Below are 57,151 nucleotides of genomic sequence, written 5' to 3'. Positions count from 1 at the left end.
GCCGAGCCCGACCGGAACCCGGCACTCGGCCGGGACCCGGCACTCCTGAGCATCGGCACCTTCGCCGCCCGCTCCCGCCTCTCCGCCAAGGCCCTGCGCCTGTACGACCGCCAGGGCCTGCTGCCCCCGGCATACGTGGACGAGGCGACCGGCTACCGCTACTACCGGCCCGAACAGGTCGAGCGGGCCCGCACCGTCGCGCTCCTGCGCCGCCTCGACATGCCGCTCACGGACATCGCGGCGTTCGTGGGGCTCGACGACGCGGGCGCGGCGGCGGCGCTCGGGACGTACTGGGCCGGGGTCGAGGAGCGCGTCGCCGCCCAGCGCACCCTCGTGGACTACCTCCGTGGCCGCCTGTCAGGAAGGAGTCCCACCTTGTCCGGCACTTTCGAGATCCGCACCACCGACGTCCCCGAGGCCTTCGTCATCTGCGAGCGGCGCCATGTGTTCACCCACGAGCTGTCCACCTGGATCGACGCCTCCTTCGAGCGCCTCGAACGGGCCGCCGAGGAACTCTGCGGCGGCGTCCCCGCCGCGCCCTTCGTGATCTACCACTCCGAGGTCACCGAGGACAGCGACGGGCCCGCCGAGGCCTGCGTGCCCGTCGCCGACCCGGCGGCGGCCCGCGCCTGGGCCGAGGCGCAGGGGCGGCAGCGGGACGTCCGGGCCCGCGCGGAACCCGCCTTCCGCCTTGCCTACGCCCGCATCACCAAGGCGCAGGTCGCCTATCCACAGATCATCGGCGCGTACGACGCCGTCGAGGAGTGGATCGCCCAGGAAGGGCTGAGCCAGGCGGGCCCCTGCCGTGAGGTGTACTTCACGGACTGGGACGCGGCGGGGCCGGGGGACGACGTGTGCGATGTGGCGTATCCCGTGAAGTGAGTCGGCCTCCGCGGTTCGGGGGACGGGAGCGGGGGGAGGGTGAGGGCGGGGTCGTGGTCAGGGTTGGGTGACGGTCCGTCACCTCCCTTGCGGACTCCCGCACTTCTCTTGACGTCGCGCGGGCGTCAACGCCCCCCTCCCGCACCTGTTCTGGTGCGACGTCGCCCCCGCGGGCCTGTTCAGCGCCGCCCTCACCGGCGCCACCCTCCACTCCTACCGGCGCGAGTACGTCCGCCTCACCCGCCCGGGAGCCACCCCGTGACCCGTGGCCCCCGGCGTACCGCCCTCGCCTCCTGCCTCACCGCCCTCGCCCTCCTCGCAGGCCACCTCCGGGTGGCCCGGCATCGACTGGATCGAGGATCTGGTGCTGCATCGGTCGGGGCCCGGGACGTACGCCCGGTGGGCGGCCGGGCGGCTGAGCTGGCGCGGCCCGGAGGTGCGGACGGCCTGGACGGCCTGGATGGCCTGGGCGCGGCTGCTCGGTGAGCGGTCGAGGAAGTCGGTCGATCTGTCGCTCACCACCTCGTACGAGGGGACCCGGGCCCCGGACGCCGGGCGGCCGGGGCCGAGAGGGTTCCTGAACTCCCCCGAGCTGGACTCCACGCATGAGCACCAGAGCGCCTTCATTCGCTATGTGTATGCGAACGCGAAGGGTAAAGAGGGCGCAAAAGCAGGTGGCGGCGGGGGCGTGCGGGTGGATCCGTCCGCGCGGTTCCTGTCGGGGCCCGCCGCCCACGACGACGCGTACGAGGTCGCGGGCGAGGTCGTGGGCGACATGGCGGCGGTCTTCCGCGGCGGCCCGGAGGCCCGCGAACTGGTGGCGCGGCTCTCCGGGAGCCAGGCGCGGCGGCTCTGGCACGAGGAGGCCGAGCCGGAGCTGCGGCCGTTCTTCCCGGGCGCGGCGCGACCCGCGGCCCACGGACCCGGGCGGCGACGAGGTCGCGGCGGTCCTCACCGGCGGCGCCAGGACGCTCTGCTTCGACGCCTCGGACGCGATGCCGCCCGCGCTGCGCGACGCCTTCCACCGCGCGGTGCTCCGCTACTTCCGGGCCCCTCGCCCGCCCGCCTCGGCACCCTCCTCGGCCAGCTCGACACCGTCCGCGCGGAGACTCGACGCCGTCCGCGCGGAGAGCGGCGGCGGAAGCCTCGCCCCGGACGCCCTCTGCGCGCCCCCGCGGTCGGGTGAGCCGCCGGGTGATCCGTCGGGTGAGTCGCCCCACACCCACCCCCGGAAAGGCCGCCCGACCTCGCCCGGAATGACCTGCGGGAACAGACATTCGGTTGCATACTGGCGTGGACCGGGCCCATGGGGTCGCTGTCTGCCAACCAATCCGCAGCGGTTAGCGTCTACTCCGAAGGAGTTGCCCCAGCCAGCCGAACGGACCGCCGACCGTGGCCTCTGCCGAACTGTCCTCCCCGTCACTCAGCCGAGCCGACCGGGGCAGTGGCATGCGCGAACCCTGGTACTGGCGCTACCGCATGCCGCTGATGATCACGGCAGGGCTGCTGCCGCTGTATCTGCTGTGGTGGACGGTCTTCGCGACCGGCGGCGGCGACCTCGCGGCGCAGGAGGCCTGGGCGGGCTTCGCCCGGCGCTACCCGGGCTCGGCGTACAGCCTCTTCTGGTACGGCGGCCTGCACACCGCCAACTACAGCGTCATCTCGCCGTACCTCATGGCCGCTTTCGGGGTACGTACGGTCGCGGCGGCCTCCGGGCTCGCCGCCACCTGGATGGCCGTGGCGCTGATCATGCGCAGCGGCATCCGCAAGCCGCTGTGGCCCTCGATCGTCGTGGGCTTCTCGCTGTGGTGCCAGGTGGTGTGCGGGCGGGCCACCTTCATGCTGGGCGTGGCGTTCGGCGTCGGCGCGGTCCTCGCGGCCACCGGCCCCACGAACCGGCTGCGGGTCGCGGCCGCCACGGCCTGCGCGGCGCTCGCGACGATGGGCAGCCCGGTCGCGGGCCTGTTCCTCGTCGTGGTGGGCGCCGCCCACCTGCTGAAACGCCAGTGGGGTCCGGCGCTCGCGCTGATCCTGCCGCCGTTCGTCGTGGTCGGCCTGACCACCTGGCTGTTCCCCTTCGAGGGCGAGCAGCCGATGGCGTTCATCCGGATCTTCCCGCCGGTGCTGCTGTGCGGGGTCGTCATCCTGGCGGCGCCGCGCTCCTGGAAGCTGCTGAAGGTGGGCGCCGCGGTGTACGCGGTGGGCGTGGTCCTTACCTGGCTGATCCCCACCCCGATCGGTACGAACGTCGAGCGCTTCGCCGAGATCGCGGCCCCGCCGATACTGCTGGCCGCCGTCCTGAACCGGAAGTTCCCCACCCTGCGGCTGCTGCGGCCCAGCGGCACGCCGCGCCACTTCTGGCATCGGACGGTGCTGATCTGCGCCGTCGTCCTCTCCCTCATCTGGGTGTCCGTCAAGACGACCTCCGACATAGTGGCGTACACCAAGGTGCCCACCTGGGCCGTCGAGACCGACGGTGTCGTCAAGGAGCTCAACCGCCTGGGTGCCGAGCGCACCCGCGTCGAGGTCGTCCCGGCCCGCGACCACCGCGAGGCCGCCGTCCTGTCGCCGTACATCAACATGGCGCGCGGCTGGAACCGCCAGGCCGACGTGGAGCGCGGCCGCCTGTTCTACGAGGGCCGCCCGGTCTCCGAGGTGCAGGAGGGCGCCTTCACCTCGTCCTCGTACCGCGCCTGGCTGAACCACTGGGCCGTCGGCTTCGTGGTGCTCTACAAGGGCGACGGCAGGCCGGACGGCGCCGCCGAGCGCGAGCACGACCTGGTGACCAGCGAGCCCAGCTATCTGGACCAGGTCTGGCACGACGACAACTGGCGGATCTACCGCGTCAAGGACCCCGTCCCGCTGGTCGACAAGCCCGGCTCCGTGGTGACCGCCGACGGCGCCCACCTCACCGTCCGCATGTCCGAGCCCGGCTCGGTCGTCGTCCGCGTCGCCTACTCGCCGTGGCTGTGGGCCGAGGGCGGCTGCCTCTACAAGGAGGGCGACTTCACCCGCCTGACGGTGAAGAAGCCCGGCGACGTGCGGATCGCGTCCAACTACGGGGGCCCGTCGGGGCCGCAGCCGAAGTGCGAGGAGCAGCCGGACAAGGACTAGGGCCTGATCCTGAGGGGCCTGAGGGACCTGCGGGACCTGCGGGGCCTCAGGGGCCTCAGGGGTACGGCAAAGGGGGTGGGGGCGAGCCGTCCGGCTCGCCCCCACCCCCTTCTCGTTCTTCTCGTCGCGGGTCAGCTCACCCGCGTCAGCTTCGCTCCGAAGCCCGGCTCCGAGAGGTCCTTCTGCAGGGCCACCGGCACCTTGATCGCGCCGCTGGTCGTGCCGTCGCCGACGAGCAGACGGCCGACGACCGTACCGGCCTTCGCGGAGTGCGGCGGCGTCTTGCCGCCGTCCTCAAGCTCCACCTTGACGGTCAGGCCGGACCAGCCGACGGCGGTGACGTTCTTGGTGGCGACGACCGGCGTGGTGCCGCCGAGGCCGTCGTCGACCTCACCGACGACCTCGCCCTTCTTCACCACGGTCTTGGCCTTGAGGGCCTCCTGCCCGGCCGCGATCAGGTCCTTGGTGACGTTGGTGACCAGGTCGATGTTGGCCACGCCGCCCGTACCGAACTGAGCGAGGGCCGCGCCGATGACCATGTGGGTCTTGCCGCCGATCCGCTTCTCCGCGGCGAAGAGGATGTTGCCGCCCGCGGCCGTGGTCGTGCCGGTCTTGATGCCGATGGCGACCGTCGGGACGAGCCCGAAGAAGTTCTTCTGCTTGTCGCCGTTGAGGTCCTCGTAGCTGCCCTGGCCCGCGATCTCCTTGAAGGTCGGGTTCTCCATCGCCACCCGGCCGAGCTTCACCAGGTCCTCGGCGGTCGACACGGTCGTCTTGTCGAGGCCGCTGGGGTCGGTGTAGCGCGTGTTCTTCATGCCGAGTTCCTTGGCGGTCTTGTTCATCTTGGCGACGAACTTGTCCTCGGAACCCTTGCTGTCCCAGCGCGCGAGCAGCCGCGCCACGTTGTTGGCGGACGGCAGCATCACGGCCTGCAGGGCCTCGTACTGGGTGAGCTTCTGGCCCTCGGTCACCTTGACCACGGACTCGTTGGCCGGCTTGCCCTTCTCGTAGTGCCGCTGCGCCTCGGCGTCGACCTCGATGGTCTCGCCGTCCTTGCCCTTCTTGATCGGGTGGTCGCGCAGGATCAGATAGGTCGTCATCACCTTGGCGATGCTCGCGATCGGCACCGGCTTCTGGCTGCCGGACGTGCCGAAGCTGCCGATGCCGTCGACGTCCATGGCCGCCTGGCCGTCCTCGGGCCACGGAATCGAGGGCTTGCCGCCGTCGAAGGAGTGCGAGGAAGCGGCCGTCAGCGTCAGCTTCGGCTCGGGCAGCGGACGCATCGCCTGTGCGACTGCGAACACAATCGCGAGGAGCACGACCAGCGGCGTCCAGATCTTGACCCGGCGCACGATGGTGCGGGTCGGGGTCTCCGGAGGCGGCGGCGTGTTCGTCAGCTCGGCGAGCAGGTCCAGCGGCGGCAGGGGCGGCAGCGGCTGCTGGCTGGTGCGGTCGCCCGGCGGGGGCGCCTGCGCCGGAGTACCCGCCGCTTGCGGGGTTGCCGGTGCGGGAGTGGCTGCGGGGGCCGAGGGCTGCGCGGCGGACTGCGCGGGTACGGGGCCGGGGGCAGCCGGTGCCTTCGGCGCGGGCTTGGTGCGGGGCTCGTCGAGGGGCTTGAGCGCGACGAACTTGCTGGTGCGCTCGGCCTCCGACTCGGTTGCCTTGGCGGCCTTGGGCTGGGCCTTGGCCGCGGGCTTGTCGTGCTCGTCGTGCTTGTCGTGCTTGTCTGCGGACCTCGGCTTCCGCTCGGGTACGTCCCCGAGCTTGAGCATCGTGGTCGGCTGGTCCACACCGGCGGAGCCGGGGCGGACGGCCTTGAAGACGGCGGTGGCCTGGTCGAGCCCGGTTTCGGGCTTGTCGGCGGCGGGCTTGGCGTCGCCTTCCGGCTTGGCCTTGGCGGCGGGCTCGGCGGCGGGCTTCGCCTTGTCGTCGGCCTTGGCGGGCTTGGCGTCGGCGTCCGGCTTCGAGTCGGCGCCGGGCTTCGAGTCGGGCTTCGGCTCGGCGTCGGCGCCGGGCTTGCTGTCGGCGTCCGGCTTGCTCGCGGCGTCCGGCTTGGCGACGGCCTTCGGGCCGAGCGTCAGGGTGGCGTCGGACTTCACCGGCGTCGGCTTGGCCTTGGCGGCGGGCTCCGGGTCGGCGTCGGAGTCCGGTTCGGCGGCGGCCTCGGGCTTGGCGTCGGCGTCGGGCTTGGCGGCGTCCAGCTTGGCGGCGTCCTCGGACTTGCTCTCGGACTTGGCCTCGGACTTGGCCTCCGACTTGGCCTCCGACTTCGCCTCGGACTTCCCGTTCACGCCCGGCCGGACGGTCTGGAACACCGCGGTGGCCCGGTCCACCCGGGGATCACGGGTCTCGTCCCCGGCGTCCCCGGCGTCCCCGGCGTCCCCGGCGTCCCCGGCATCCTCGGCCTCGGCCTTCGTGCCCTCCCCGTCACCGTTGGTCACCGCGTCGGTCTTCGCGTCGGGCTTCGCATCGGTCTTCGCGTCATCCGTCGGCGCCGCGGGCCGAGCAGCCGTGAACACAGCCGTGGCCATGTCGACCGCGGACCCCTCGGCCCCGCCGTCGGAAGCACCGCCGTCCGAAGCACCGCCGTCCGAAGCACCGCCGTCCGAAGCGTCCTCGGCCCCGTCGGCGCCCTCGGCCGCGCCGGTGGAGGAACCTTCCCGCTCGGCTTCGGCGGACGTCCCGCCCGCGCCGGGCCCCTCGTCCTCGACCGAGGAGGAACCTTCCCCCTCAGCCGCGCCGGAACCCTCTTCGTCGGCCCCGGCCACCCACGCGGCAACCGCGGCGCGCAGCCGTGCGTCTCCCTTGGCGTCGACCGGCGTGGCGCCGACCTCGCCGGGCGACGCCGACGAGGCGTCGGCCGCACCGTCCGAGGCGCCCCCGCCAGAAACCGTCTTAGACCTGTCGGGGAACTCGCCCGCCACCGATGCCTCCTCGTACTTGCCGTACTCGCCACGCCCAACCATGGCCCGGACCCGCTGTCCGAACCATGTACCAGTGTCCTGTGTGAGGGCTTAACCCCCGTGGTAGACGAGAACGACATACCTACTGGTTCCCGTACTTACCGGTCAGGCACTCTCGACAGATGAATGTGAGAGGGGTCACCCTGTCATTCATCCACGCGGGGAGGCATGGATGGGCAGGAGCCGCAGAACAATTCCGGAGGAGCTTCTGCTGCTCGCTCTGGACCCGGCCACGGGTACCACAGCGCAGCCGCAGTCGCTCGACCTGGGTCTGGCCGGAGCGCAGCTAGTAGAGCTGGCACTGGCCGGACGGATAGCCCCTGACGGGGATCGTATCGCCGTGGTGATGCCACGGCCGACCGGAGATCCGACCTTGGACTCCGCACTGGAACTGCTGCGCAGGCGCGGCAGCCCGGTTCGGGCGGTCCACTGGATCGGCGGGCCCCGACTGGGGCTGCGCCAGACCTACCTTTCGCATCTGGAGCGGTGCGGCATGGTGCATGCCGTGGCGGGTCAGATGTGCGGGGTACTGCCGACGACTCGCTACCAAGCGACGGACACGGCGATCAGCCGGGAAATCAGGTCCCGGCTGGATTCGGCGATCCGCACCGGCGTACCGCCGGACCCGCGGACCGCGGCGCTCGCCGCACTGGCCCACGCGGTCGGACTCGGCAAGCACCTGTATCCGGGCAACGAGGGACGCTCGTCCCGCTCCCGGCTGCGCGATCTGATCAGGCACGACCCGATGGGCGGCCTCGTGGCGCACGCCGTGATGGACGTCCAGAACGGTGTGGCGGCGCAACCGCGCCGCAGTCCCGCGACCACTGCGGGACAGGGCAGCGGGCGACAGCCCGCGCAGGCGGCGCGGACCGCACCGGACCCCGGCAGGGTGCCGATGCAGCCACGCCGGGGTGCGGGAGCCATGGCCCGCGCCGTGGCCCACTGAACGGGCCGCACCAGGCCACACCCGCAGCACACGCAGCGCCCGCTGCGCCCCTGCTGCACCCGCACCACGCGGCACCCGCAGCGCCCGCTGCACCGCTGCCGCACCCGCACCACACGCACCGCCAGGCACCACGCGCCGCAGTCCCCCAGACCCGGTTCGGGAGCCGCCGAGTCGCGCGGGCGGGGCACCGGAGCGTCCTCGACGGACGCCGGTGCCCGGCCCGCGCGGCCGCAACCGCCTCATGGGGCACGCCCGTTGGGCCAGCGCACCCGGCGCGCACCGCGCCGGCACCCCACACACCGCTGTTCTGCTGTTTCCCAGCGCCGAGTTGACCCGTGGTGGCACTCTGCATGGCAGCAGACACGCAAAGTAGAGGCATAGTGCCGGAGGTGCACGTCCCGTGGCGTCCAACGTCAATCCCACCGTCAGGCGTCGCCGGCTCGGCCAGGAGCTGCGTCGGCTGCGCGAGCTGAAAGGCATGACAGCCGAAGAGGTGGCCGAGCGGCTGCTCGTCTCGCAGTCGAAGATCAGTCGCCTGGAGAACGGCCGTCGTTCGATCAGCCAGCGCGACGTCCGCGACCTCTGCGGGGTGTACGAGGTCGAGGACCACCGCATCGTCGACTCGCTCATGCAGATGGCCAAGGACTCCCGCCAGCAGGGCTGGTGGCACTCCTTCGGCGACATCCCGTACAGCGTCTACATCGGCCTGGAGACGGACGCGGCGTCCTTGCGCGTCTACGATCCGCAGGTCGTCCCCGGCCTGCTCCAGACCAGGCCGTACGCGGAGGCCCTGATCACCGGCGCGCTGCCGGAGACCACCCCGACGGACATCGAGAAGCGGGTGCAGGTCAGGATGCGCCGCCAGGAGCGCATCGCGGCACCGGAGAATCCGCTGCGGCTGTGGACCGTCCTGGACGAGTCCGCGCTGCGCCGCGTCGTCGGCACCCGCACGCTGATGCGCGAGCAGCTGGAGTATTTGGTGGAGCAGTCCCAACTGCCGCACGTCACGGTGCAGGTGATCCCGTTCGACATGGGCGCGCATCCGGGTCTGAACGGTCAGTACGCGATCCTGGAGTTCCCGGACGCCTCGGATTCCAGCGTGGTCTACATCGAGGGCGTCACGAGCGATCTGTATCTGGAAAAGGCGAATGACGTGCAGCAGTACAGCGTCATGTACGAGCATTTGCGGGCACAGGCGCTGAATGTGGATCAATCCCGGCAGCTCATCGCGGACATCGCCAAGGACTACGCCCGCTGAGGTCCGCCAAGATCCATGGTGGCTGAAGCGCGCTGAAGTCCGCCCTGCTCGCGAAAGTGCGGCACAGTACACCTTCGCCATAGCGCGACGGAAGACCCCTCTGGAATATGCCATCCGGTTGAGTGAACGACCCATCCGCCGGTCGATGTTGGCGAGTAGCGTCATTCACGCCAACAGCAAGAACGTTGGCGTATACCGCTCTCAGGCGGATACAGCAATTCACCAACTGCGCAAAACGGAGCAAACATGGCAATTCAGCAAGGTGCGTCGCCCGCTTGGACCAAGTCTTCCTACTCCACCGGGAACGGCGCCTGCGTCGAGGTCAAGTCCCCCGTGACGCACGCGATCTCCGTACGTGACTCCAAGGTCACGGACGGCGCGGTCATCGCCTTCCCCGCCGCGTCCTGGAACGCCTTCGTGGCCGAGGTCCGCGACGGGAAGTAGGACCGCCGGTGATACGTGCCAGTACCGACACAACCGCATAGCAGCACCGCATGAGCCCTCTCGACTAGTCCGCCGTCCTGGCCGAGGGGGCTCGGCCTTTTCCGGCCGCCGCGGCTGCCACGGCCGCGGGGACGACTACCGGAGCTGGTCCACGTACCGGTCCGTCCCCGGCACGGTCGGCACGAACGGCGCCACCAGCTCCACCCGCCCGAGCCCCGAATCGGCGACCTGCTCGACGGCCCCGGCGAACCGCTCCTCCCAGCACTCGCGCGGATCGCACTCCAGGAACCACAGCAGGGTGACCCGCGTGCCGACGCCCTCGACCTGCTTCACGTACGTCATCCGGTCGCCCGGCAGCGGTGTCGGCCTGAAGACCGTCACCAGGGCGGCGGGCGAGCCCGCGAGGGCGCGCGGGAGGCGGCGGGCGAGCAGCCACTCCAGGAGTTCCGGCCGCCGCTCGGGGCTCTCGGCGTCGACGACTTCGAGGACGAGGCCCCGGTACGGATGGTCGAGGGCGTGGAAGTCGCGCGGCCCGGCGGCGCCGTCCCGGTACACGGTGGCCTCGTGGTCCTGGAAGGCCGTGAAGACGTGGGTGCGGGCCTGGTGGACGCGGCCGTCGCGGTTGAGGCGCTTGTTGATGCCGACGGTCCACTTCATGTGGTGGTCGTAGCGGCCCTCGGTGATCCAGTACGTGGAGAGGTAGCAGCCCGCCGTCACGGGCTCGGCGACCGCCGACTTCTCGGGCCTGCGCAGGAGTTGGAGGTCGCGGGTCGCCACCCAGCGCCGCCCCGCGTACATCCAGGGCATCGCCATGGCGCCCGCGTAGTAGTGGTCGTCCTCGTACCAGCGGTTGTAGGCGTGCTCCTGGCCCGGGTGCGGCTCGACCATGGTGATCAGCGCATGGCCGGGGCGCACTCCGTAGGGGCCGACGGCGGCCAGCTCGGCGTAGGCCTCGACGCGGGTGTCCTCAGTCACGGATCTCCCCTTCCTTCCTCCGTTGGACGCCCATACTCTGACGCCCCGTCAGGAAAACTGCCAGAGTCCGGAGGTTCCTCATGTCACTGCTCGACGGCAGGACCGTGATCGTCTCGGGGGTCGGCGCGGGGCTCGGCCACGAGGTCGCCGCGGCCGTGGTGCGCGACGGCGGCAACGCCGTGCTCGGCGCGCGCACGAAGGAGAACCTGGAGCGGTCCGCCGCCGCGATCGACCCGGGGGGCGAACGCGTCGCGCACCGGCCGACGGACATCACCGACGAGGGCCAGTGCGAGGCGCTCGCCGCCCTGGCCGTCGAGCGGTTCGGGCGGATCGACGCGCTGGTGCAGGTCGCCGCCTGGGACAGCTACTTCGGCGGCCTTCAGGACGCGGACTTCGGCACCTGGGACGGCATCCTCGACGTGAACCTGCTGGGCTCGCTGCGGATGACGCGGGCCTGTCTGCCGCACCTGAAGGAGCGCGGCGGCTCGGTCGTCCTCATCGGTACGCAGTCGTCGGTGGCCGCGCCCTCGCAGGTGCGGCAGGCCGCGTACGCGGCGTCGAAGGGCGCGCTGGTCTCGGCGATGTACTCCCTGGCCCGCGAGCTCGGCCCGCACCGGATCCGGGTGAACACCGTCCAGCCGGGCTGGATGTGGGGGCCGCCGGTGGAGGCGTACGTGAAGTTCACCGCGCACACCGAGGGCGTACCGGAGGCGGAGGTGAAGCGGCGGCTCACCGAGCGGATGGCGCTGCCGGAGCTGGCCACCGACGGGGACGTGGCGGACGCGTGCGTGTTCCTCGCGTCGGACCGGGCACGGGCGATCACGGGGCAGTCGCTGTTGGTGAACGCGGGGGAGCTGATGCGCTAGCCGCGGGCCCGGAAGGCGGGTGGGCGCCCGGCCCGGGACCTGCCCCCGAGGGGCGGCCGACAGGTACCCCTTCGGGGGCTTTCGTCGCCCTTCGAGGGTCACGTATATGAACCAAGGTCGCCAACTCGAACGATTTTACTTCCTCTTGACCATGCGGGCGGTTGTCCGCGCCCTCCCGCCGAACCGACTATGAGCGGGCACTTCGCGGCCGTTCAGGCGCCATGTCGACAAGTGGGCGCCGTTTCAGCGGAGTTGACCGAGTTCACAAGTCGGACCCCTGGGAGGGGCAATGAACGGTCTCGACTGGGCCGTGCTCATCGCGTATTTCGGCGTGATGGTCGCGATCGGCGTCTGGTCCCACAAACGCGTGGACAACGTCAGTGACTTCTTCACGGCCGGCGGGAAGATGCCCTGGTGGCTGTCCGGCATCTCGCACCACATGTCGGGCTACAGCGCGGTGATGTTCACCGGTTACGCGGGCATCGCCTACACCTACGGTGTCACGTCCTTCATCACCTGGTCGTTCCCGATCGCGCTCGGCATCGCCATCGGCGCCCGCCTGTTCGCGCCGCGCATCAACCGGCTGCGCTCGCGCCTGCACGTGGCGTCCCCGCTCGAGTACTTGAAGAACCGCTACAACCTCAAGACCCAGCAGGCGCTCGCCTGGTCCGGAATGCTCCTGAAGATCGTGGACGTGGGCGCGAAGTGGGCCGCGATCGCCACCCTCCTCTCCGTCTTCACCGGCGTCTCCCTCAACCAGGGCATCCTCATCACCGGCGTGATCACGGCGATCTACTGCACGATCGGCGGCCTGTGGGCCGACGCCCTCACGGAGCTCGGCCAGTTCATCATCCAGCTCCTCGCCGGTGTCGCCATGTTCGTGGCGGTGATCGCGAAGCTCGGACCGTACGGCGGGTTCTTCGGCGTCTGGGACGAGCCCGCCCTGGACGGCCACGCGAAACCGCTGGTCGGCCCGTACGGAACGGTCTTCCTCCTCGCCTTCCTCTTCATCAAGCTCTTCGAGTACAACGGCGGCATGCTCAACCAGGCCCAGCGCTACATGGCCACGGCCAACGCCCGCGAGGCCACCCGCTCCGCGAAACTGTCCGCCGTCCTCTGGCTGGTCTGGCCGCTCGTCCTCTTCTTCCCCATGTGGATGTCGCCGCTCCTCGTCGACGCGAAGAAGCCCGACGGCTCCGACTCCTACGCCCTGATGACCGAACAGCTCCTCCCGCACGGCCTCCTCGGCCTGGTCATCGTCGGCTTCTTCTCCCACACCATGGCCATGTGCTCCTCCGACGCCAACGCCATCGCGGCCGTCTTCACCCGCGACGTCGCGCCGGTCCTCTCCAAGCGGGCCCGCGCCTGGAACGACCACGCCGGACTCATCGCGGCCCGCCTCACCACCGTGATCTTCCTCGGCCTGTCCATGGCGGTGGCCACGCAGGTCAACTCGCCCGCCTTCAAGGACATCATCACCGTCGTCATCAAGTGGGTCGCCGGTCTGATGGGCCCCATCGCCATCCCGATGATGCTCGGCCTGCTGCGCCCGTTCCGCCGCTCAGGACCCACGGCCGCGCTCACCAGCTGGGGCCTCGGCCTGCTCGCCTTCTGGCTGGTCAACTACCCCATCCACTGGAACGTGGACGGCGGCGTGCCGCTCCAGTACCAGGTGTCGATCCCGCTCGCCGTCTCGCTGGTCCTCTACATCGCGATCGGGTACTTCAAGCCCGAGGACACCCCCGAACGGGACGCTCTGATCGAGCGGATCAACACGGACGACGATGACTCGGCCGCGGTGGCCCTGCCGACGCAGGCGGAGCCCACGGAGCCCAAGACGGTCGGCTGAACCCGGCCCCCGGGGGGCTGCGACCCCAGCCCCCCGGGTCTTAATCCCGTGCGCGTGCCGTCGTCCGGATGATGGGGTGGCGTGGTGACCCACCACGACGAAACGGCGTCGGCTGTCCGCCCGTTGACCCTGTCCTGGGTGAACCGCCACCTGAAGACCGACGAACGAATCCTCACCACCGAAACACTGCACGGCGGCATCACCGCCGAAATCCGGAAGCTGACCATCGGCGCCCGGGACGGCGGCACCCGTGCCCTGGTCCTGCGGACCTTCGTGAACGCGGAGCACGCCGAGGACTCCCTGCACCGGGAGGCCGACGCCCTGACCCTGCTCACGGAGACCGCCGTACCGGCTCCGGCCCTGATCGCGGCCGACCCGACCGCGGCGCACTGCGAGCACCCCTCGCTCCTGATGACCCACCTGGCCGGCCGCACGATCCTCGACGACGAGGGAGCGGAGGCACGCGTCCCTCTCCTGGCCCGCCAACTGGCGGCGATCCACGCGCTGCGCCCCACCGAGCGCCCCCGCACGTACACGGCGTGGACGACCGCCGACACCGTCGTCACGCCGAAGGGCGCGGACGCGACGACGTGGGCGGCGGCGATCGACGTGATCCGGAAGCCCCCACCACCTTACGAAGGCCGTTTCCTGCACCGGGACTTCCACCCCGGCAACGTCCTCTTCGCCGCGCGGTCCCCCAGCCCGGCACCTCCCCGCATCACCGGCGTCGTCGACTGGGCGACCACCTCCTGGGGCCCCACAGACCTGGACGTGGCCCACTGCTCCACCAACCTCGCCCTGCTGCACGGCCCGGAGTGGGGCCTGCGGTTCGCCGAGGCGTACGAGGAGGCGGGCGGGACGCTGGCCGCGACGGCGCACGCACGCCGGTACTGGCAGGTGCGGGACGCGCTGGCGTTCTCGGAGGAAGTGGCGTCGGTGTCGCAGCCGTGGCGGAAGGCGGGGAGAACGGAGCTGACGACGCGAGCTGTGGAGGAACGGCTGGACGCGTATGTCACGACCCTGATGACCACACCGACCTGACCCCGTGTGGAATGCCCCCCATGCACACCGCGAGACGCGTACTCATCGTGGCGTACGACAACGCCCAGATCCTCGACATAGCCTGCCCGAGCGGCGCTCTGGACATAGCGAACCGCTACGGCGCGAACCCCCCGTACCGGATAGACCTGGGCACGGTGGGCCGCCGCCCGGCACACAGCTCGGCGGGCATAGCCCTGGCGGCGGGCCAGCGACTGGAAACGGTGACGGGCGAGTTGGACACCCTCCTGGTGGTCGGCGGCGCGGGCTACGAGGAGGCGGCGGCCGACCCCCGCCTGGTCGCCCAGGTCCACCGCCTGGCGGAGCACAGCCGCCGCGTCGCCAGCGTCTGCACCGGCGCCTACGTCCTGGCGGCCGCGGGCCTGCTGGACCACCGCCGGGCGACGACCCACTGGGGCTACGGCGACAGGCTGGCGGCCCGCCACCCCTCGGTGGCCGTGGACGTGGCCCCCCTCTACGTCCGCGACGGCAACGTCTACACCTCCGCGGGCGTCACCAGCGCCCTGGACCTCACCCTCGCCCTGATAGAGGACGACCACGGCCCCACCCTCGCCCGCGCGGTGGCCCGCGAGCTGGTCTCGTACCTCCACCGCCCCGCCGACCAGGCCCAGATCAGCATGTTCCTGGCGGCCCCGCCCCCGGGCGACCGTCTGGTACGCGACCTCGCGGGCCACATCGCGGCCCACCTGGCCGACGACCTGACGCCCGCCGCGCTCGCCGCCCGCGCGGGCGTGAGCACCCGGCACCTGACCCGCCTGTTCTCCGCCCACCTGGGCACGACCCCGGCCCGCGCGGTGCGGGCGGCCCGCACGGAGGCGGCCGCCCACCTGGTCCGCGCCAGCGAACTCCCCCTGTCCGCGATCGCCCGCCGCTGCGGCTTCGGCTCCGCGCAGACGTTGCGGCAGGCGTTCCTCGACCACTACGGCATGGGCGGGGACAGGATTCGCAGGATGCCGGACATGCCCCGTCCACGCGCACCGCAACCCGCGCAGACTCCCGTGCCATGACGCACCCCACCACCCGCCGCACCCTCCTGCGCGGCACCGCCGCGGCAGCCACGGCCGCCCTCGCCACGACAGCCCTGACCCCGACGGCCCACGCCGACACCGCCCCGTACCCCGCGAACCGCAGCACCGACCCCGGCACCCCACCCACCGGCCCCCGCATCGGCATCCTCCTCTACGACGGCTACAGCCTCCTCGACCCCACCGGACCCGCCGAAGTCCTCTCCCGCGTCCCCGGCGCGAGCGTCACGATGCTGGCCGAACGCCGGGGCCCGGTCCGCACGGACACCGGCGACGTGGCCGTGCTGGCGGAGCGCACCCTCGACGAGGCGGGCCGCCTGGACGTCCTGCTCGTACCGGGCGCGGGCAACCGGGGCACGATCGCGGCGATGGAGAACCAGCCGCTCCTGGAGTGGATCAGGCACACGAACCGCCGCACCCGCTTCACCACGTCCGTGTGCACGGGCTCCCTCGTCCTCGCGGCGGCGGGCCTCCTGGACGGCCGCCGCGCGACGACGTACTGGGCGTCGGCCCCGTACCTGGAGAAGACCTTCGACATCACGTACGTGCCGGAACGCTACGTGCGGTCGGGGAAGTTCATCACGTCGGCGGGCGTCTCGGCGGGCCTGGACATGGCCCTGTACCTGGCGGCGCGGCTCACGGACGACGACACGGCACGGGCGATCCAGCTGGCCGTCGAGTACGACCCGCGGCCGCCGTTCGACGCGGGTGACGCGCAGCAGGCGAGCGCGGAGCTGAAGGCGCGGGCGCTGAAGATCCTGGCGGATTCGCAGGTCTGACGGATTCGCAGGTCTGACGGTTGCGCAGGTCTGACGGCCTCGCAGGTCTGACGGTCCGGGCTCGGACGGCCCGGCCTCAGGCCCGCGGATAGCGGGCGAGCCACCCGGGCGCCGCCCCCGCCGGGCTGTGCAGGGCGGGCCCCTGCGTCATCTCCATGGCGAAGTCGTCGGCGAGTTCGAGAACGGTGGCCCGCCCCTCCAGCTCGGTGAGCCACCCCGGCGGCAACGCGGTCTCCCCGTGCAGCGCGCCGAGCAGCGCCCCGCACAACGCCCCGGCCGCCGCCGACGGCCCGCTGTGGTTGATGGCGAGCCGCAGCCCGTGCCGGATGTCCTCGCCGACGAGGGCGCAGTACACGGCGGCGGCGAGCGCGCCGACGGCCCCGCCCTCGCCGACGAGTTCCTCGACGCGGCCGGCCGTGGGCATGCCCTGGCGGACGGCGCCGAGGGCGTGCCGCAGGGCGTCGGTGACGGGCTGGTGGCCGGGCCGGGCGGCGAGCAGGGCGAGGGCGCGCTGGATGGCGCCGTCCAGCGACTCACCGCGGGCGAGGCCGTGCACGAGGAGGGTGTGCGCGCCGGCGGTGAGGTACGCGACGGGGTGCCCGTGGGTCTGGACGGCGCACTCGACGGCCAGCTGCAGCACGAGCTGCGGCTCCCACCCGACGAGCAGCCCGAAGGGCGCGGACCGGGTGGCGGCCTCGGGCCCTTGCTCGCCGGGGTTCTTGGGTACGTCGAGCGTGCCCATGCGGTCGTCGGCGAGCCCGGTGAGGCAGGCGCGGGCGGGGTCGCGGCGGGCGTACAGCCACTCCTCGCGGGCCAGCCAGCCGTCTTCCCTGCGGCGCTCGTCGGGCCCCCAGTCGCGCTGGGTCGCGGCCCAGCGCCGGTAGGCCCGGTGCAGGTCGGTGGGCGGGTGCCAGGCGCCGGTGTCGCGGCGGACCTGTGCGCGTATCAGTCCGTCGACGGTGAACAGCGCCAGCTGCGTGGCGGCGGTGACGGCGCCGCGCCCGCCGCCGTGCGCGGCGGCGAGTTCGGTGAGCCCCTCGGCGCCGTGCGCCTCGCGGATCGCGCCGAGGCCGAAGCCGTCGACGGGCGCGCCGAGCGCGTCACCGACGGCGGCCCCGAGCAGCGTTCCGCGCACCCGGCTGCGGAAGTCCTGCTGCTCGGTGCGGCCCCACACACCGGTGGCTGCTGCAGTGCTCACCGAACCCCCTTTCCCGTGCCCTGGCGTCCGACTCCGCAGCACTGTAATCGAACGGGAACGGTGGGTTCAGGGCCCAAGTGGTTTGTACGGAGGTGCCCTTTCTCTGCCTCCGACCGCTAGTTCCCGGACGGGGTTGGCCGGTGTTCGACGTACTCGATGACGGTGCCGTCGGGGTGCCGGGCGGTGAACCCCGTACCCGTGGGAACCCGGTGCGGCGCGACCAGGATCTCGGTGCCCTCCTCGGCGGTGAGCCGGTTCAGATAGGCGTCGGCGGAGTCGACGAGCAGCGTCCCGTCGGTGGCCCGAAATGGCTCAAGGACGTCCTCGGCGGCCTCGACGAGCAGAAAACTTCCGACGACGGCGAGGGTGAGTTCCCGGGCCGGATACGTGAAGTACATGTCCCGTTCGGTGCCGAGCAGCCGCTCGTAGAAGGCGGTGACGGCGTCCAGCGTGCCGGGCGGGGTGTAGACGCGGATGAGGGTGCGGGGTTCGGTGAGGTGGGAGGAGTCGTTGTGGCGGCGGATGACGACGGGGGTGCCGGTGACGACGGGGGTGTCGGTGACGGCAGGAGTGCCGGTCGCGACGGCGGGGGTGTCGGTTGTTTCGGTCATGCGGCAAGCATCCGGCCGGGAATGGGGCCCGCCAGGCGGGTGTTCATGGGGTGAGCGGAGGTCACAGGATGACGGACACGGCCCAGGGGGTACGGGGCGCGCTGCGGCGCGAGCTGGGCGGCTTCCTGCGCGCGCACCGCGAGCTGCTGGCCCCGGCGGACGTGGGGCTGCCGCGCACCCCGCGGCGGCGCACGTCCGGGCTGCGGCGCGAGGAGGTCGCGGCGCTGTCGGGGGTGTCGGTGGCCTGGTACACGTGGCTGGAGCAGGGGCGCGTGGACACGTCCCGGCAGGTGCTCGACGCGGTGGCGCGGGCGCTGCGGATGGACGGTGCGGCGCGGGAGCACGCGCTGGCGCTCGCGGGGTTCGCCCCGGAGGGACCGGGCGGACCGAACGGGCTGGGCGGGCCGGACGCCTCGGACGCACTCGCCACACCGCACGCCGTGGCGGTCAACCACCAGCACCTCCTGGACAGTTGGCCCACCAGCCCCGCCCTCCTCCTCGGCCCCGCCCTGGACCTCCTCGCCTGGAACACCGCGTACGCCACCCTCTGGCCGGACCCCGCCGCCGTACCCGCCGACCGCCGCAACCTGCTGCTCCTGCTGACCGGCGACCCCCACCACCAGCGCCTCCTGCCCGCCTGGCAGCCGCTGGCGATGGACCTCTACCGCCACTTCCGCACCCGCGCCGACCGCGCCCCGCTGTCCGCGCGCTTTGGGCAGCTGACGGCCCGGCTGCGCGCCGAGCGGCCCGACCTGGAGGAGTGGTGGGACTGCCGCTCGGTGGGCGAATTCGCCCCGCGCACCATGGAACTGGCCTTTTCCGACGGCCAGTTGGCGCGCTACGGCGTGACGCTGCTGCTCACCCCTGAGCCTCGGGGCGGGGCAGTTCTGGTGCAGACTCCGGCTCACTGAGCGGCGGCTGCGGCTGCGGCTGCGGCTGCGGCCCGGCGTACCGCGCGCGGACGGCGTCCCGGGCGGCGATCACGCGCGCGAGGCGGGGGCCGAGGCGGGCACGGTCGGCGCCGGGCGCGTGCAGCAGGGCGGTGAGGTCGTCGGCGAGTTCGGCCAGGTCGGCCCAGTGGGTGGTGGGGGCCTCGGCGAGGGCGAGGAGGCGGGCGAGGCGGGCGTCCAGGGCGGTCCAGTCGGCCAGGCCCGCGGCGATCAGGACGTACAGGTAGTCGTGCCACGGGGAGGGTTCGTCGCTGCCGCGGGCGAGGTGGACGGCCCGCCGCCACAGGGGGCGGGCGGCGGCGGCCCCTTCGGCGCCGCCGACGGCGAGGGCGAGCAGTTGCAGGCCGCCGGCCTCGTCGGCCTCGTACGCGGTGAGGGCGGCACTGCGGGCGCGGGCCCACCGTCCGGTCACGCGGTACGCCTTGCTCAGCGCCTCGACGGCGTCACTGCCACCGTCCGCCAACTCCGCTTCTTCAGCGGCCAGTTGGGCGAGGGCGAGCCCGGGGCGACCGCACCACAGGTGCACATCGGCGGTCGTGCGCCGCGCCCACGACGGGTCCCCGCCGCCGGTTTCGACGGGCAAGTGTTCCATCAGGGGCCCGGGCGCGGGACCGGTAGCGTCCGGCGGGTACGGCGAAGGCCCCCTCGCCATGGGTGAGGGGGCCGTTTCGTACTCAGTCGAGCGCTGCCAGTTCAGCACGGACGATGGCCTTGGCGTCCTCGCCGTACACCGCCGACTGCTCCAACAGCCCGAAAGCCTTCTGGTAGCGGTCGATCTGCTGCTGGTCCGTTCGGGTCGGGCAGTCACCGAACAGTTCGATCTCGACCCGCTTGCCATCGAAGATCCCGAAGGAGTGGCCTGGGAAGACCGCGAGGAGGCTACGGTCAGGGATGACGCCGAGAGTGAGGCCGGGCAGCTCGAAGGACTCCAGAAGCCGATTCAACTGACCGCGCATGACGTCAGCACCGCCGATGTTCTTGCGCAGCGCCTCTTGGCAGAGCAGTACGTGATACGTCCGGCCCCCCTTGCCGATCAGTTCGGCGCGAGCCGTACGGGCTCGTACGCCGTCCTCCACATCATCCGGCGTCTCAAAGAAGTTGACAACCAGACGGAGCATGGCGCGTACGTAGTCGGGGGTCTGCAAGTTGCCCCAGACCACCTCGGGGCAGTAGTTCTTCGACTCCTTGGTCTTGCCGACCAGATCCAAGAACGCTTCCTGCGTCGGCCCCATCCCCTCTTCGAGCAACTCGTCCCAAGTCTTCTGCGAAGCAGGTGTGTTGGACATGACTTGAGCCTCCCCCAGGCGCGGGCGGAATCAATCGCGCCCTGACCTTAAGACCGTGCAAGTTCACGCAAGTCCGCTGCGCGACAGGGTGACTTAAGTGCAAGCTCGTACACAGAGATCGTCTTCAACGAGCAAGGTGGTCACCATGGCATTGCGCATGCTGGGCAAGGACCCGAACTCCCCCGAGGGCAAGTCGGCGACTGTCTACTACGACGATGTGGCGGACAGGTACCTCGTCCAAGGACTGAAGGTGCTGGACGCGGAACGGCTCTCCCAGATGGATCTTCCCGACTACGAGACAGTGGTGGAGATCCCCACGTACATGGTGCAGTTCTTCCCGGAGGTGGACGGTGGCCGAGGAGCCGACGTTTGAGGGGTTGTTCCGGCAGGCGAAGCGCTCTGCCGTGCACCTGGAGATGCGGGACGGCTACATGCGGTCGGACCCGAGCTACGTCTCCTGGAAGCAGGACCCTCACAGCGTCGCGGCCGAACGTGACCCGGACTCACGGCCCTGGCTCGGGCTGATGAAGGAGATCACCAGTCGTGGGGTGGAGGTGCGTCGCGCTCGGATCTTCTCCGAGCCGATGAGCGAATACCTGCGCTTTGAGCACTACCTCACGCCCAGCAACGTGGGTGCTGGTGAGCAGGTCCGTTGGCTACCGCGTCGCAAGGCGTCCGCCATCGCCCTCCCCGGCAACGACTTCTGGTTGTTCGATGACAGCCTCGTCGTCTTCCTGCACTTCACCGGAGAAGGTGAGCTGTCGCCAGAAGGCGATGAGGAACGCACAACAGCACCAGAAGTAGTACGGCTTTGCTCGACGGCCTTCGAGGCGGTCTGGGAGCGCGCCACGCCGCACGAGGAGTACAGGCCGGTCTGATGCGCGAACAGGACTGACACCCCCGTGTCCCCGTCGCCGTCGTCAAGCGTCCGGAGCGCCAAGCAAGCGCTCGGGAAGCGTCTCCGAGAGATCCGCAAGGACTCCGGCAAGACCGCTCGCGCCGTGGCGGCGGCGGCAGGGTGGCACGAGTCGAAGAGTTCCCGTCTGGAGAACGGCAAGACGCCTCCTTCCGACGAAGACATTCGGATCTGGACCCGCATCTGCGACGCGGAGGACCAGGCCGCGGACCTCATCGCCACCGCACGCGGCATCGACGGCATGTACGTCGAATGGCGCCGCCTGGAAAGCGGTGGCCTCAAGCGCGTCCAAGAGTCAGTGCTTCCACTCTTCCAGCGCACTCTCTGGTTCCGCTTCTATCAGTCCTGGGTCGTCCCCGGCCTCCTTCAGACCGAGGACTACACCCGAGCCGTGCTGAACACGGTCGTGTCCGTCCGAGACACCGTGGACGACGCTGAAGAGGCCGTCGCGGCACGAATGGAGCGACAACGCGTACTGCACGCCGGGGGACGGCGTTTCGCGTTCTTGATCGAAGAATGGGTTCTCCGCACCGTCATCGGTGACGCGGAGACGATGGTCACCCAGCTCGGGCACCTGATCGGCATGACGGCAACGCCCGCCGTGAGCCTCGGTGTGATCCCCATGGGCGTGGTGCGAGGCAACGCATGGCCCACGGAGTCGTTCGCGATGTACGACGAGGCTCAGGTGTCGGTCGAACTGGTCTCTGCCGGTCTCACGGTGACACAACCCCGTGAGATCGCCGACTACGGCAAGGCGTTCGCGGAACTGGCCAGCATCGCCGCCTATGGAGCAGCCGCCAGAAAGCTGATCACTACGGCGATCGACACCTGCCAGTGAATCTGTGCAAGTCCGTAGAAGTTCATTGAGCCCCGGGACCCCATAGCTCGATCCTCAAAGCATCGCCAGTAACCCCCTGGATGCCCTCCCCGGCGTTCCTTGGACCGGTTGGCCGGGGAGGAGCAACGCCCGTCGGAGCGGGCGAGTGAGTGCACAACGAGCAGGGGAGGCGCCCCTGTTCGCAGCTTGAGGAGGCGCAAGCCTGTGACTCTCAAGGAAGCACTGCGACGCAAGGCTACCCCTCGTGGTGGCGACGATGACGGCGGTCACGGATCCGATGGCACCGACATCGAGGACGGTGACGGCGGGGGCGGTAGCGGCTCCCCCGGCCACTGATTGAAACCGGCCCCCGGCTTCGGTCGGGGGCCGCTCCTTCTCCGACCACATCGCCACCTGGATAGGCGCTGCCCAAGTGCATCTTCTTGTCGTTGACTGGGACTTCTTCTTCCCCACCCCCGCCGCCGGCGCTCCGCTCGGTGACCATCCCGAGCTGTTCGCCTGGCCGATCGCCGAAGACGCCACCCACGTCGAAGCCATGTGGTTGAAACGGCTGCGGGACTTCGAGCGGGCCGACGTCGAGCTTCCCCGCTGTCACGGCTACGAGGGCTTCTGGGACCGCTTCGACATCGCACCCGAGGCACCGGTCTACTACGCCGACTCGAACGCCTGGGCCGCCCACATCTTCCCCTCCAACCTCGGAGGCGAAGGCGGCTGGGAAAGCGTCCACCTCTATGACGCGCACCACGACTGCGGCTACAAGAGCAACACCGCGACGTTCGAGGAGTGGAAGGCCAAGGGGCAGATCAGCGCCGAGAACTGGATGCTCGCGCACTACTGGAGCCGGTCGAAACTGTTCGTCCACTTCCCGCCCTGGCGGGAGTCGATGGCCAGGCCCACTGAGCAGCCCGTCATTCCCGTCAGCATGGTCATTGATGGCGGGGAGGCACCGAACGACACCTTCGACGCGGTCTTCCTGTGCCGTTCCGGCGCGTGGGTGCCGAGCTGGTGTGATGACCAGTTCGAGGATTTGCTGAAGGCCTGCCCGGCTCGGCCGGTGGAGCATCCGCGCAACGCGTGGAACCAGCCCCGAGCAGATGTAAGGCGCATGGCGGTGCTTTCCCGGCGCGTCAGGCACTGGCGACAGGACGCTGGCATCGCCGGTCACGCGCCATGGGTGCGACGAAGGCCCCCTCGTCGCTGACGAGGGGGCCTTCGTTCTACTGGAGCGCCCGGCAGGCCTTGCACCTACATTTCCCATCGGATGATGGGCGTCTTTCCTTGGACCACAGACGCGCGACTCCCGTGCTGTGCACCGAAGTTACGTATTGATCGTACACCCTCGTGAGGGCCCGTCAGACCACCTCCGCGCCCCGCCCTACGCCGCCGCCCGGCCCGGGCGGCAGTCACGGCACCGCCCCGGCCGCTCTCCTCGGAAGGCGCGCTCGCACCCGTCGCAGTTCTGCAGCGGCAGGGGGCGCGCGGTCGCCTTTCGTGGTTCTGGCCCCTCGTGCAGGGGCGGTGGCATCAGCTCCGTCAGGCGGTGGGCGAGGAGGGCGGCGGGGCGGCGGAGCGGGTCCTGTGGGAGGTCGGTGGTGAGGGCGTGCCGTACGACGGTGGGTGGGACGCCGCGCTCCAGCCAGGTGGTGACGGCGGGGGCGAGGCGGTGGACGTCGCGTTCGGCGAGGAGGAGGCGGGGGTCGTGGGTGCGGAGGCCGGTGAGGAGGGTGGTGGCGGTGGGGTCGCTCGGCGCCGCCGGGGCCGGGGGTGGTGCCGGTGCCGGGGGCGGTGCGGGGGCCGGTTCCCGGTCCGGCGGCGGTACCGGCTGCGCGGGCGCCTGCGGCCGGACGTACGCCTGTGACCGGGCGTACGCCTGCGGGATGTTGTACGAAATCGTGCGCGTCACGATGCGGCCGGAGGGGAGGCGTTCCTTGGTCCGGGCGAGGTAGCCGTGGGTTTCCAACTCCCGCAGCGCGGCGGCGATGCGCATCTCGCCCTCGGGGAAGCGCTGGGCCAGCGCCTTCACCCCGATCCGGGACCCGGCGGGCAGCGACTGGATGTGGACCGCGAGGCCGATGGCCGTGAGGGACAGCTCGTGGTGCTGGGCGAGGTGGTTTCCGACCACGGTGAAGCGGTCCGGGTGGCGTTCGGTGACGTGGTGAAGTCCGGCTCCGGAACACCCGGAAGGGCCGGACTCATGGCGCGCGGGCGCGCTAGGCTGCTGTGCAGTCATCAGGAAGGCTCTTCTTCCTCGGTGAACAGGCCCTCGCACTGGGATGCCAGTCCCGGCGAGGGCCGTTTCATGTCTTGGGTTGTCGCCGCTGACGCTGCACCATCGACTGCCGTATATGCCAGCGGAGTTGGCGATGTTCACCCGCGAGAGTGAGCGGCGGGGCAGGTGGGGTGGGGTGAGTGCTTTCCCCGGTCCTTTTCTTTGGCGTCGGGCCTGCCCGGGTCCTGGATGCCCACGACCCGGCGGGGCTTGCCCGGGGCCTGGATACGCACGACCCGGCGGGGCCTGCCCGGGTCGCGGATCCCCACGATCCGGCGTGCTCCGTACGCACGCACCCGATCCCTCACCGGCCCGGACCCGGCCCAGCACCTTCACTGCATGTGAGAGCAGTCGGCATCCGGGTCCCGCGTGAGGGCGATCACGTCGTCGAGCCGGTCGCGTACGGCGAGCAGGTCGGTGATCCGCTGGTCGATGCGGAGCCGCTCGGCCTCCATCTGGTCCAGGAGTTTCGGGGGCGCCTCACCCGAGTCCACGCACGGCAGCACGTCGCGGACCACTCTGCTCGGGAGGCCCGCGGCATACATCTGCTGGATCAGCCGGACTCGCTGGACGGCGGAGTCGGGGTAGTGCCGCTGACCGCCGGGGCTGCGGCGCGCCGGGAGCAGGTCCTGCTCCTCGTAGTAGCGCAGCGCCCGGACGCTCACTCCCGTCTTCTCGGCGACCTCACCTATGCGCACTGGCCCTCCTCCGTCCGGGCGGCCCGCCCGGCTTGCACCTGACGTCAACGTCAGCTTTTAGCGTAGGGCGCGTCGGCGCTCGCCGAACATTCACCCCACTGATCTCATGTACGGCCTGTTCAGGCCGCGTCGAAGGGCAGAACGTCATGCGCGCAGTCCGCTATCACGAGTACGGCGGTGTGGAGACCCTCGTGGTCGAGCAGGCACCGGACCCGCACCCCGGGCCCGGCGAGATCCGCGTCCGCGTCGCGGCGGCCGGCGTCAACCCCGTGGACTGGAAAGTACGTTCTGGTGCGGTGCGGGAGGTGCTCCCCGTGGACCTGCCCGCGATCCCCGGGCGTGACGCCGTCGGCGTGGTCGACGAGACCGGCGCGGGCGTGCGGGGCGTCAGCGTCGGCGACCGCGTCTTCGGGCTCGGCGGCGTCACCGGCGCGACAGCGGAGCTGGCCGTGCTCTCGGCCTGGGCCCACGCGCCCACCACATGGACCGACGAGGAGGCCGCCGGTGCCGGTCTGGCATCCGTGACCGCGATCGGCGGGCTGAAGGCGCTCGGCCCCCTGCGGGGGCGCACCCTTCTCATCGAGGGCGCCGCCGGAGGCGTGGGCAGTGCCGCGGTCGAGATCGCGGCGGCCCAGGGCGCCACCGTGATCGGTACGGCCAGCGTGCGCAACCACGCGTTCCTCACCTCCCTCGGAGCCGCCCCCACCACCTACGGCACCGGCCTCGCGGAACGCCTCGCCACCCTGGCTCCGGACGGTGTCGACCTCGCCCTCGACACCGCCGCCTCCGGGTCCCTGGCCGACCTCATCGCGATCGTGGGCGACCCCGCCCGCGTGTCGACGATCGCCGACTACGCCAACGCGCAGCGCCTGGGCGTACATCTGGCCAACGCCGAGAACGACTCCGCACTCCTCGCCGAAGCGGGCGAACTCGGCCGCCAGGGCCGCTACACGCCTCGCGTCGAGCGGACCTACCCGCTCGACCAGATCGCGGCCGCGCACGCACACTCCGAGCGCGGCCGCACACGGGGAAAGATCGTGGTCCGCATCTGAGCTCGCCCCCTCCGCCCGTGCCCCCTCCTGTCTACCCTGAACACCAAGTGAGTCGATACACAGTGCAACTGTCCGGGTACGGTCCGGAGTTGCCCGGCTCGTACGCGGAAGGTGGGCCGCATGGAGGACGAGGAAGCCGCAGCGGTGCTCAAGGCCGTGGGCCGCCAGATCAAGGCGTGGCGCGAGGCAGCGGCGATGAGCCGGGCCGAGTTGGGCGCGGCCATCGGGTACGGCGACGAGATGGTGTCGTCGGTCGAGCGGGGGCGACGCATCCCGAAGCCGGAGTTCCTGGACAACGCCGATGAGGCGCTGGGGGCGGGCGGGAAGATCTCCGCGATGAAGCGGGACGTGGAGGAGGCCCGGTACCCGAAGAACGTTCGGGACTTGGCCAAGTTGGAGGCGCAGGCCGTGGAGCTCGGGGCCTACGCAAGCCACCACATCCACGGCCTGCTCCAGACCCCGGAGTACGCACAGGCGCTGTACGAGATGCGGCGGCCCTCGTACACGGAGGAGGAAATCGACCGCCTGGTCGGCGCCCGCATGGCGAGGAAGGCCGTCTTCGAGCACATCCCCCGGCCACTGATCACCTTCGTCCAGGAAGAGGTGACACTACTACGGCCCATCGGGGGCAGAATGGTGTTGCGGCAACAACTCGAACACCTGTTGGAAGTTGGCAGGTTGAGGCATGTGGAGATCCAGGTCATGCCAACGGATCGTGACGACCATGCTGGCATGGCGGGCTCACTCCAACTGCTGAAGCTTCGGGACAGAACGTCGATCGGGCACTCAGAAGCCCAGCTTTCCAACCGAGTGATCAGCGACTCCCGGGAAGTCCAGATCATGGAGATGCGCTATGGAATGATCCGGGCGCAGGCCCTCACGCCGCAGGAGTCCCTGGCCTTCATCGAGAACTTACTGGGAGAGGCATGACCCCCAACACCCAGGCTGCCGCGACTGGTCCGGCACTGAAGTGGATCAAGAGCAGCTACAGCGGCAACGACGACGCCGATTGCGTCGAGGTCGCCTTGCAGTGGCGCAAGAGCAGCTACAGCAGCAACGACGGGCCTGAATGCGTCGAGGTCGCCATAGCCCCGACCTGCGCCACCGTCCACATACGCGACTCCAAGAACACGGCAGCCGCCCACCTCACCGTCGCCGACTCCGCCTGGTCGGACTTCGTCGGGTTCGCGATGACGCACTGATCGCGCCAACCCGCACGGTTCCAGCCGCCGTTCGTCGTGAGTTGTCCGCGTACTTCCCCGGAATTGTCCGTGATCCGTAACAGACGGATCCTCCGGCCCGTGTGCCTCATCCTGCCAGGTGGTCGCGAGGCGGCCGGGGCGCACTGAGGGACTTCGCAAAGGGGCGGACATGGCACGGCACAGCGGCGGGCGGGGCTGGTACGGCAAGGTCGTCGGGGCGGCGCTCGGGGTGATGATGCTCGCCACCGGTGCCTCCGTGTGGACCGCGCAGGCCGGTGCCACGGACGAGCCCACGCCGAAGCCGAGCGCGCCGAGCGGCAAGGCCAAGCCCGTCGAGGACACCATCGTGCACGCCTCGGACGCCGGGAAGCGCGGCGTGAACATCACCATCGACGACGGCCCCGACCCCAAGTGGACCCCGCACATGCTGGACCTGCTGCGGCAGTACAAGGTGAAGGCCACGTTCTGCATGGTGGGCACGCAGGCGCAGGCCCACCCCGACCTCGTGAAGAAGGTCGTCGCCGCCGGGCACCGGCTGTGCGACCACTCGGTGTCCCACAACACCGCCATGGACAAGGAGTCCGCGGCCTACCGGTCGAAGCAGATCCTCGACGCCGAGCGCATGATCACCAAGGCGTCCGGGGGCGTACGGCCGATGTACTACCGGGCGCCCGGCGGGGCCTTCACCCCCGACAGCCGCAAGCTCGCCGCCTCCCGTGGCATGCGCCCGCTCGGCTGGAACGTGGACAGCAAGGACTTCGAACTCCCCGGTACGAACGCCATCGTCACCACCGTCCAGCGCGAGGTGGCCAACGGCCCGACGATCCTGTTCCACGACGCGGGCGGCGACCGCGCCCAGACCGTCGAGGCCCTGCGTCAGCTTCTGCCCTGGCTGAAGCAGCAGGGGTACTCGTTCGGCTTCCCGGTGCGTTGAGCCAGTCCCCGGGTTGAGGCCATCCGTCCTCAGACCGCGGTGACGTCAGATCGCGGTGACGTTGACGGCCGACGGGCCCTTCTGGCCGTCCTCGATCTCGAACTCGACGTTCTGCCCCTCGGCGAGGGTCTTGAAGCCGTTGCCCTGGATCGCGGAGAAGTGCACGAAGACGTCCTTGCTTCCGTCAGCCGGGGTGATGAACCCGAAGCCCTTGCTCTCGTTGAACCACTTGACCTGCCCCTTGATCTTGGCCATGGCCACAGCTCCCTCGGCTGAACACGTCACCCCCACGACGGTGACGTTGCGATGCGCTCAACGTACCGAGACGCCGCGGCCAAGGTCATCAACGCCTTGCAAGCCAAAGCGGAGTGGCCGTATCCGGCCGTCGTGGCTCAGCGGGTCCGGCGGACTCCACCTAGCCCCAGGTGCGTTCGCACAGGACAAGGCGGTAGCCGTCCGGGTCCTCGACCGTCACCCCGTACTCGTCCCAGTAGGGGTTGTGCGCGGCCACGCGGGTTCCGCCCCTGCTGGTCAGGCGGGTCACCAACTCCTCGTCCACGGGGGCCCCGAGGTACACCACGAACAGGTCGTCCACGGTCGGGGTCGGGTCCAGCGGGGCCTCGGGGTCGTGCGTCAGCTCGAAGTGCCAGGCGCCGCCGCGCGGGCCGACCATGATGAGGTCGTGCTCGCCGGGGACGCGCTCGGCGGTCCGCCACAGGACGTCGAGGCCGAGGCCGTCGACGTAGAAGCGTTCGGCGGCGGCGAGGTCCCGGGACGGGCGGGCCACGCGGATGTGGGTCGTGGAGTCGATCACTTCGCGGCCTCCGCCTTCGTGGCCCCCGAATTCGCGGCCTCCCGCTTCGCGGCCTCCGCCTTCGCCGACTCCAGCGCCGACCGCCACACCGGGCTGTCCACGTAGTGGTTGTCGAAGCGCTCCGACGACTCCGCGATCTCCTTCGGGTCGGCCTCGCCGCGCAGCACCCGGCCGAGCAGGCGCAGGTAGTCGAAGCGGTCCATGCCCGGCGTGAACACGAACAGGACGTCCGCCTCGCAGCCGGGGGCCGCGGCGAAGGCGTGCGGGGTGTGCGGCGGCACCGCCAGGAAGTCGCCCGCGTTCAGGACGGTGATCTCCTCGCCCACGAGGACCTGGAGCGAGCCGCTGATGACGAAGAAGAGTTCCGTCGCCTTGGTGTGGAAGTGCGACGGCGCGCCCACCGCGCCCGTGGCGAAGGTCGACCGGTAGCTCGTGAAGCCCGCCGCTCCTGCGCCGGACGTCTCGCCGAGCAGGGTCATCACGCTGCTCGGGTCGGCGCAGGTCTCGGCCTCGGCGCTGCGGGTCAGCACCGCCTGGAGGGCCGTGGCGGTCGTCGTGTTCGTGTTCGTTTCGCTGTTCATGACCATGACTCTATGGTCATGAGTGACCTGCCAGGGAGGTCATTCCAATGGCGAAGAGTGGGGTCAATTTCACGTCCGAGAAGCGTGCGCGGATCGCGTGGCCTGGTCTTTCTCGGTGGCGACCGCGGCCGCGGACACCAGCGTCGCCCCGGCCAGGCTGCCCCACAGTGCCGTCGGGCCGTACGGAGCGAGCGCGGTGATCGCCGCCGGGGACACCGCCAGGCCGAAGCCCGTGGAGAGTTCGAACCGGGCGAGGGTGCGGCCCAGGGCGTGGGGCGGGGCGAGGGCCGTGACGAGCGCGGTGGCGCTCCCGGCGTAGACGATCTCGCCGAGGGTGCAGACCACGGACACCGCGGCGATGGCCGGGGCACCCCAGCCGCCGCCCAGTGCCGTGGCCGCGATGAAGCCGAGGTACGAGGCGGTGAGTACGACACCGGCGACGGCCAGCACCGTCCGCCGGGGGAAGCGGCGGGCCATCAGGACGGTGACCGGCACTTGGAGGGTGACCACGAGCACCGTGTTCGCCACGAAGATGACCGCCGACCAGACTGGGGACGCGTGCAGTTGGGTCACCAGGACCAAGGGGAGCGCTATTTCGGGGACGTTGAGGCAGAAGACGTAGACGACGTTGGCGGCAAGGAGCGTACGCATCCGGGGAACGGGTTCCTCGCCCTCGCACCCGGCGCCCGCGCACCCGCGCCCGTCGACCTCGCCCCCGGCCGGGGCAGCCGCCACGGCCGCCGCCGGACGCACGTCCAACCGCACCGACCACGCCAGCCCCGCCGCCACGACGTACGCGACCCCCGTCACCCCCGCCAACACCTGCAACGCCCCTGCCCCGCCCGCCAGACACACCGTCGCGACGAGCGCCCCCACCCCCATCCCCGCATTGCGCAACGCCCGCCCCGCCGCGAGCGCCGCGTCCCGTTCCCGGCCGTGGGCCACCGTCGCCACCAACGCCGCATGGGCCGCGGGCCACGCCTGATTGCCGACGCCGAGGACGAGCGCCGCCGCCCCGAAGAGCCAGACGTGCCCCGTCGGAGTGGCGAGCAGCAGCACCACCCCCACCGCCCGCACCAGCATCGACGCCGCCACGACCGTGCTGCGGGCGCCCCGGTCCAGCCAGCGGCCCACCGCGGGCACGCACACCAGGCCCACGACGATGCCGACCGTCATGGCGATGCCGGTGGCGGGAGCGGAGAGGCTCAGCACCGTCACGCCGTACAGGAGCAGGAAGGGCCGCAGCAGGCCGGTGCCGAGGGCGTCGACGGCCAGGGCCACGGCGTAGCGGGGGCCGCCGGAGGCCCGGACGAGGGCGCGGGGGCGGATCTTGGCGGGGGTCGGGGTGGTTGGAGTGGCTGGGGTGGTCGGGGTGGCCGGGGTGGTCGGGGTGGCCGGGCTGGTCGGGGTGGCCGGGCTGGCTTCGGGGGTGGCCGGGCTGGCTTCGGGGATGGCCGGGGTGGCTTCGGGGATGGCCGGGGTGGCTTCGGGGGTGGTCGGGGTGGTTGCCATGGCGGCAACGGTGCGGGCGGTCGCCGGGTCCGGCCCGTGGGTTGACGGACACCGTCAACCCACGCCGCCGCGAGCCGTCCGGCCAAGGATGATGCGGCCCCGCCGGGCAGGGCTGATGCAGATCGTCCGAGTAGGGCTGATGCAGGTCGTCCGGCCAGGGCTGATGGGGATCGTCCGGGCAGGGATGATGACGGGATGACGTTGCGCATCGACATCAGCGGCCCGCCGTCCGAGCGGGTGCGGTTCGCCGCCTCGCCGCTGGCCGAGCTGACCGCGATGCTGCACGTGCTCGCCGAACCCGGGCACCACCCGCAGCTCGCCGACTGGGCCGGGGACGTGTGGGCCGGTCTCGCGCCGGAGCTGGCCGAGCGGCTCAGGGAGGCCGAGTTCCTCTGGCGGTCCTCGCAGGCCGACTTCCTGCTCCCGGCCCGGCCGCGGCCCACCCTCGCCGAGGAGTTGGACGACGTGGACCGGATCGACGACGAGTCGTACGTGACGGCCGCGCTCATCACCACGTGCGGCGGCCGCGCCCACCTCACGGCGGCCTCGCCCCTCACCGACGCGTCCGCGCGCGAACGGGCCCTGGACCTGGCGCAGGCCCGCGGCGCGCGCCAGGAGGCCTTCGCGGAGCGGCTGCTCACGGATCCGGCGGCGGTACGCGCACGGGTCCGCCACACGCTCGAACAGTGCGCCGACGCCTTCTTCGACGCCGCCTGGGCGGAGGTCGCCGTGCGGCTCGCCACCGATCTGCGCCTGAAGAACGACCTGCTGCGGCGCCAGGGCCTCGGGGCGGCGCTCGCGTCGGTCTCCGGCGCCGTCAGTCTGGCGCCGGACGGGGACCGCATCGTCGTGGACAAGCTGCACGACAGGGCGACCGCCGCGCACGGTTCCGGGGCGACCTTCATCCCCAGTGTCTTCGGGCGCCCGCATCTGGTGGTGGTGCACGCGCCGGGGTGGCAGCCGGTGGTGCAGTACCCGGTGGCCGAGGCGGGTCCGGCGGAGCCGGTGCCGCTGGACGTGGTCACGCTGCGGCTTGAGGCGCTCTCCCATCCGGTACGGCTGCGGCTGCTGCGCACCCTGGCCCGCGGCCCGCACACCAACCGCGAACTGGCCCACGCCTGGGAGCTCTCGCCTCCGGAGGTCTCCCGGCACCTCGCCGTGCTGCGCCGCGCGGGCCTGCTCAGCACCGAGCGGCACGGCCGTTACGTCCGCTACACCCTCAATCTGCCCGACCTGACGACCCTGGGCACCGACCTGCTGGCCGCCGTCCTGCGCTGAGCCCCACCCCAACCCCCCTCCGTACACCCCGGCTTCACCCCCGTACAACCGTCCCTTCCCCTCACACGTCTCCCCAAGTGGCAACCCCCGATCCCACAAGAAGCACCACAGCCACAGGAGGACCAGTGCGACGCACCCTGACAGCGGCCCTCGCGGCGACGGCGGCCACCGCGCTCGTCGTGCCCCTCATCGCAGCCGGGACCGCGTCCGCCGCGACTGGCGCGACCGACGCGCCCCGTGCCCCCCTCACCCCGCTCACCGACTTCAACCACGACGGCTACGGCGACCTCGCCGTCTCCGCCCCGTACGCCACCCTCGGCGGCAAGACCAACGCCGGGTACGTCACCGTCGTCTACGGGTCCGAGAACGGCCCCGACCGCGCGCACCCGAAGATCATCGACCGGGGGACGGCCGGGGTGCCCGGCGAGATCACGCAGGACGGGAACTTCGGGTCGCAGGTGAGCGTCGGCGACCTGGACGGGGACGGGTTCACCGATCTGGCCGTCGGCAGCGGGTACGGGGACAAGCTGCTCGTGCTGTGGGGGTCGAAGGACGGCCTCACCGGGTCCGCCGCCGAACTGCCCGCCACCTCGGCCGGGTTCAGCACCGGCGACTTCAACGGCGACGGCCACCGCGACCTCGTCTCCCACGACTTCCCGGAGAACGAGGACGACCGGGCCGGGATGACCGTGTCGTACGGGCCCTTCACCCGCGGCGGCAAGCCCGCGCGACAGGAAGCCGTCTACACCGGCCAGACCTTCGGGCCCATCGACCTGATCCCGGGCGACGCGAACGGCGACGGCATCGACGACCTCGTCACCAGCCACGGCTTCGAGGAGTCGGCGTACCCGAGCCGGTTCTGGAAGGGCACGAAGGACGGGCTGAGCCAGGACACCAAGAAGCTGAAGTCCTCCCTCGGCGGCGCCGTCGCGGACGTCGACGGCGACGGCTACGGCGACTTCGTCACCCGCGACAACGGCTCCAGCAACGACGACAACGAGGACGACAAGGGCACCGTCCGCGTCGACTACGGCAGCAAGGACGGGCCCGCCGCCACCCGCACCAAGAAGATCACCCAGGACTCGGCGGGCGTCCCCGGCGTCGGCGAGACCGGCGACCAGTTCGGCGCCGACATCAGCGCGGGTGACGTGAACGGGGACGGGCTCGCCGACGTCGCCGTGGGCGTACCGAACGAGGACATCGGCAGCGGCTCCGCGAAGGTCGCCGACGCCGGGTCCTTCGTGCTCCTCAAGGGGGCGCGCGGTGGCCTCAGCGGAACCGGCGCGCAGGCCTTCGACCAGTCCAAGCCCGGGGTGCCCGGGGCCTCGGAGAAACGGGACTGGTTCGGGCACCGTGTGCTCCTCGCCGACCTCGACGGCGACGGGCCGGCCGAGCTGACGGTGGCCGCGCACGGGGAGGACGGGGCGTACCAGGACTCCGGGGCCGTGTGGGTGTTCCCCGGCACGCGGGGCGGGCTCACCACGACGGGGCTCGCCTCCTTCGGGCCGAAGGGGCTGGGGGCGCCGGAGCGGAACGCGACCTTCGGTCAGGATGTGGGGCGCGGCTGAGGTGGGGCCCTGCGGGGCATTCCCCGGTCCCGCCCCTTCCCGAAACCGGGGGCGCTGCCCCCAGACCCCCGCTCCTCAAACGCCGGAGGGGCTGGATATGCAGCAGCACACCATCTAGCCCGTCCGGCGGCCTACGCGTCGAGCACCGGCAGCAGCTCCGGCAGGTGGCCGTCCGACGCGGCGGCAGCCCGCACGCGTTCGTCGGGGACCTCGCCGTACAGGGTGGTGCGCGGCTTCGCGGGCCGCCCCGCCGCCTCCGCGATGGCGACGAGGTCGGCCACCGACCGGTAGGAGCCGTAACTGGACCCCGCCATCCGGGAGATGGTCTCCTCCATCAACGTGCCGCCGAGGTCGTTCGCGCCGGAGCGCAGCATCTCGGCGGCCCCCTCCGCGCCGAGCTTCACCCAGCTCGTCTGGATGTTGGGGATGTGCGGGTGGAGCAGGAGGCGGGCCATGGCCGTCACCGCGCGGTTGTCGCGGGTGGTGGGGCCGGGGCGGGCGATGCCGGCCAGGTAGACGGGCGCGTTGGTGTGGATGAAGGGCAGGGTCACGAACTCCGTGAAGCCCTCGACTCCCTTGTCCAGGTTGGCCTGTTGCATCGCGGCCAGGGTGCGGAAGTGGCCGAGCCAGTGGCGCGGCTGGTCCACGTGGCCGTACATCATCGTGGACGAGGAGCGCAGACCCAGCTCGTGCGCGGTGGAGACGACCTCCTTCCAGGTGGCCGTGGGCAGCTTGCCCTTGGTGAGGATCCAGCGGACCTCGTCGTCGAGGATCTCGGCGGCCGTGCCGGGGATGGAGTCGAGGCCGGACTCCTTGGCCCGCGTCAGCCACTCCCGTATCGAAAGGCCCGTGCGCGTCGCGCCGTTGACGACCTCCATCGGCGAGAAGGCGTGCACGTGCATGCCGGGCACGCGCTCCTTCACGGCCTTCGCGATGTCGAAGTACGCCGTGCCGGGCAGGTCCGGGTGGATGCCGCCCTGCATGCACACCTCGACCGCGCCGACGTCCCACGCCTGCGCGGCGCGGTCGGCGACCTGGTCCAGGGAGAGGGTGTACGCGTCGGCGTCGGTGCGGCGCTGGGCGAAGGCGCAGAAGCGGCAGCCGGTGTAGCAGACGTTGGTGAAGTTGATGTTCCTGGTGACGATGTACGTGACGTCGTCGCCGACCATGGATTTGCGGACGTCGTCCGCGACCGCGCAGAGGGCGTCGAGGGCGGGTCCTTCGGCGTGGAGCAGGGCGAGCGCCTCGTCATCCGTGAGGCGAGTCGGGTCGTCGGCGGCCGTCGCGAGCGCCGCGCGCACGTCGCCGTCGATGCGGGAGGGCACCATGCCGGGCGCGGCCTGCTCGCGCAGCGCCTCCCAGTCGCCGTACACCTCGTCGAAGTCGTCGCGCCGGTCGGACGTGCGGCCCGTCGTGTCGATGGTGTGGTGCAGGTCGGTGCGGCCGGAGGCGGCCACGTACCCCTCGTCGGGCTCCTGCCAGGGCAGTCCGCGTACGGGCGCGTCGGGCGCGGCGAGACCCGTCTCCGGGTCGGCGAGGGCCCGCACGTGCGGCAGCAGCCGCGGGTCGAGCCACGGCTCACCCCGCCGTACGAACTCCGGATACACGCACAGCCGCTCCGCGAGCCGGAAGCCCTCCGCCTCCGACCGGGCCGCCAGCTCCTCGATCCGCGGCCACGGCTTCTCGGGATTGACGTGGTCGATGGTGATCGGCGAGACGCCGCCCCAGTCGTCGATCCCGGCCCGGATGAGCCGCCCGTACTCCCCGTCCACCAGATTGGGCGGAGCCTGAAGGCACCCCGAGGGCCCCATGATGTGCCGCGCCACGGCGACCGTCGCCACGAGATCGTCCATCTCGGCGTCCGGCATCCCGCGCATCGCCGTATCCGGCTTCGCGCGGAAGTTCTGGATGATCAGCTCCTGCACTCCGTGGTAGGACCGGGCCACCCGCCGCAGCGCGAACAGCGACTCCGCCCGCTCCTCGTACGTCTCCCCGATCCCGATCAGCAGCCCGCTCGTGAACGGCACGGACGACCGCCCGGCGTCCTCAAGGACCCGCAGCCGCACCGCCGGTTCCTTGTCGGGCGAGCCGTGGTGCGGCCCGCCGGGCTCGCTCCACAGCCGCTCGGCCGTGGTCTCCAGCATCATCCCCATGCTGGGCGCGACCGGCTTGAGGCGCTGGAAGTCGGTCCAGCTCATGACCCCCGGGTTGAGGTGCGGCAGCAGCCCCGTCTCCTCCAGGATCCGGATCGAGATGGCCCGCACGTACGCGATCGTGTCGTCGTACCCCGCCGCCTCCAGCCACTCCCGTGCCTCGGGCCACCGGTCCTCCGGCTTGTCCCCGAGCGTGATGAGCGCTTCCTTGCAGCCCAGTGCGGCGCCCCGGCGCGCGATGTCGAGGACCTCGTCCGGCGACATGAACATCCCGTGCCCGTCCCGGCGCAGCTTGCCCGGCACGGTCACGAACGTGCAGTAGTGACACTTGTCCCGGCACAGCCGCGTCAGCGGAATGAACACGCTCTTCGAGTACGTGATGACGCCCGCGCGGCCCTCCGCCGCGAGCCCCGCGTCCCGCACCCGCCCGGCCGACGCGGCAAGATCCTCCAGATCCGCCCCCCGCGCCCGCAACAGCACAGCGGCCTCCGCCACATCGAGCGCGACCCCGTCCCGGGCTCGCCTCAACGCCCGCCGCATGGCGTTGGCGGTGGGCCGGGCCCCTGCCCGGTCGGGATCCTGCGGCGCGCTGTTGGTCATGCCACCGAGCATACGAGCGACCTCCGACAACCCCTGGGGCCGGTGGCCGGAACCGGCGCCCCACCGTGCCGGGCACCGCACCGACGGCACCCCCGGCCGCCCCGCCCCGCGCCCCGCAGCCCGTCCCGACGACTGTGCGCAACCCCCCGACCCCCTTCCCTTACAAGGGAGTTCACGGCTCAATACCAGAGTTGCACGCACCACCCGTGCCACGCAGTCACCGTCGAGCACGGTCTTGTGCCGTCGTTGTGTCGTCGTGTCGTCGACACCGACCTCTGGGGAGCCGCAGCATGTGCGAGGACGAAAGCCACCTGAACAGACGCGCGCTGCTCGTGACGGGGGCGGCCACCGCCCTTACGTTGGGCAGTGTGAGCTTCGCGAGCAGCGCCGGCGCCGCCGAGGAGCGGCGCGGCGGGAAAGAGACGAAGACGGTCAGGGGCACGCTGCCCACCGGCTCGCCGGACTTCGTGTACCTGCCGGTCGAGATCCCGCGCGGGGTCCAGCAGCTGCACGTCTCGTACACCTACGAGAAGCCGCCCGTCCCCGCCGGGACCGCCGGGAACGCCCTCGACATCGGCGTCTTCGACGAGCGCGGCACGGCGCTCGGCGGCAAGGGCTTCCGCGGCTGGTCCGGCGGGGCGCGCACCGAGTTCTTCATCCGCGCCGACGACGCGACCCCCGGCTACCTCCCGGGGCCCGTATGGGCCGGGACCTGGAACATCGCGCTCGGGCCCTACACCGTCGCCCCGCAGGGCCTCCCATACGAGGTGACGATCACCCTCACGTACGGCGCGCCCGGCACCACGCCGAAGCCGAAGTACCCGCCGGAGCGCGCCAAGGGGCGCGGCCGCGCCTGGTACCGGGGCGACTGCCACCTGCACACCTGGTACTCCGACGGCCGCCGCACCCCCGCCGAGATCGGCGCCCTCGCCCGAGCCGCCGGGCTCGACTTCATCAACTCCTCCGACCACAACACCCAGTCCGCGCACGCCCACTGGTCCGAGGTCGCGGGCGACGACCTCCTCGTCCTGCTCGGCGAGGAGATCACCACCCGCAACGGCCACGTCCTCGCCCTCGGCACCGACCCCGGCACCTTCGTCGACTGGCGCTACCGCGCCCGCGACAACCGCTTCGGCCACTACGCCCGTCAGATCCGCCGCTCCGGCGGCCTCGTCGTCCCCGCCCACCCGCACGCCACCTGCGTCGGCTGCAACTGGAAGTTCGGCTTCGGCGAGGCCGACGCGGTCGAGGTGTGGAACGGGGCGTTCTCCCCCGAGGACGAGGTCGCCATCTCCGAGTGGGACAACGCCCTCGTCGCCGCCGCCCGCGGCGGCCGCCGCTGGACCCCGGCGATGGGCAACAGCGACGCCCACCGCGACCCCGACCCCGTCGGCCGCCCCCAGACCGTCGTCCTCGCCGACGACCTGACCCGCGACGCCATCCAGGACGGCATCCGCGCGGGCCGCTCCTACCTCACGGAGTCCAAGGGCATCGAGCTGACCTTCGGCGCCTCGGGCGGCAAGGGGCGGCACGCGGGCATCGGCGAGCGGCTGCGGGTCGACGCCGACGACCCGGTGACGGTACGGCTCGATGTGAAGGGCGTGCCCGGCTGCACCATCCGGTTCATCACGGACCAGGGCGTGCTGTTCACCAGCCCGGTGATTCCCGAGTCGGGGGTGGGGTCCGCGGAGTGGCGGACGACGGCTTCGTACGCGGCGTACGTACGGGCCGAGGTGCGGGCGGCGGCGGTGGCACCGCCGTTGCCGGGGCCGATGAAGGCGCTCACGAACCCGATTTTCCTGGGGCGTTGAGGGCCGCGGGGGCGGCGGGGGTGCGGAAGGGTTCCGGCGGGGGCGACTGAGTCCGGCGGGGGCGCCTGAGCCCGGCGGGCTCGGATTCCGGCTGGGGCGCCCGAGTCCGGCGGGGCCGGATTCCGGCCGGGGCGCCCGAGCCCGGCGGGGTGCCTCGGGGGGCGCCGGAGCGGGACCATCGCCGGGTAATTGGGTTCCGTCGGTGTGGGGCGCGTGCCTACCATCGGGGCATGAGCCGACGACATTGATCCACGAGCGCCACCTCACGCGGCCGCCGCACCAGCACGAGCGGTGGCCGCCGTACGGCCCGCCGCCGACTCGCGGCCACGCTGTACGGCTACTCCTTCCTGGACGACTTCGTCCTGCTCTACCCCGTGTACGCGCTGCTGTTCAGCGACACGGGGCTGTCCGTCGCGCAGGTGTCGTCCCTCTTCGTGCTCTGGTCCGTGACCGGCATCCTGCTGGAGGTCCCCTCCGGCGCCCTCGCCGACGCGGTCTCGCGCCGCCTCCTCCTGTGGACCGGCCCCCTCCTCAGCGCCACGGGCTTCGCCCTGTGGGTCCTCGCCCCCTCGTACTGGACGTTCGCACTCGGCTTCGTGCTGTGGGGCGCGAAGGGCGCGTTCGGCTCCGGAGCGCTTGAGGCGCTGGTGTACGAGGAGCTGGCGCACCTGGGCGCCGCGGACCGCTATGCCCACGTCATGGGCCGGGCGCGGGCAGCCGCCCTCCTGGGCGTGATGGCGGCGACGGCCCTGGCGGGCCCGGCGCTCGCGGCGGGCGGGTACGCGCTCGTGGGGGCGGCGAGTGTGGGGGCGTGTGTGGTGACGGCGGGGGTGGGCTGGGGGTTTCCGGAACATCGGGGCGGGGGTTCCGGTGACGCTTCGCCCGAGGGGGGCGCCGAGGCCGAGGGTGGCGCCGAGGGCTGGTGGGCCGCGCTGCGCGCCGGTGTCGCCGAGGCCCGGGGCGACCGGGCGGTACGCGGCGCGCTGCTCCTCGTACCGGCGGTGACCGCCGTGTGGGGCGCCCTGGACGAGTACACGCCACTGCTGGTGCGTGAGGCCGGGGCGGCGGACGCGGAGGTGCCGTGGTGGCTGCTCCTGGTCTGGGTGGGGGCGACGGCGGGCAGCCTGCTGGCGGGGACGGTACGGGGCGTGGGCGCGGCGGGCTTCGCGGGGCTCCTGGCGGGGGCGGGCCTGGCGCTGGCGGCGGGCGCGGCACTCCCGGCGGGGGGCCTGCCCCTCCCGGCGGGCATCGCCCTCATCGCCCTGGCCTTCTGCGGCTTCCAACTGGCCACGGTCCTGGCCGACGCCCGCCTCCAGGACAGCGTCAAGGGCCCGGGCCGGGCGACCGTGACGTCCCTGGCGGGCGCGGCGACGGAGCTGACGACGGTGGCGGTGTACGCGACGTACGGCTTCCTGGCCCCGTCGACGACGCACGGCACGACGTTCGCGGTGTTCGCGGCACCGTACGTACTGGCGGCGCTGGCGCCGGCGATGAGTAATGGCCGCCGCAGCAGTCACTACAGACAACAACGCCAACGCAAGCGCCGCTAGTCCTGCCGGAGGCCACCCATGCGCGACTTGATCATCACCCAGAACATCACCCTGGACGGAGTCATCGACGCGACGGACGGGTGGTTCGCCCCGGCGGACGACAGCGTGGACCAGTCGGACCTGAACGAGGCCCTCCTTGAGCAGGCGGCGCGGGCGGACGCCTTCCTGGTGGGCAGGGTGACCTTCGAGGACATGCGCGGCTACTGGCCGCAGCAGACGAACGACACGACAGGCGTGACGGACTACCTCAACAAGGTCCAGAAGTACGTGGTGTCGACGACGCTCCAGGACCCCCAGTGGGCCAACACCACAGTGCTCTCAGGCGACTTGAAGGAGAACATCACGGCCCTCAAGTCCCAGCCGGGCAAGGACATCGTCACCACCGGCAGCATCCGCCTGACCCACGCCCTGATCGAGGCGGACCTGGTCGACGAGTTCCGCCTCTTCGTCTACCCGGTCGTCCTGGGCCACGGCGCCCGCCTCTTCGACCGCCACAAGACAGACCTCCACCTGATGGAAACCCGCCGCTTCACCTCGGGCGTGACCCTGCTGCGCTACCGCGTGGCGTGACCCGCCCCGAAGCGCCGAGGGCGGTCACCCCTCCGCGAACAACTCCTCAGCGGAAGCCGCCGTCAACGACCGATCGAACCAGACGCCGAGGGTGTCCAGATCGTCACACTCCACGACCTGCTCCCGTACCCGCTCGGACACCTCGATGCCACGCCGGTCGAGGACGCGCAACACGGCTTCGGCGCGCTCTTCCACACGCCCTTCAGTGCGTCCTTCAGTGCGTCCTTCAGTGCGCAGCCGCTCAGACGTCTCCGACCGGAAAAAGGAAAGCTCGACGGTCACCAGTTCCCTCCAAGTCTTGAGAGCCGGGCTGTTGGCCAGGCCCTGTTCGGTGAGTTCGGAGAAGATCTCCGCGTTTTCCCTGTCGATCGTCTTCAAGGCAGCGACCAGCGTCTTCAGTATGGCATCGGCGTTCGCGTCCTTACTATGCGTGATCGCAGACAGCGTGGCGAGGGGAATGTCCGCGGCCGCGGCCCGCACATCGGTGATCACCGGGACGTTGTGCGGGCCGAGGACCAGCGGCCGGATCGTGAGCATGGGCCAGTGGGCCGGACCGACGCTGAAGGGGCCCGCGGCCCAGACCGCCGTGGGCTTGTCCTGGCAAGGGCACAACCGTTCCCCACGGCGGCCGTGGCTCACTCCGCCTTCGGCGGCACCACCCGCACATTGAAGCCGTACGTGCCCTGGGACACCGCGATGCCCATGAAGAGGTGGGCGAAGTGTTCCTGGCCCCGGGCTGTTTCGAGGGGGCCGAGGTCGAGGTGGGAGGAGGGGGGCCAGCCGAGGTCGGTGAGGAGGAGGGCGGTCCGGGACTTGGCCGTGGGGTTGTCGCCGGAGAGGAAGACGGTGCTGGGGCCCGCCAGGCTGTCGGGGGACGTCATCACCACCGAGTCCATCGTGCTCAGGGTCTTCACCACCTGGGCTTCGGGGAACGTCGACTGGATCTCTTCCGCGAGGGAGACCGTGGGGTGGGAGAGGGCCATGCCGTGCGGTTCCTCGGTGAAGCCGACGGCTATGTCGATGAGGAGCTTGCCCGCGAGGGACTCGGCGCCCGCGGTGCGGAGGGCGGCGATCGACTCCGCTCCCGGGGTCACGTTCACCACGACCTCCGCCCGCGCGGCCGCCTCCCCGATCCCGATGACCGGCACGCCCAGCTCCTCGGCCAGGTCCTTCTTGGCCTCGGGGTGGCGGGAGCCCAGGGCGACGTCGTGGCCGGCCGCCGCCCAGGCCTTGGCGAGCGCGCGGCCGACGTTGCCTGTTCCAATGAGTGCTATGTGCATGGTGGGGACGGTAGTTGGGGCAGTGCGGAGGGCGTATCGGTCGAGGGGACCAAGGGGTGGGCGTCCTCGGGACTAGGGCTGAAGGTCCTGGGGAGGCCGGTGAGGAGCAGGGCCCGGCGGGAGGCCAGGTCGGCGGCCGCCCGGACGCAGCCGATGACGCCCCGAGCACCCCTGAGGGCCTATCGGCGGGTCGACTCCTCTTCCCCTACGGGGCGTTCGCCCCTCCCTTTAAGGGGCCCGCGCTCACCCCGCCCACACCACCGCCTGCGTCTCGCTGTACGCGTGCAGGGCGTACGAGCCGCAGTCGCGCCCCACCCCGCTCTGCTTGAAGCCGCCGAAGGGGGCCTCCATGTTGCGGCCGATGGTGTTCACGCCGACGCCGCCCGCGCGCAGCCGGGACGCGACGCGGAAGGCGCGGGCCGTGTCGCCCGACCAGACGTAGTCGATCAGGCCGTAGTCGCTGTCGTCGGCGAGGGCCACGGCGGCGTCCTCGGCGGCCTCGCCCGCCCCGTCGAAGGGGACGACCACGACGACGGGCCCGAAGATCTCCTCCCGCACCACGCGCATCCCGGCCGCGCAGTCGGCCAGCAGGGTGGGGGCGACGTAGAAGCCCTTGTCGAGGCCGGGCCCCGGGCGCCCGCCGCCACCCACCACGACCCGCGCGCCCTCCTTGCGCCCCAACTCCACATAGGACTCGACACGTTCACGGTGCGCGGCGGAGATGAGCGGCCCGACCACCGTGTCCCGCGCACGCGGGTCCCCCACCTTCAGATGCCCCGCGTACCGGGCGAGCCGCTCCAACAGCGGCTCGTACACGGCCCGTTGGACGATGACACGCGTGGGCGCCGTACAGATCTGCCCGCTGTAGAACGAGAAGGTCGTCCCGATCCCGCCCGCCGCCGCGTCCAGGTCGGCGTCCTCGAAGACGATCGCCGCGCCCTTGCCGCCCAACTCCATGAGCTGGCGTTTCATGCCGCGACCGCACACCTCGCCGATGCGCTGCCCGATGGCCGTGGAGCCGGTGAAGCTGACCATGTCGACGTCGGGCGAGTCGACGGCGGCCTCGCCCACGTCGGCGGCGGCGCCGGAGACGACGTTCACGACGCCAGGAGGGGCACCCGCCTCCGTCAGGGCCGCCGCCAACCGGTAGACGGACAGGGGGTCTTGGGGCGCGGGCTTCACCACCACCGTGTTGCCCATCGCCAGGGCCGGTGCGATCTTGCCCGCCGGGTTCGCCCAGGGGTTGTTGTAGGAGGTGATGCAGGTGACGACGCCGACGGGGCGGCGGACGGCGACGGCACCGAGGGCCGCCGCCCTGCCCAGCGGGCCCGCCTCGTTGATCTGGGGCGGGATGCCGGTCTCGACGGGTTCGAGGGCGCCCCGCGCGTACCGGCGGAAGCGGGCCACGGCGACCGCGACCTGCATGCCGCGCGCGGTCGCGGTGGTCGCGCCGGTCTCCGCACGGGCCAGCTCGGTGTGGGCGGCGAAGTCGCGTTGCAGCAGGTCGGCGGTCCGGTCGAGGACGGCGGCGCGCTCCTGCGGTGTCGTACGCGACCACGTTCCGAAGGCCTCGCGCGCCGCGGCCGCGGCCTGCCACACCTGGGCGCGGCTCGCCTCGGGGGCGAGGCCGACGACGCCCTCGGTCGCCGGGTCGATGACCTCGTAGTGCCCGCCGTCGGGCTCGACCCACTCCCCGTCGACGAGGAGCCGCTGCGGGACGCCGGACGGCTCCGGCGAGGAGCCAGGCGACCGCCCTGCGGACGTAGCACTCAACGGCCCCGAGGAGGCGGCGCTCACCTCGTGCTCACCGTCCTGGTGTCGCGGCCCGACCGCAGCACCGTCCCCGGCACCGCCCCGGTGACCACGTCGTCGCGGATGACCTCGACGCCGTTGACCCACACGGCGTTCACGCCGATGGCCTTGGAGTCCAGGCGGGGGCTGTCGCCGGGCAGGTCGTGCACGAGGGTGGCCTTGCCCGCGTCGATCCGCCCGGGGTCGAAGAGGACGAGGTCGGCGTGGAAGCCCTCCGTCACGCGTCCCCGCTCGCGCAGGCCGAAGAGCCGGGCCGGGTCGTCGGTGAGCATCTGCACCGCCTGCTCCAGGCCGACCAGCTTCCGGCCGCGCAGGCAGTCCCCGAGGAAGCGGGTGGTGTACGGGGCGCCGCACATGCGGTCCAGATGGGCGCCCGCGTCGGAGCCGCCGAGCAGGACGTCCTCGTGGGCCCAGGTCTCGGCGCGCAGGGCCCAGGAGTCCGGGTCGTTGTCGGTCGGCATGGGCCACAGGACCGTACGCATCTCGTCGTTGGCGCAGATCTCGACGAGGCAGTGGAAGGGTTCCTGGCCGCGTTCGGCGGCGATGTCGCCGACGACGCGGCCGGTCAGGCCCTCGTTCGCGGCGGAGTACGTGTCGCCGATGACGTACCGCCCGAAGTGGGTGAGGCGCCGGAAGACCCCGGCCTCCTTGCTGGTGGCGCGCCGCAGCAGCTCCGCGCGTACGTCCGGATCGCGGAGCTTGGCGATCCGCTCGGGGACGGGCAGGCCGAGGACGTCGCCCCAGCCGGGTATCAGGTTCAGCGCGCAGAAGGTGCCCAGGGACATGTTCATGGGCGTGAGGATCGGCATGGTGAGGGCGACGACGCGGCCACCCGCCTTGCGGGCGCGCTCGCTGGGGATCAACTGGCGCGGGACGCGCTCGGGCACGGCGGCGTCGATGGTGAGGACGTTCCAGTTCAGGGGGCGCCCGGCCGCCGCGCTCATCTCCACGAACAGATCGATCTCGGCGTCGTCGAACTGGTCGAGGCACCCGGCGACGATCGCCTCCAGCTGCGTGCCCTCGTGCTCGGCGACCGCCCGCGACAGCGCGAGCAGTTCCTCGGGCCCGGCGTGCCGCGAGGCCACCGGCTGCCCGTCCCCGTCGGAGTGCGTGGACGACTGCGTGGTGGAGAGCCCCCAGGCGCCCGCGTCCATGGCCTCGTGGAACAGACCCAGCATCCGCTCCAGTTGCCCGGCCGACGGTTGCCCGCCGACCGCGTCCGCCCCCATCACGTACCGGCGCAGCGCGCAGTGCCCCACCATGAACCCCGCGTTGACGGCGATCCGCCCCTCCAGGGCGTCCAGGTACTCCCCGAAGGAGTGCCACGACCAGGGCGCGCCCTCTTCGAGCGCCACCAGCGACATGCCCTCGACCTTGGACATCATCCGCCGCGTGTAGTCGGCGTCCTCGGGCCGGTCCGGGTGCAGCGGGGCGAGCGTGAACCCGCAGTTCCCGCCCGCGACGGTGGTCACGCCGTGGTTCAGGGACGGCGTGGCGTACGGGTCCCAGAAGAGCTGGGCGTCGTAGTGGGTGTGCGGGTCGACGAACCCGGGGGCGAGGATCAGGCCGTGGGCCTCCTCCTGGGTACGGGCCTCCGCCGTCACGGAGGGCGCGACGACGGCGATGCGTCCGTCCCTGATCCCCACGTCGGCGACACGGGCGGCGGTGCCCGTCCCGTCGACGACGGTCGCACCTTTGATGAGGTGATCAAGCATGCCCAGCTGTCCCTTCCAGGTGGGGTGGGAATCAGCCCGTCCGGCGTTCGAGGACGAGCGCGCGGCGCGATCGGCGGTCACCCGGCGGCGGCCTGCCGCATCCGCGTGGTGCGGTGCACCGGATCGGTGTCGATCTTCGGGATGACGTGCTCACCGATCAGCTTGATCGTGGTCAGCGTGTCCTCGGGCGAGATCCCGATGGGCAGCCCGAACGACAACTGATCGGCCCCGGCCTGCTCCCACCGCTTGCACTGCCGGGTCACCTCGTCCGGATCCCCGCAGATCATCAACTCCTCGGCGATGAGCAGCTCGATGATCTCCTCGGTGTAGTCGGGAAGGACCTCGGGCCACTCGGGAATCCCCTCGGGCCGGGGGAAGGTGTCGTGGTAGCGGAAGACCAGCGACTGCAGATAGTTGAGCCCGCCGTCGACGGCGATCCGCACGGCCTTCTCGTGCGTCTCGGCGCAGATCGCCGTGGACGTCACCATCACGTTGTCGTTGACGAAGTCCCCGACGGGCTCGGCGTCCCGGATGGCGGTCTTGTACTGCTCCAGGACCCACTCCATGTCGGAGACCTTCTGCACGCTGAAGCCAAGGACACCGAGCCCCTTCTTCGCGGCCATGGCGTACGAGGACGGCGACCCGGCGGCGTACCACATGGCCGGGTGGGAGGCCCCGTACGGCTTGGGGAAGACCTTGCGCGGCGGCAGTTGCCAGTGCTTGCCCTGGAACCCCTCGTACTCCTCCTGGAGCCACATCTTGGGGAACTCCGCGATGGTCTCTTCCCAGATCTCCTTGGTGTGGTTCATGTCGGTGATGCCCGGCAGGAAGCCGAGGATCTCGTGCGATCCGGCGCCGCGCCCGCTGCCGAACTCGAAGCGCCCTTCGGAGAGGTGGTCGAGCATGGCGACCTTCTCGGCGACCTTCACGGGGTGGTTGACCTGGGCGAGCGGGTTGAAGATGCCCGAGCCGAGATGGATCCGCTCGGTGGCGTGGGCGAGGTAGCCGAGGAAGACGTCGCTGGCGGAGAGGTGCGAGTACTCCTCCAGGAAGTGGTGCTCGGACGCCCAGGCGTACTTGAAGCCCGCCTTGTCCGCCTCGATGACGTACTCGGTCTCCTCCATCAGCGCCTTGTGCTCGGCGAGCGGGTCGGTCTCGGCCCGCTTGCCCACGTATCCCTGTACAAAGAGCCCGAATTCCAAGGCGGTTCACCGTCCTCGTCAGTTTCTGACGTACCGTCAGATTCGCTGGTCCGACTGTTCCACCGCGCCCTGGGAGCGTCAAGACCCGCACCGGGCCCGAGCTGACTTCCCGTCAGATGACGCTGACCCCGGCGAGCCAGCCGCCGTCGACCACGAACGGCTGCCCGGTGATGTACGACGAGTCCGCCTCGGCGGTGAGGAACAGCGCGAGCCGCGCCACCTCCTCCGCCCTGCCCACCCGGCCGAGCGGCACGAGCTTGCGGTACAGCGCGTCCAGGCCCCGCGAGGCCTTCTCCACGTCCGCGTCGGGGTCGAGCTGCGCCGGATTGCTCATGGCGGTGTCGATGGCGCCGGGGCAGATCGCGTTGACGCGGATGTGCCACTTGGCCAGCTCCAGGGCGGCGACGCGGGTGAGGCCGATGATGGCGTGCTTGGTGGCGCTGTACGCCCCGATGTACGCCATGCCCGTCATCCCCGCGTACGAGGAGGTGTTCACGATGGAGCCGCCGCCCGCCGCCGCGATCTCGGGCGCGGTCGCCTTGATGCCGAGGAAGACGCCGGTCTGGTTGACCCGGACGATCCGCTCGAACTCCTCCAGGGGGGTCTTCACCAGCTCGTTGAAGCGCAGGATGCCCGCGTTGTTGACCAGGCCGTCGACCGCTCCGAAGGCGTCCAACGCGCCGGCGACGGCGGCAGCCCAGTCCGCCTCCTCGCCGACGTCCAGGTGCACGTACCGCGCGTTGTCGTGCCCCAGCTCCTTCACGAGCGCCTCCCCCTGCTCGTCGAGCACGTCCCCGACGACCACCCGTGCGCCCTCCGCGACGAACAGCCGCGCCTCCTGCTCGCCCTGCCCGCGCGCGCCACCGGTGACGATGACGACGCGCCCATCCAGCTTGCCCATTGCGGCCTCCTGGTCGGCTCAGTAGAACGAACGCTCTATTCAATGTGGGGAGCTACGTCCGCGCCGAACGCCGCCATCTGGTCGGTGAGTTCGGTGCGGCCGCGGCTGCGGAACCGGACCTGGATCTGGTGCACGCCCATCGCCGCGTACGCGCGCAGCGACTCCGCGAGGGCCTCGGGCTTCCCGCTGAGCGCCCGCCGCCCCACCGGCCAGGAGGGCTCGCCCACGTACAGCGGTTCGGTGATGGCCCCGATGGTGAGGGGCGCCTCGACACCCGCCTCGGCCCGCAGCCGCCGCAGCTTGGCGATCTGGCCGGGCAGCCGGTCGCGCGGGTCGCCCTGCGGCAGCCAGCCGTCGCCCCGGGTCGCGGCCCTGCGGACGGCGGCGGGCGAGGAGCCGCCGACCCAGATCGGCACCCGCTCCTGGGCGGGCCGGGGCCGCTGCCCGAGGCCCTCGAAGGCGAACCGCTCACCGTGGTGCTCAGGGAACTCCTCGGGCCCGAGCGCGGCCCGCAGCGCGTCCACGGTCTCGTCGAGGACCGGGCCGCGCCCCGCGAAGTCGGCGCCGAGGACGTCGAACTCCTCCGCCACGTGCCCCGCGCCGACGCCGAGGATCAGCCGGCCGCCGCTGAGGTGGTCCAGCGTGGCGTACTGCTTGGCGGTCAGCAGGGGGTGGCGCAGGCCGACGATCGCGACGTGACTCAGGAGCCGGACGCGCTCGGTGACCCCGGCGAGGTACGCGAGGGTGGCCACGGGGTCGTACCAGACGGTGCCCATCGCGTCCGCGAGCCGCCGCGGGATCGCCACGTGGTCGCAGCTCGCGAGGTACGCGAAGCCCGCGCGGTCGGCCGTGCGGGCGATCTCGACCAGGTCCTCCGGACCCGCGTCCGCCTCCCACGCCTCGGCGAACAGCGCACTCTGCGACTGCACCGGAAGCTGCATCCCGTACGCGAGCCGCCCCGCCGGGAACTGCTCCGCCATGGCGCTCACGCCCCCGGCCCCGGCCACAGGCCGTCCTTCGTCAGGCCGAGGAGGTCGATGGCGTTGCCGCGGACGATCCGGTCGACCACGTCCGGTGCCAGGTGCCCCATCTGCTCCTCGCCGACTTGGCGGGATTTGGGCCAGGTGGAGTCGGAGTGGGGGTAGTCGGTCTCGTACAGGACGTTGCCGACGCCGATCGCGTCGAGGTTGCGGAGGCCGAACGCGTCGTCGAAGAAGCACCCGAAGACGTGGTCGGCGAACAGCTCGGACGGCGGGCGGTGCACCTTGTCGGCGACGCCTCCCCAGCCCCGGTTCTCCTCCCACACCACGTCGGCGCGTTCCAGAATGTACGGGATCCAGCCGATCTGCCCCTCGGCGTACATCACGCGCACGTGGGGGAAGCGCTCGAACTTGCCGCTCATCAGCCAGTCGACCATCGAGAAGCAGCAGTTGGCGAAGGTGATCGTGGAGCCGACGGCGGGTGGTGCATCGGCGGACGTCGACGGCATCTTGCTGGACGAGCCGATGTGCATCGCCACCACCGTGCCGGTCTCGTCGCAGGCGGCGAGGAACGGGTCCCAGTAGTCCGTGTGGATCGACGGAAGTCCGAGATGTGGCGGGATTTCCGAGAAGGCGACGGCCCGCACCCCGCGCGCCGCGTTGCGCCGCACCTCGGCGGCCGCCAGTTCGGCGTCCCAGAGCGGGATGAGGGTGAGCGGTATCAGCCGACCTTGCGCGGCGGGGCCGCACCACTCGTCCACCATCCAGTCGTTGTACGCCTGTACGCAGAGAAGCCCCAGGTCACGGTCGGGCGCCTCGGTGAACGTCTGGCCGCAGAAGCGCGGGAAGGTGGGGAAGCACAGGGCGGACTGGACGTGGTTGACGTCCATGTCGGCGAGGCGGTCGGGCACGCTGAACGAGCCGCGCCGCATCTGCTCGTACGTGATCACTTCGAGCTTGATCTCGTCGCGGTCGTAGCCGACGGCCGTGTCGAGCCGGGTCAGCGGGCGGTGCAGCTCCTCGTACACCCACCAGTCCCCTATGGGCCCTTCGTCCCCTTTCTCCCCCATCACAGGGGCGAACTTACCGCCCAAAAAGGTCATTTCCCTGAGTGGGGCGCGGACGATGCGCGGGCCCCGGTCCTGGTACTTCGCCGGCAGCCGGTCCCGCCAGACGTGCGGGGGCTCCACCGTGTGGTCGTCCACCGAGATGATCCTCGGGAACGGCGACGCGGCGGGGGCGGCCTCCTGAGTGCTCTCCCTGGTCTCCATGAGGCTCACGGTAGCGCGCATCTGACGATCCGTCAGTTGTCCGGATTCAGTCACTGGTGCGGGAACCCTGTGAGAGCCGTCTCCCACGGCTGACGCATCCGCTCCGGACAAGGCAACCTGTGCACCGCAGTAAGCCGCGCGGGCAGGGCAGGCCCGAAGTGGGCACAAACCAGGCACAGCCGGGCACAGTTGGGCGTATTTGAGAAGACTTCAGCAACTGCGTACGGCAGGGCAGCAGGGGGAGCGATGGACGGACTACCGCGAGTGCCGGAGCAGCGGCGTTCGGCGGCGGCAAGCGACCCTGGGACAACGGTGCGGGCGTCGCGGGCCGAGGAAGCGGCGGCGGCCGGTGGGGCCGCGTCGGCGGACGGGGCGGGCGTTCCCGCGGCCGAGCCCGGCGCCCGGCCGTCGGCCCGCTTCAGCGTGCTCGGGCCCGTGCGCGCCTGGCTCGACGGGGAACCCCTGCCCACCGGCTCCCCCCAGCAGCGCGCCCTGCTCGCCGCCCTGCTGCTCCGCGACGGCCGCACCGCCACCGCCTCCGAACTCATCGACGCCATCTGGGGCGAGGACCCGCCCTCGCAGGCGCTCGCCGCGATCCGTACGTACGCCTCGCGGCTGCGCAAGGTGCTCCCGCCCGGCGCCCTCGTCAGCGAGTCCGGCGGCTACGCCGTCCGCGCCGCCGACGGCGTCCTCGACCTCGCCGAGGCCGAGCAGCTCTGGTCGGCGGCCGAGCAGGCCCGCGGGCTCGGCGACCTGCACCAGGCCCGCTCCCTGGTCAAGCAGGCGCTGGCCCTGTGGGACGGCGAACCCCTCGCCAACGTCCCCGGCCCCTACGCCGACGCCCAGCGCACCCGCCTGGACGAATGGCGCCTCCAACTCCTGGAGGCCCGCCTCGACATGGACCTGGAACAGGGCCGCCACGCCGAGTCCGTCTCCGAGCTGACCGCCCTCACCGCCGCGCACCCCCTGCGGGAGCGGCTGCGCGAGCTCCTCATGCTCGCCCTCTACCGCTCCGGCCGCCAGGCCGAGGCCCTCGCCGTGTACGCCGACACCCGCCGCCTCCTCGCCGACGAACTCGGCGTCGACCCGCGCCCCGGCCTCCAGGAACTCCAGCAACGCATCCTCCAGGCCGACCCGGCCCTCGCCGAGCCCTCCGCCCCCGCGGCGGAACCCTCGGCCGGCGTCGTCCGCCCCGCCCAGCTCCCCGCCACCGTCCAGGACTTCACCGGCCGGGTGTCGTTCGTGAAGGAGCTCAGCGACATCCTGTCGACGGCGGAGGGGCGCGTCATGGCCGTGTCCGCGCTCGCCGGGATCGGCGGCGTGGGCAAGACCACGCTCGCGGTGCACGTCGCCCACGCCGCGCGCGCGCACTTCCCCGACGGGCAGTTGTACGTCGACCTCCAGGGCGCAGGACCGCGGGCCGCCGAGCCCGAGACGGTCCTCGGCGCCTTCCTGCGCGGCCTCGGTACGGCGGACGACGACATCCCGGACTCCCTGGAGGAGCGGGCCGCCCTGTTCCGCTCCGTCCTCGACGGCCGCCGCGTCCTCGTCCTGCTCGACAACGCCCGCGACGCCGCGCAGGTGCGGCCGCTGCTGCCCGGCATGGAAGGGTGCGCCGCGCTCGTCACCAGCCGGATGCGGATGGTGGACCTCGCCGGGGCACACCTCGTCGACCTGGACGTCATGTCGCCCGACGAGGCCCTGCAGCTCTTCACGAAGATCATCGGCGAGGAGCGGGTGGCGTCCGAGCGGGAGGCCGCGCTCGACGTGGTGGCCGCGTGCGGCTTCCTGCCGCTCGCGATCCGCATCGCGGCGTCGCGGCTCGCCGCGCGCCGCACCTGGACCGTCGCCACGCTCGCCGCCAAGCTCGCCGACGAGCGGCGGCGCCTCGACGAGCTGCAGGCGGGCGACCTCGCGGTCGAGGCCACGTTCGAGCTGGGCTACGGCCAGCTGGAGCCCGCCCAGTCCCGCGCCTTCCGCCTCCTCGGCCTCGCCGACGGCCCCGACATCTCCCTGGCGGCCGCCGCCGCGATGCTCGACCTCCCGGTCGAGGACGCGGAGGACCTCCTGGAGTCCCTGGTCGACACGTCCCTCCTGGAATCCGCCGCACCCGGCCGCTACCGCTACCACGACCTCGTACGGCTCTACGCCCGCGCGTGCGCGGAACGGGACGAACTGCCGCCGAGCGAGCGGGACGCGGCGCTGTCGCGGTTGCTGGACTTCTATCTGGCCTCGGCGGCGCGGGTGTACGCGATCGAGCGCCCTGGGGACAGGACGGTGGATCACCTGGAGGTGACGGGCAGGACCGGTCTCGACTTCACCGGCGAGTCCACGGCGCTGGACTGGCTGCACGCGGAGGCCGCGTGCATCCTGGCCTGCGTACAGCAGTCCCTGACTCCGGGCTCGCTGCGCCGGGCCGTGGACCTGCTCCTGGCCGCCAAGGACCTGGCGGAATCGGGTGCGAGTTCACTGCGGTACGAGTCCGCGGCGATCGCGGCCCGCGACGCCGCGGCGGACTGCGGGGACGCCTGGGCGGAGGGCCGCGCGCGGGTGAGTCTCGCGCAAGTCCTCAGCAAGGTGGGCCACTTCCGCGTGGCGGCAGGCGAACTGGAGCGCGCCGCAGCACTGGCGCTCACCTCCGGTGACCCCTGGGCCGGCGGGAACGCGCCGAACGAGCAGGGGATCATCAGCAACTGCATCAACGAGCCCGCGGCGAGCGAGATCTACCTCCGCCGGGCCATCAAGGCGTTCCAAGCGGACGGCAATCGATCCGGCGAGGCCAGCGCCCTGTGCAATCTCGCGCGCGCCCTCATGGACCTGGGACGGACTTCGCAGGCGATCGAGCTGTCGCAGCGGGGCATGACCCTGTACGACGAGCTGGGGCTCACGTTCCGGCTCGCCAACGCCCAGTACACCTTCGGCGTCGTTCTCGGCCAGGCGGGCCGTCACGACGAGGCACTGACGCAGCTGACCGCCGCGCACAAGGTGTTCGCGGACAACCGCCAGCGCCTGTGGGAAGGGGCCACGCAGTACCGTATCTCCGAGGTGCACCTGGCCGCCCGGCGGCCGGCCGCCGCCGCCCGTCATGCCGAGCAGGCGCTGGCCACCGGCTTCATCGGCGGCGACTGGATGAAGGCCAACATCCTGACGGTGCTCGGCGAGGCCCTCGACGCCCTCGGGCAGCTGGACCGGGCCCGGGCGTGCTGGCACAAGGCGCAGGCCATCCACGAGGCAGCAGGGGCTCCGGAGGCCGCTCACGTGCGAAAGCTCCTCGGTCCGCTCACCGCCGCCTGAGCGTCCACCGAGGGCGTTCATCGAACGTTTATGAGCGCGTGTCACTCTCATGGAGTCGATCCGTCGCGTCGGGGGGCAGACGGGTCGCGCGGGCCCCGCGGATATCGTGAGCGGCCGTGATGCGCCCGCTCGGCGACCCTCGGGGGAGTTGCCGAGCGGGCCTTGCTCCCGATCACAGCACTGATACCTAGGAGTCCCGGTCATGAGCGACACCGCACAGCCCAAGAAGGCGCCCAAGGGCGACGGTCACACGCCGGCCCCGCCGGTGGACGAGCCCACCACGCTGGGCGACGGCCACACGCCCGTCCCGCCGAAGAAGGACAAGACGGTGGCGCTGGGCGACGGCCACACGCCGGCTCCGCCGCAGCGGGGCGTCTGACAACTACTGCCATTCCGACGGGGATCGGCCGCGGCGGCGCGGAGGGGGAGCCGCCGCGGCCGAGGCATATCCGGAGCAGGGCCTTTCGGCCAACTTGCCGAATTTCAGCGGGACTTGTTCGAACATAACGTGCGAAATGCGGCTAGAGTCGACAGTTGAATGCCGGCCCCCTCCAAGGAGTTGGAATGACTCGAACCAAAAAAGCTCTCGTAACCCTGGCCGTGATGGCCGCGGCGACCGCTGGGGCAGCCGCCCCGGCACTCGCCGACAGCCACTCCCCGGCTCCGGCCGGTGACAGCCACATTCCGGTCAGCCCGCTCGGGGACGGCCACCAGCCCTCCCCGCCCGGTGACGGCCACCAGCCGACGCTGTTCGGCGACGGCCACCAGCCGGCACCTCCCGGTGACGGCCACCAGCCGACAGCTCCGCAGCACTGATCATCCGGGGCCGAGCCGCCGCTCGGCCCCGGCCTGCCGCGGGGGCGGGGACCCACCCGCCCGGGCGCAATTCGGTGGACCCGGGCCACCTCCCTGCCCGATAGTGCGCGCATGACAACCATCGTGCGCCACATCACCTTCGACTGTTCCGACGCCCACAAGCTCGGGTCCTTCTGGGCCCAGGTCCTGGAGGGCGCGCTCGCCGACGACGACTTCCCGGGGGACCCGGAGGCGCTGGTGACCACGCCCGGCGGGCCGACGCTGCTGTTCGTGACCGTGCCGGACAAGAAGGCCGTGAAGAACCGCGTGCACTTCGATCTGCAGCCGCAGGACCGGACCCGGGACGAGGAGGTCGAGCGGGTCGTCGCGCTGGGCGCGACCCTCGTGGCGGACCACCGGCTGCCGGACGGCCGCGGCTGGGTGACCCTCGCCGACATCGAGGGCAACGAGTTCTGCGTGGAGCGCAGTACGGGAGAGCGCGCCGCGACGGCGTGACCGCGGCGCCCGGACGCACGACCGGGCACACGACCAGGCACAGGCCCGGGCACCCCGGCCGACCGGCCCGCTCAGGGCCGCCCGCGCAGCTCCCCCTTCAGCACCTTCCCGCTCGCGTTCCGCGGCAACTCCCGTACGAACTCCACCTCCCGCGGCACCTTGTAATTGGCCATCTCGCGCCGCGCCCAGGCGATCACGTCGTCCGACGTGAGGGTCGACCCCCGGCGCCGCACCACGTAGGCCTTGCCGACCTCGCCGAGGCGGGCGTCGGGGATGCCGATGACGGCGGCGTCGGCGATGTCGGGGTGGGTGCCGAGGAGCTGTTCGATCTCGGCGGGGTAGGCGTTGAAGCCGCCGACGATGAACATGTCCTTGATCCGGTCGGTGATGCGGAGGTTCCCGGCCGCGTCCAGGACGCCGACGTCACCGGTGCGGAGCCAGCCGTCGGAGGTGCGGACCTTGCGGGTCCCGGCGGGGTCTTCGAAGTAGCCGCTCATGACGTTGTGGCCGCGGACGAGGACTTCGCCGGGGGTGTCGGGGGGCAGCGGGTCACCGGCGGGCGACACCACCTTCACCTCCGTGTCCGGGATCGCCCGGCCCGACGTCGACGCGATGACCTCCGCCGGGTCGCCCCGGCGGCACATGGTCACGATGCCGCTCGCCTCGGAGAGGCCGTACGCCGTCAGGACGGTGGCGATGCGCAGTTCCGTGCGCAGGCGTTCGACGAGGCGCAGGGGGACCACCGCCGCGCCGGTCACGACGAGCCGCAGGGCCGAGAGGTCGTGGGCGTCGCGGGCGGGGTGGTCGAGGAGGGACTGGTGGAGGGTGGGCGGCCCGGGGAGGACGGAGACGCGTTCGGCGGCGATGTTCGCGAGGACCGTGTCGACGTTGAAGACCGGCTGGGGGATCATCGTGGCGCCGCGCATGAGGCAGGCGATGATCCCGGCCTTGTAGCCGAAGGTGTGGAAGAACGGGTTCACGACGAGGTAGCGGTCGCCCTCGCGGAGGCCTGCCAGATCGCTCCAGATCGCGTAGCAGCGCAGGGTCTGGGCGTGGGTGATGACGGCGCCCTTGGGGCGGCCGGTGGTGCCGGACGTGAAGATGATGTCGGAGGGCCGGTCCCCGGAGACGGCCGCGGCCCGCGCCCGGACGGCGTCGGCGGTGACCGGGTCGCCGCTCGCCAGGAAGTCCTTCCAGGTGCGGAAGTCCTCGGGGGCGTCGTCGGCGAGGACGACCACCTGTTCCAGATCGGGAAGGCCGGGGAGGGGGCCGGGGCCCGGGCCGTCGGCCGCCGCCCGCCGCAGCGACGCCACGTACGAAGTCCCCAGGAACGTACCGGTGACGAAGAGCAGCCGGGCCCGCGAGCGTGCGAGGACGTACGCCGCCTCGGTGCCCTTGAAGCGGGTGTTGAGGGGGACGAGGACCGCGCCCGCGCCGACCGCGCCGAGGGCGGAGACGATCCAGTCGAGGGTGTTCGGGGCCCAGACGGCGACCCGGTCGCCGGGTTCGACGCCGCTCGCCATACAGGCGGCGGTGGCCCGTTCGACGCGTTCGCCGAGTTCCCGGTACGTGACCCGGGTGCGGCCGTCGACGACCGCCTCCCGGTCCGCGTACCGCTCGGCCGCCGCCCGGACCAGGCCCGGCACGCTGCCCCACTCCAGGTCGCCGCGCATGGCCGCCCCTCCCGCCGTCGCCCAGTAGCTGACTATCCGTCAGATTAGCGGTAGCCTGGCGCGCTGTCAGCAGCGAGGGCTCGCCACGACGCGCGCGGAGGTGTGCAAGCCATGGCCTCACTCAAGGACGCCACAGCGATAGCCGGGATCGGACAGACCCCCTTCGCCAGACAACTCCCCGAGAGCGAGAAGGCGTTGGCCTGCCGGGCCGTCCTCGCCGCGCTCGACGACGCGGGGATCGCACCGGCCGAGGTGGACGCGTTCGCCTCGTACACCATGGAGGAGACCGACGAGGTCGAGGTCGCCAAGGCGATCGGCGCGGGGGACGTCACCTTCTTCAGCAAGGTCGGGTACGGCGGCGGCGGTTCCTGCGCCACGGTCGCGCACCTGGCGTCCGCCATCGCCACCGGACAGGCGAGCGTGGGCGTCGCCTGGCGCTCCCGCAAACGCGGCAGCGGACCACGCCCGTGGCGGAACACCACCGCCCAACTCCCCACCCCCGCCCAGTGGACGCGCCCCTTCGGCCTGCTGCGGCCCGCCGACGAGATCGCGATGCTGACGCGCCGCTATCTGCACGAGTACGGCGCGACCCGCGACCACCTCTTCAACGTCGCCCTCGCCTGCCGCAACCGCGCCAACCAGAACCCGGCCGCGATGATGTACGAACGCCCGCTGACCCGGGACATGTATATGACGTCCCGCTGGATCAGCGAACCGCTCTGCCTCTTCGACAACTGCCTCGAGACGGACGGGGCGTTGGCCTGCGTCCTGGTGTCGGCGGAGCGGGCGCGGGACTGCCGCCACCGGCCGGTGTACGTGCACTCCGCCGCGCAGGGGCTGCCCGCCCAGCACCACGGCATGGTCAACTACTGGAACGACGACCCGCTGTCCGGGCCCGCCTGGACGGCCGCCCGCCAGCTCTGGAAGCAGGCGGACTTCGGCCCCCACGACGTCGACGTGGCCCAGATCTACGACGCGTTCACCCCGCTGATCCCCCTTTCCCTGGAGGGCTACGGCTTCTGCGGCCGGGGCGAGGGCGGCGCGTTCACGGAGGGCGGGGCGCTGGAGATCGGCGGCCGCCTCCCCCTCAACACCGCAGGCGGCGGCCTCAGCGAGGCCTACGTCCACGGCTTCAACCTCATCACCGAGGGCGTCAGACAG

52 protein-coding genes (1 of these 52 running past the window's edge) are annotated in these 57,151 nt (G+C 71.7%); 30 read left to right on the top strand and 22 right to left on the bottom strand.

What is annotated here, in order from left to right:
- Positions 1–45 precede the first annotated feature (45 nt).
- From IE274_RS15205 to IE274_RS15195, 3 genes are all read left to right on the top strand, one after another.
- Positions 46–882 carry a MerR family transcriptional regulator gene (locus IE274_RS15205; protein WP_229909586.1) on the top strand — a complete coding sequence of 279 codons (837 nt, stop codon included), beginning with the start codon at positions 46–48 and terminating at the stop codon, positions 880–882.
- A gap of 265 nt (positions 883–1,147) precedes the next feature.
- Entirely contained in the window at positions 1,148–2,068 is a 921-nt protein-coding gene (locus IE274_RS15200) for a hypothetical protein (protein ID WP_190116247.1), read from the top strand.
- A gap of 263 nt (positions 2,069–2,331) precedes the next feature.
- Positions 2,332–3,996 (top strand): DUF8823 domain-containing protein, encoded by a 1,665-nt coding sequence (locus tag IE274_RS15195; protein WP_190116246.1) that lies wholly within the window; start codon positions 2,332–2,334, stop codon positions 3,994–3,996.
- Positions 3,997–4,127: 131 nt separating this feature from the next.
- Here IE274_RS15195 and IE274_RS39490 read toward each other — a convergent pair whose 3' ends face one another.
- Positions 4,128–6,962: a D-alanyl-D-alanine carboxypeptidase gene (locus IE274_RS39490; protein WP_229909556.1), complete on the bottom strand. Its 2,835-nt coding sequence runs from the start codon at positions 6,960–6,962 to the stop codon at positions 4,128–4,130.
- 169 nt (positions 6,963–7,131) lie between these two features.
- Between IE274_RS39490 and IE274_RS15185 the strand changes: the two genes are divergently transcribed.
- The 3 genes from IE274_RS15185 to IE274_RS15175 all read left to right on the top strand — a co-directional run bounded on the left by IE274_RS15185 (position 7,132) and on the right by IE274_RS15175 (position 9,607).
- Positions 7,132–7,905, top strand: a complete 774-nt coding sequence (locus IE274_RS15185; protein WP_190116245.1) for a GOLPH3/VPS74 family protein — start codon at positions 7,132–7,134, stop codon at positions 7,903–7,905.
- A 400-nt stretch (positions 7,906–8,305) separates the two neighbouring features.
- On the top strand, positions 8,306–9,163 hold the full coding sequence (locus IE274_RS15180) for a helix-turn-helix domain-containing protein (RefSeq protein WP_190116244.1): 858 nt from the start codon (positions 8,306–8,308) through the stop codon (positions 9,161–9,163).
- Between the two features lie 246 nt (positions 9,164–9,409).
- The gene (locus IE274_RS15175; RefSeq protein ID WP_190116243.1) at positions 9,410–9,607 is read left to right on the top strand and encodes a DUF397 domain-containing protein; all 198 of its coding nucleotides are present in this window, start codon (positions 9,410–9,412) and stop codon (positions 9,605–9,607) included.
- 135 nt (positions 9,608–9,742) lie between these two features.
- On the opposite strand, the gene IE274_RS15170 is transcribed toward IE274_RS15175, so the two are convergent.
- Positions 9,743–10,582, bottom strand: a complete 840-nt coding sequence (locus tag IE274_RS15170) for a hypothetical protein (protein WP_190116242.1) — start codon at positions 10,580–10,582, stop codon at positions 9,743–9,745.
- An 80-nt stretch (positions 10,583–10,662) separates the two neighbouring features.
- Between IE274_RS15170 and IE274_RS15165 the strand changes: the two genes are divergently transcribed.
- The 5 genes from IE274_RS15165 (at position 10,663) to IE274_RS15145 (ending at position 16,160) form a co-directional block, all read left to right on the top strand.
- Complete coding sequence (locus IE274_RS15165; protein WP_190116241.1) at positions 10,663–11,448, top strand: SDR family oxidoreductase; 786 nt, start codon at positions 10,663–10,665, stop codon at positions 11,446–11,448.
- A gap of 289 nt (positions 11,449–11,737) precedes the next feature.
- The gene (locus IE274_RS15160) at positions 11,738–13,297 is read left to right on the top strand and encodes a sodium:solute symporter family protein (protein ID WP_190116240.1); all 1,560 of its coding nucleotides are present in this window, start codon (positions 11,738–11,740) and stop codon (positions 13,295–13,297) included.
- Between the two features lie 138 nt (positions 13,298–13,435).
- The gene (locus tag IE274_RS15155) at positions 13,436–14,338 is read left to right on the top strand and encodes a phosphotransferase family protein (RefSeq protein WP_229909555.1); all 903 of its coding nucleotides are present in this window, start codon (positions 13,436–13,438) and stop codon (positions 14,336–14,338) included.
- Positions 14,339–14,358: 20 nt separating this feature from the next.
- Positions 14,359–15,363, top strand: a complete 1,005-nt coding sequence (locus IE274_RS15150) for a GlxA family transcriptional regulator (protein WP_190116238.1) — start codon at positions 14,359–14,361, stop codon at positions 15,361–15,363.
- Positions 15,360–16,160, top strand: coding sequence for a DJ-1/PfpI family protein (locus tag IE274_RS15145; protein WP_190116237.1), 801 nt, complete (start codon positions 15,360–15,362; stop codon positions 16,158–16,160). The genes IE274_RS15150 and IE274_RS15145 overlap by 4 nt, the downstream gene beginning before the upstream one ends.
- Positions 16,161–16,236: 76 nt before the next feature.
- Here the strand turns inward: IE274_RS15145 and IE274_RS15140 are convergent, their stop codons facing one another.
- Complete coding sequence (locus IE274_RS15140) at positions 16,237–17,358, bottom strand: ADP-ribosylglycohydrolase family protein (protein WP_229909554.1); 1,122 nt, start codon at positions 17,356–17,358, stop codon at positions 16,237–16,239.
- 116 nt (positions 17,359–17,474) lie between these two features.
- Positions 17,475–17,969 carry a VOC family protein gene (locus IE274_RS15135; protein ID WP_229909585.1) on the bottom strand — a complete coding sequence of 165 codons (495 nt, stop codon included), beginning with the start codon at positions 17,967–17,969 and terminating at the stop codon, positions 17,475–17,477.
- 68 nt (positions 17,970–18,037) lie between these two features.
- Between IE274_RS15135 and IE274_RS15130 the strand changes: the two genes are divergently transcribed.
- On the top strand, positions 18,038–18,880 hold the full coding sequence (locus IE274_RS15130; protein ID WP_190116236.1) for a helix-turn-helix domain-containing protein: 843 nt from the start codon (positions 18,038–18,040) through the stop codon (positions 18,878–18,880).
- Here the strand turns inward: IE274_RS15130 and IE274_RS15125 are convergent.
- Both IE274_RS15125 and IE274_RS15120 read right to left on the bottom strand, forming a co-directional pair.
- Positions 18,828–19,502: a hypothetical protein gene (locus tag IE274_RS15125; RefSeq protein ID WP_190116235.1), complete on the bottom strand. Its 675-nt coding sequence runs from the start codon at positions 19,500–19,502 to the stop codon at positions 18,828–18,830. The genes IE274_RS15130 and IE274_RS15125 overlap by 53 nt on opposite strands.
- A 91-nt stretch (positions 19,503–19,593) precedes the next feature.
- The gene (locus IE274_RS15120) at positions 19,594–20,205 is read right to left on the bottom strand and encodes a DUF5753 domain-containing protein (RefSeq protein WP_190116234.1); all 612 of its coding nucleotides are present in this window, start codon (positions 20,203–20,205) and stop codon (positions 19,594–19,596) included.
- A gap of 145 nt (positions 20,206–20,350) precedes the next feature.
- Here IE274_RS15120 and IE274_RS15115 point away from each other — a divergent pair, with 145 nt between their 5' ends.
- The 4 genes from IE274_RS15115 (at position 20,351) to IE274_RS15100 (ending at position 23,160) form a co-directional block, all read left to right on the top strand.
- Positions 20,351–20,578 (top strand): hypothetical protein, encoded by a 228-nt coding sequence (locus tag IE274_RS15115; RefSeq protein ID WP_190116233.1) that lies wholly within the window; start codon positions 20,351–20,353, stop codon positions 20,576–20,578.
- Positions 20,556–21,083 (top strand): DUF6879 family protein, encoded by a 528-nt coding sequence (locus IE274_RS15110; RefSeq protein WP_190116232.1) that lies wholly within the window; start codon positions 20,556–20,558, stop codon positions 21,081–21,083. Before IE274_RS15115 ends, IE274_RS15110 begins: the two co-directional genes overlap by 23 nt.
- Positions 21,084–21,107: 24 nt before the next feature.
- On the top strand, positions 21,108–21,959 hold the full coding sequence (locus tag IE274_RS15105) for a helix-turn-helix domain-containing protein (RefSeq protein WP_190116231.1): 852 nt from the start codon (positions 21,108–21,110) through the stop codon (positions 21,957–21,959).
- Between the two features lie 412 nt (positions 21,960–22,371).
- Complete coding sequence (locus IE274_RS15100) at positions 22,372–23,160, top strand: hypothetical protein (protein WP_190116230.1); 789 nt, start codon at positions 22,372–22,374, stop codon at positions 23,158–23,160.
- A gap of 174 nt (positions 23,161–23,334) precedes the next feature.
- Here the strand turns inward: IE274_RS15100 and IE274_RS15095 are convergent, their stop codons facing one another.
- A complete protein-coding gene (locus tag IE274_RS15095) occupies positions 23,335–24,189 on the bottom strand; it encodes a helix-turn-helix domain-containing protein (protein WP_190116229.1) in 855 nt (284 codons plus the stop codon).
- 371 nt (positions 24,190–24,560) lie between these two features.
- Entirely contained in the window at positions 24,561–24,926 is a 366-nt protein-coding gene (locus tag IE274_RS15090) for a MerR family transcriptional regulator (protein WP_190116228.1), read from the bottom strand.
- Positions 24,927–25,072: 146 nt separating this feature from the next.
- On the opposite strand from IE274_RS15090, the gene IE274_RS15085 reads away from it, so the two are divergent.
- The 4 genes from IE274_RS15085 to IE274_RS15070 all read left to right on the top strand — a co-directional run bounded on the left by IE274_RS15085 (position 25,073) and on the right by IE274_RS15070 (position 28,114).
- Complete coding sequence (locus IE274_RS15085) at positions 25,073–25,978, top strand: NADP-dependent oxidoreductase (protein WP_190116227.1); 906 nt, start codon at positions 25,073–25,075, stop codon at positions 25,976–25,978.
- A gap of 120 nt (positions 25,979–26,098) precedes the next feature.
- Positions 26,099–26,908, top strand: a complete 810-nt coding sequence (locus IE274_RS15080; RefSeq protein ID WP_190116226.1) for a helix-turn-helix domain-containing protein — start codon at positions 26,099–26,101, stop codon at positions 26,906–26,908.
- Positions 26,905–27,180 (top strand): DUF397 domain-containing protein, encoded by a 276-nt coding sequence (locus IE274_RS15075; protein ID WP_190116225.1) that lies wholly within the window; start codon positions 26,905–26,907, stop codon positions 27,178–27,180. Before IE274_RS15080 ends, IE274_RS15075 begins: the two co-directional genes overlap by 4 nt.
- A 169-nt stretch (positions 27,181–27,349) precedes the next feature.
- Complete coding sequence (locus tag IE274_RS15070) at positions 27,350–28,114, top strand: polysaccharide deacetylase family protein (protein WP_190116224.1); 765 nt, start codon at positions 27,350–27,352, stop codon at positions 28,112–28,114.
- Positions 28,115–28,159: 45 nt separating this feature from the next.
- On the opposite strand, the gene cspE is transcribed toward IE274_RS15070, so the two are convergent.
- From cspE to IE274_RS15050, 4 genes are all read right to left on the bottom strand, one after another.
- Positions 28,160–28,369, bottom strand: coding sequence for a transcription antiterminator/RNA stability regulator CspE (gene cspE, locus IE274_RS15065; protein ID WP_190116223.1), 210 nt, complete (start codon positions 28,367–28,369; stop codon positions 28,160–28,162).
- Positions 28,370–28,529: 160 nt separating this feature from the next.
- Positions 28,530–28,928, bottom strand: coding sequence for a VOC family protein (locus tag IE274_RS15060; RefSeq protein ID WP_190116222.1), 399 nt, complete (start codon positions 28,926–28,928; stop codon positions 28,530–28,532).
- Entirely contained in the window at positions 28,925–29,515 is a 591-nt protein-coding gene (locus IE274_RS15055) for a cupin domain-containing protein (RefSeq protein ID WP_190116221.1), read from the bottom strand. Before IE274_RS15055 ends, IE274_RS15060 begins: the two co-directional genes overlap by 4 nt.
- 63 nt (positions 29,516–29,578) lie before the next feature.
- Positions 29,579–31,021: an MFS transporter gene (locus tag IE274_RS15050; protein ID WP_190116220.1), complete on the bottom strand. Its 1,443-nt coding sequence runs from the start codon at positions 31,019–31,021 to the stop codon at positions 29,579–29,581.
- A gap of 195 nt (positions 31,022–31,216) precedes the next feature.
- Between IE274_RS15050 and IE274_RS15045 the strand changes: the two genes are divergently transcribed.
- The gene (locus IE274_RS15045; RefSeq protein ID WP_190116219.1) at positions 31,217–32,299 is read left to right on the top strand and encodes a helix-turn-helix domain-containing protein; all 1,083 of its coding nucleotides are present in this window, start codon (positions 31,217–31,219) and stop codon (positions 32,297–32,299) included.
- A 125-nt stretch (positions 32,300–32,424) separates the two neighbouring features.
- Positions 32,425–33,867 carry an FG-GAP-like repeat-containing protein gene (locus IE274_RS15040; protein WP_190116218.1) on the top strand — a complete coding sequence of 481 codons (1,443 nt, stop codon included), beginning with the start codon at positions 32,425–32,427 and terminating at the stop codon, positions 33,865–33,867.
- A gap of 131 nt (positions 33,868–33,998) precedes the next feature.
- On the opposite strand, the gene IE274_RS15035 is transcribed toward IE274_RS15040, so the two are convergent.
- Positions 33,999–36,620, bottom strand: a complete 2,622-nt coding sequence (locus tag IE274_RS15035) for a bifunctional FO biosynthesis protein CofGH (protein WP_190116217.1) — start codon at positions 36,618–36,620, stop codon at positions 33,999–34,001.
- 290 nt (positions 36,621–36,910) lie between these two features.
- Here IE274_RS15035 and IE274_RS15030 point away from each other — a divergent pair, with 290 nt between their 5' ends.
- The 3 genes from IE274_RS15030 (at position 36,911) to IE274_RS15020 (ending at position 40,551) form a co-directional block, all read left to right on the top strand.
- A complete protein-coding gene (locus IE274_RS15030) occupies positions 36,911–38,431 on the top strand; it encodes a CehA/McbA family metallohydrolase (protein WP_190116216.1) in 1,521 nt (506 codons plus the stop codon).
- Between the two features lie 329 nt (positions 38,432–38,760).
- Positions 38,761–39,981: an MFS transporter gene (locus tag IE274_RS15025; protein WP_190116499.1), complete on the top strand. Its 1,221-nt coding sequence runs from the start codon at positions 38,761–38,763 to the stop codon at positions 39,979–39,981.
- Between the two features lie 18 nt (positions 39,982–39,999).
- On the top strand, positions 40,000–40,551 hold the full coding sequence (locus IE274_RS15020) for a dihydrofolate reductase family protein (RefSeq protein ID WP_190116215.1): 552 nt from the start codon (positions 40,000–40,002) through the stop codon (positions 40,549–40,551).
- Between the two features lie 24 nt (positions 40,552–40,575).
- Here IE274_RS15020 and IE274_RS15015 read toward each other — a convergent pair whose 3' ends face one another.
- The 8 genes from IE274_RS15015 to IE274_RS14980 all read right to left on the bottom strand — a co-directional run bounded on the left by IE274_RS15015 (position 40,576) and on the right by IE274_RS14980 (position 49,712).
- Entirely contained in the window at positions 40,576–41,088 is a 513-nt protein-coding gene (locus IE274_RS15015; protein WP_190116214.1) for a hypothetical protein, read from the bottom strand.
- Positions 41,089–41,186: 98 nt separating this feature from the next.
- Positions 41,187–41,831: an NADPH-dependent F420 reductase gene (locus tag IE274_RS15010; protein WP_190116213.1), complete on the bottom strand. Its 645-nt coding sequence runs from the start codon at positions 41,829–41,831 to the stop codon at positions 41,187–41,189.
- 243 nt (positions 41,832–42,074) lie between these two features.
- A complete protein-coding gene (locus IE274_RS15005) occupies positions 42,075–43,604 on the bottom strand; it encodes an aldehyde dehydrogenase family protein (protein ID WP_190116212.1) in 1,530 nt (509 codons plus the stop codon).
- A gap of 20 nt (positions 43,605–43,624) precedes the next feature.
- Positions 43,625–45,358, bottom strand: coding sequence for an N-acyl-D-amino-acid deacylase family protein (locus IE274_RS15000; RefSeq protein WP_190116211.1), 1,734 nt, complete (start codon positions 45,356–45,358; stop codon positions 43,625–43,627).
- A 77-nt stretch (positions 45,359–45,435) separates the two neighbouring features.
- Positions 45,436–46,560, bottom strand: coding sequence for an LLM class flavin-dependent oxidoreductase (locus IE274_RS14995; protein ID WP_190116210.1), 1,125 nt, complete (start codon positions 46,558–46,560; stop codon positions 45,436–45,438).
- A 112-nt stretch (positions 46,561–46,672) separates the two neighbouring features.
- On the bottom strand, positions 46,673–47,461 hold the full coding sequence (locus IE274_RS14990) for an SDR family NAD(P)-dependent oxidoreductase (protein ID WP_190116209.1): 789 nt from the start codon (positions 47,459–47,461) through the stop codon (positions 46,673–46,675).
- A 35-nt stretch (positions 47,462–47,496) separates the two neighbouring features.
- Complete coding sequence (locus IE274_RS14985; RefSeq protein WP_190116498.1) at positions 47,497–48,441, bottom strand: LLM class F420-dependent oxidoreductase; 945 nt, start codon at positions 48,439–48,441, stop codon at positions 47,497–47,499.
- Between the two features lie 5 nt (positions 48,442–48,446).
- Positions 48,447–49,712 (bottom strand): amidohydrolase family protein, encoded by a 1,266-nt coding sequence (locus IE274_RS14980; protein WP_190116208.1) that lies wholly within the window; start codon positions 49,710–49,712, stop codon positions 48,447–48,449.
- Positions 49,713–49,958: 246 nt separating this feature from the next.
- Here IE274_RS14980 and afsR point away from each other — a divergent pair, with 246 nt between their 5' ends.
- The 4 genes from afsR to IE274_RS14960 all read left to right on the top strand — a co-directional run bounded on the left by afsR (position 49,959) and on the right by IE274_RS14960 (position 54,317).
- Entirely contained in the window at positions 49,959–53,006 is a 3,048-nt protein-coding gene (gene afsR / locus IE274_RS14975; protein ID WP_190116207.1) for an SARP-family global regulator AfsR, read from the top strand.
- A 202-nt stretch (positions 53,007–53,208) separates the two neighbouring features.
- Positions 53,209–53,385, top strand: coding sequence for a hypothetical protein (locus IE274_RS14970; protein WP_190116206.1), 177 nt, complete (start codon positions 53,209–53,211; stop codon positions 53,383–53,385).
- A 185-nt stretch (positions 53,386–53,570) separates the two neighbouring features.
- Positions 53,571–53,822: a hypothetical protein gene (locus IE274_RS14965; protein ID WP_190116205.1), complete on the top strand. Its 252-nt coding sequence runs from the start codon at positions 53,571–53,573 to the stop codon at positions 53,820–53,822.
- 111 nt (positions 53,823–53,933) lie between these two features.
- The gene (locus IE274_RS14960; protein WP_190116204.1) at positions 53,934–54,317 is read left to right on the top strand and encodes a VOC family protein; all 384 of its coding nucleotides are present in this window, start codon (positions 53,934–53,936) and stop codon (positions 54,315–54,317) included.
- 71 nt (positions 54,318–54,388) lie between these two features.
- Here IE274_RS14960 and IE274_RS14955 read toward each other — a convergent pair whose 3' ends face one another.
- Positions 54,389–55,990, bottom strand: a complete 1,602-nt coding sequence (locus IE274_RS14955) for a FadD3 family acyl-CoA ligase (RefSeq protein WP_190116203.1) — start codon at positions 55,988–55,990, stop codon at positions 54,389–54,391.
- A 111-nt stretch (positions 55,991–56,101) separates the two neighbouring features.
- On the opposite strand from IE274_RS14955, the gene IE274_RS14950 reads away from it, so the two are divergent.
- A protein-coding gene (locus IE274_RS14950; protein ID WP_190116202.1) for a lipid-transfer protein crosses the window boundary here: on the top strand, positions 56,102–57,151 show its 5' portion. 99 nt of this gene lie beyond the right edge of the window; 1,050 of the gene's 1,149 nt are visible here — the first part of the coding sequence; its start codon is at positions 56,102–56,104; its stop codon lies off the right edge, out of view.

Source organism: Streptomyces flavofungini (assembly GCF_014650815.1).
In the GTDB taxonomy this organism is placed as follows: Bacteria; Actinomycetota; Actinomycetes; order Streptomycetales; family Streptomycetaceae; genus Streptomyces; species Streptomyces flavofungini.
The sequence above is the reverse complement of the archived record's forward strand: the minus strand, read 5'-3'. Positions and strand labels throughout refer to the sequence as shown.

Coding starts and splice junctions, on each gene's coding strand:
- IE274_RS15195 (WP_190116246.1), top strand. CDS start 2,332: ATGCGCGAACCCTGGTACTGGCGCTACCGCATGCCGCTGATGATCACG.
- IE274_RS39490 (WP_229909556.1), bottom strand. CDS start 6,962: ATGGTTGGGCGTGGCGAGTACGGCAAGTACGAGGAGGCATCGGTGGCG.
- IE274_RS15185 (WP_190116245.1), top strand. CDS start 7,132: ATGGGCAGGAGCCGCAGAACAATTCCGGAGGAGCTTCTGCTGCTCGCT.
- IE274_RS15175 (WP_190116243.1), top strand. CDS start 9,410: ATGGCAATTCAGCAAGGTGCGTCGCCCGCTTGGACCAAGTCTTCCTAC.
- IE274_RS15165 (WP_190116241.1), top strand. CDS start 10,663: ATGTCACTGCTCGACGGCAGGACCGTGATCGTCTCGGGGGTCGGCGCG.
- IE274_RS15160 (WP_190116240.1), top strand. CDS start 11,738: ATGAACGGTCTCGACTGGGCCGTGCTCATCGCGTATTTCGGCGTGATG.
- IE274_RS15150 (WP_190116238.1), top strand. CDS start 14,359: ATGCACACCGCGAGACGCGTACTCATCGTGGCGTACGACAACGCCCAG.
- IE274_RS15145 (WP_190116237.1), top strand. CDS start 15,360: ATGACGCACCCCACCACCCGCCGCACCCTCCTGCGCGGCACCGCCGCG.
- IE274_RS15135 (WP_229909585.1), bottom strand. CDS start 17,969: ATGACCGAAACAACCGACACCCCCGCCGTCGCGACCGGCACTCCTGCC.
- IE274_RS15130 (WP_190116236.1), top strand. CDS start 18,038: ATGACGGACACGGCCCAGGGGGTACGGGGCGCGCTGCGGCGCGAGCTG.
- IE274_RS15120 (WP_190116234.1), bottom strand. CDS start 20,205: ATGTCCAACACACCTGCTTCGCAGAAGACTTGGGACGAGTTGCTCGAA.
- IE274_RS15115 (WP_190116233.1), top strand. CDS start 20,351: ATGGCATTGCGCATGCTGGGCAAGGACCCGAACTCCCCCGAGGGCAAG.
- IE274_RS15095 (WP_190116229.1), bottom strand. CDS start 24,189: ATGACTGCACAGCAGCCTAGCGCGCCCGCGCGCCATGAGTCCGGCCCT.
- IE274_RS15085 (WP_190116227.1), top strand. CDS start 25,073: ATGCGCGCAGTCCGCTATCACGAGTACGGCGGTGTGGAGACCCTCGTG.
- IE274_RS15080 (WP_190116226.1), top strand. CDS start 26,099: ATGGAGGACGAGGAAGCCGCAGCGGTGCTCAAGGCCGTGGGCCGCCAG.
- IE274_RS15075 (WP_190116225.1), top strand. CDS start 26,905: ATGACCCCCAACACCCAGGCTGCCGCGACTGGTCCGGCACTGAAGTGG.
- IE274_RS15070 (WP_190116224.1), top strand. CDS start 27,350: ATGGCACGGCACAGCGGCGGGCGGGGCTGGTACGGCAAGGTCGTCGGG.
- cspE (WP_190116223.1), bottom strand. CDS start 28,369: ATGGCCAAGATCAAGGGGCAGGTCAAGTGGTTCAACGAGAGCAAGGGC.
- IE274_RS15055 (WP_190116221.1), bottom strand. CDS start 29,515: ATGGTCATGAACAGCGAAACGAACACGAACACGACGACCGCCACGGCC.
- IE274_RS15050 (WP_190116220.1), bottom strand. CDS start 31,021: ATGGCAACCACCCCGACCACCCCCGAAGCCACCCCGGCCATCCCCGAA.
- IE274_RS15045 (WP_190116219.1), top strand. CDS start 31,217: ATGACGTTGCGCATCGACATCAGCGGCCCGCCGTCCGAGCGGGTGCGG.
- IE274_RS15035 (WP_190116217.1), bottom strand. CDS start 36,620: ATGACCAACAGCGCGCCGCAGGATCCCGACCGGGCAGGGGCCCGGCCC.
- IE274_RS15030 (WP_190116216.1), top strand. CDS start 36,911: ATGTGCGAGGACGAAAGCCACCTGAACAGACGCGCGCTGCTCGTGACG.
- IE274_RS15020 (WP_190116215.1), top strand. CDS start 40,000: ATGCGCGACTTGATCATCACCCAGAACATCACCCTGGACGGAGTCATC.
- IE274_RS15015 (WP_190116214.1), bottom strand. CDS start 41,088: ATGCTCACGATCCGGCCGCTGGTCCTCGGCCCGCACAACGTCCCGGTG.
- IE274_RS15010 (WP_190116213.1), bottom strand. CDS start 41,831: ATGCACATAGCACTCATTGGAACAGGCAACGTCGGCCGCGCGCTCGCC.
- IE274_RS15000 (WP_190116211.1), bottom strand. CDS start 45,358: ATGCTTGATCACCTCATCAAAGGTGCGACCGTCGTCGACGGGACGGGC.
- IE274_RS14990 (WP_190116209.1), bottom strand. CDS start 47,461: ATGGGCAAGCTGGATGGGCGCGTCGTCATCGTCACCGGTGGCGCGCGC.
- IE274_RS14985 (WP_190116498.1), bottom strand. CDS start 48,441: ATGGCGGAGCAGTTCCCGGCGGGGCGGCTCGCGTACGGGATGCAGCTT.
- IE274_RS14980 (WP_190116208.1), bottom strand. CDS start 49,712: ATGGAGACCAGGGAGAGCACTCAGGAGGCCGCCCCCGCCGCGTCGCCG.
- afsR (WP_190116207.1), top strand. CDS start 49,959: ATGGACGGACTACCGCGAGTGCCGGAGCAGCGGCGTTCGGCGGCGGCA.
- IE274_RS14970 (WP_190116206.1), top strand. CDS start 53,209: ATGAGCGACACCGCACAGCCCAAGAAGGCGCCCAAGGGCGACGGTCAC.
- IE274_RS14965 (WP_190116205.1), top strand. CDS start 53,571: ATGACTCGAACCAAAAAAGCTCTCGTAACCCTGGCCGTGATGGCCGCG.
- IE274_RS14960 (WP_190116204.1), top strand. CDS start 53,934: ATGACAACCATCGTGCGCCACATCACCTTCGACTGTTCCGACGCCCAC.
- IE274_RS14955 (WP_190116203.1), bottom strand. CDS start 55,990: ATGCGCGGCGACCTGGAGTGGGGCAGCGTGCCGGGCCTGGTCCGGGCG.